Here is a 57,671-nt window from a genome sequence, read left to right on the forward strand (position 1 = left end):
GTGCCCAGTTTGAAGCCGCAGGCTACGATACTGACCCAAGTCAGCTGAACCTGCCATCTATGGCCATCGCTGAGTTAACCGGTGCCGAAACGCTGACCCGTGTGGTAACCGATGTTAGTGGCTCAGGCTCGGTATATACCGCAACTGTTGAAGCGCCTGCCGGTGTTGATGTTGAAGTTATTACCAACGACGGTGCTAACCAGATGACGGTGGCTGCTAATGCGTCAGTGGCTTATGGTGTGAAATTTACACCTAACGCTAACGCAACCATCGGCCAGTGGGTATTTGGTGCTATTACCTGGTCTAACGGTGTGCATAGTGTACGCAGCCCTATCGCTATTAAAGTAGAATCGCCGCAACTTATTGTTGCGCCTGCTGTAATTGGTGGTGAGGTTAAAGCGAAATCAGGTCGTTTAAGCTTCCAGGTTGATATGCGCTACAGCGGCACTACCAGTGCTTCTGTGGTGGGTGTTAGTGCGCCGTTTGGTTCTAGTGATACAGTCACACAAGACCCGGATCGGACCTTTAGCTTTAATGAACCTGGTTTAGGCTTCCATGCCTTCCTGGTGCCTGAAGGTACCCGTGTAGCTCGCTTCAGCCTGAATGAAGCTTTGGCTTCTGTACCGGGTGCTGACCTTGACCTGTATGTTTACCGCTGTATAGCGCTGTCGTGTTCAGCAGTAGGTTCTTCTGCTGCGTCAGGTGGTAATGAAGTCGTGACGCTACGCGACCCTGCTCCGGCAGCAAATGACGCCGCGGGTGATTTCTATCTGGTGTTTGTTCATGCGTATGACTTACTTGGCGCAGACTCAGCTGAATACACTATGCCGCTATGGATTGTGGATAGCCAGGAAAGCACTACCCGCATTGTTGCCAGCCCACGGGCTATTATGGGCCGGTCAAACATTGTTACGGTGATGACGTCTAACCTGACAGCCAGTCCATTGCCTTACCTGGGTGTGGCATCATTTAAAGATGCGGATGGTATTGAACATTCATCAACGTTGATTGAAGTCTTTGCTAATCAGTAACTGATGATATGAAGAATGCTGTGTGATGCTGCACAGTATGTGAAAAAAATCCGGTGGTTAACCACCGGATTTTTTATTTTCTGCTATCAGGGCTGATAAGTCGCCGTTAATGTTAAGCCACTTACCGCGCTGTAACCATATACTGAGATATACCAGGTTGCGGCCTGAGGGCTGGTGAAACTGCAGCTTTCAGTATTGCCGGTATTATAAGGCCGGCAATCATAGCTGGTCGTTGTAGGCTGGCTGCCACGTTTTACGTATAAGTCAGCATCACCGCTGCCGCCAGACGTATTAACGGTAAGGCTGCTCATGCCTGCCGGCACTGTTACGGTGTAGTGTTTCCAGCTGCGGCGTGCAATGCTGATGTTTGATTCCGTCATCGTTGCACCCTGGTTAGTGCCACCACCGCTTGCAGCAGTGTAATCAGCCAGTAGTGACACACCGGAATAGGCGCTGTAACCGTTTAACATGATGTAGTAAGTGCCGGCCTGAGGCGCTGTGAAGCTGCAGCTTTCGTTGTTGCCGGTTTTATAAGGCCGGCAATCATAGATGGAGCTGGTTGGCTGACTGCCAGACTTAATATACATGTCGGCATCGCCGCTACCACCGGACATGGTAATAGTCAGGTTAGAGGCACCTGAAGGAACGGTAAAAGTATAAATTGTGCTGCTACCTGCGGCACCGCTGATGCCAGTAGTGGCAACGCCTTTTACCAACTCATTGCCTGCCGGAGGAGGCTGTTCACCGCCATTGCCGTCACAACCATTCTGAGCAATATAATCGTAAGCCGCTTTGGTGCGCACCAGACCATAACCATATGAGTTGTCGCGTCCTGCCGTGCCTAAATCTTCGGCTGTTGTGGCCAGCACATTTCGGATTTGGGCGTTAGTACACTGTGGATAATGGCTCCACAGTAAGGCAGCTACACCTGCAACGTGGGGAGAAGCCATAGAGGTGCCGCTCATCAGGCCGTAGTTACTGGCACCTGAATTCAGGCTGGCAGTTTGGTTAAGTTTAGTCATCAATGCCTTACCAACAGCCTGAGTTACAGCCAACGCCGGAATGGTGGTGCCAGGGTTATCACCCAAAGTGCCGCCGAAATCGCCTGCTTCGTTATTATAGATAATTGCTGCCAGGCCACCGCCGGCTTCACAAGACTGTACTTTCTGCACGAAACTGACGTTACCACGCTCGATCAGGCAAATCTTATTGCTGACACCGGAGCAGGTGCTTTCTGCTAAACCACAACTGGCCAGAGGGGCATTGGCGCTGCCATCTGACGAGTTGGTCATAGGGCTGCTGTCGTAGCTGCTACTACCTACACTTAACGTGGCTTCAAGGCCTGTTCCTTCCGGGTATGTCGAGCGTATGTCTACTCCCGGGCCAGACAGTTCTACCTGACTATTACGCTGTGAGAAATCTGCCAATTGCTTATTCTTGTCAATTGCAGCAACGGATATGACAGAGTTGTAAGACGCCGGATACGACAGAGCAGTGTTACCGTCGTTGCCTGCTGCAGCAATCAGCAATACGCCGGCATCAAAGGCTGCCTGCATCGCATTGGATTCTGTGGTGCTGGAGCCTTCGCCACCTAGGCTCATGTTAATTACCGTGGCGCCATTGCTTACACAGGTATTAACAGCATTAGATAGGGTAGAGCTATAACCCCAGCCGTCATCATTAAACACTTTGATAATATGCAGTTTCACATTGGCGTTAGGCATAACACCGAGCATACCGGTGGCATTGTTAAGTGCCGCTATGGTGCCGGCAACATGAGTACCGTGCGGACCACCGTTGTCATACCAGTTACCTGTGCCAGAGTTATTGGTACCGGTGATGTTTGCGCTCAGAAAATCTTCATGCGGTAAGTCCAGGCCGGAATCGATCACACATACTTTTTGATTGGATGCAAAATCATCACTGACCTGATTCGCCTGTACCATGGTATAGCCGTATGGTATCTGCTGGGCCATCGGGTAGCGCTTATAGTCCTCTTCAATCAGCTCAATAGCGCTGTCGTGCGCCAAAGTGGCAAGCTCTGCTGCTGATAATTCAACGGCCAGAGCCGATTGGGCTGCAAGCACTTCTTTCACGCTGTTGCCACGTAACTCAAACTGAGCTTTGTAGTGTTGCAGGTTGTTCAATCTGCGCTGCGTCGCGCTGGTGTTAAATGTCCCCGGGCTGGCAAGCTCAAGTTGTTGCTGCTTATATTTCACGATGTAGCGCTTGGCTCCGTCCGCAGCGGCTTGCTGACTTTTAGCCGTAGTAATGACAGGACTGGCATAACGGCTGGCCTGATCTGCAGCTTGTGCAGTTGCCGTAACAGTCAGCAAAGTCGCTGGCAGGCAAAGTAATGCCAGCTTATTAAGGGTGAACTGAGGTTTTTTCATCTGTTTCTCGAATTATTTATTGTTGTATGTTTCCTGGATGATGACGACTTACTGCAACCTTGCGGTAACATCTATGACCCTTTTAACTAGATTGTAATTTTATGTAAATCTGCGAAATGGTGACATTTGTTACAACTTCAGCGCAGCAGTCGGTCTTGTCTGGAAAAAAGGTCTTTTTGCGATTCGCCCGGACAGAGACAGAGCAGCGAAAATCAGCGCTGTGATGCGGTTATGAAATGCGTGCCGGCTTTTTTATATGCTAAATAAGTATAATTTATAATGATTGTTGCTAAGCGGTCTGCGATTGCATCCGCCCGCAGAGTCGCCGACAATAGCGGACTTTGAGTGTCAGCGGGTAGAGCCCTAATGCAGCAGTGGGATGTAATTGTGGTCGGCGCCGGTGCAGCCGGACTGATGTGTGCAATAGAAGCCGGTAAACGCGGTCGCCGTGTATTGGTGTTGGATAACGGTAAACGGGTCGGGCGCAAAATTCTGATGTCTGGCGGTGGCCGTTGCAATTTCACCAACATGTATGCCGGGCCGGAAAATTTTCTGTCGCAAAATAAGCACTTTTGTAAATCTGCCTTAAGCCGCTATACGCAGTGGGATTTTATTGCGTTGGTGCAAAAGCACAGTATTGCGTATCACGAAAAAACACTGGGGCAGCTATTTTGTGACGATAGCGCAAAAGATATCGTCGATATGCTGTTAAAAGAAGCGAAAGTAGCCAATGTGCAACTCGCTTTGCAGCAAAATATTAGCGCTGTCAGTTTTGCTGACGGCCAGTATACGGTTAGCACGCCAGAGCTCAACCGGCAGTGCCAAAGCTTAGTCATCGCCAGCGGCGGCCTGAGCTTGCCGAATTTAGGTGCCACCGCCTTTGGTTTTCAGCTCGCTGAACAGTTTGGTTTAAAGGTGCTGCCACTGCGTGCTGCATTGGTGCCTTTAACCTGGCAACCGGCAGACAAAGCGGTGTTTGAAGAAATAAGCGGCGTATCGCTGCCGGTAACGGCAGAGGCCAATGGCACCGTGTTCCCGGAGGATATGCTGTTTACCCACCGCGGCTTAAGCGGGCCGGCCATTTTACAGATATCCAGTTACTGGCAGCCTGGCGACGACGTTACAGTGAATATGTCACCGCAAACTGACATCACTGAATTCTTAGCCACGCAACAGCAAGCTCATCCGGAGCAGGAGTTAAAAACCGCGCTGGCTAAGCTGTTACCAAAGCGGTTGGTTGAAAAGCTAATCGACATCAAGGCGGTTAATAATCAACCGCTGAAAACCCTGCACAGTAAAAGTATGCGCCAGATAGCGGATACACTGCATAGCTACGTGTTTAAACCCAACGGTACCGAAGGCTACCGCACAGCTGAAGTGACCATCGGTGGAGTGGATACTGATGGCTTATCTTCAAAAACCATGGAAGCAAAACATCAACCTGGTTTGTATTTTATCGGTGAAGTAGTTGACGTAACCGGCTGGTTAGGGGGCTACAACTTCCAGTGGGCGTGGGCCAGCGGCTGGGTAGCCGGCCAGTATTGTTAGTGTGGGGTTGCAATGAAAAAACTTTCTAAAGTACAACTAAAACAACAAGCAGCTGTGCTGGAAGCTGTAACAGCGCTGGAGCAACAAGCGCTCGAAGCATTGCCAGGTACTGTGCAGTGTTGGTTTAGTATGGAGTATGAGGCTTTCCCTGGCTCCTTACTGGTGCGGCTGCAGTTTAGCAGCCGGCCTTATCTGGATGACGCCCAGCGCCAACTGTTGCTGTGGCAAAAGAAGCTCAGTGCTTTGCTGCTGAAAAAGGGCGTAGTGCTAAAAGATATGCGTAAGCATCTGGTATTTACATTAAGTGGGCCGGACGACTAAGTGCGTTCAGCACAGATTCTGCAACAGGATAAAACTAGCAATGAAATACTATATTGGCGCCTATGCCGCCTCGCCTAATCAAACAGGCTGGGATCCGCAACTGGAAACTGCGTATTACGATGAGCTTAAGCAACTGCCTAACATTAAAGGGTTGGAACATCCATTTCTGGGCAAGTTACATGGCCATGATGACAACTGGTTCTTAGCCAATATCGCACCGCAGTGGGACTATGTGTTTACCTGCATTCCCGGCGTTATGAATGCCCTTGGGAGCAATCCGCAGTTTGGTTTGGCATCCTGTGACACAGCGGGTAGACAAGAGGCTCTGGACTTTATGCAACAAGCCTGCAATGCAGTTGCCAAACTCAATAGCCATCTTGGCCGCCAGGCCGTTAAGGCTGTGATGGTACAAACAGCGCCGGCACGTGACAAAGCCACCTCATCTGCAGATGCACTATATCAGTCACTAAGCTCCATGCAGCAGTGGGACTGGCAGGGTGCGCAGCTGTTAATAGAGCATTGCGATGCCTATGTGCCAGCGCATACGCCCTCTAAAGGTTTTCTGTCGCTGAGCGATGAGATAGCTGTGCTGAACAGACTCAATACGGTGTCAGACCAGGCGCATAAAATGGGTATTGTCATTAACTGGGGCCGTTCGGTGTTTGAAACGAGGCGGCCGGACGGGGCGCTGGAGCACATTATGGCTGTTCAGGCTGCGGGCTTGTTGAGTGGGCTGATGTTTTCAGGAGTCTCGGATCAAGATACTGAGTATGGCGCCTGGCGCGACAGCCATCAGCCACCGCAAAGCAGTGAGCTGGTACAACACGGCGAGCCTGGCAGCTGGATGAACGAGCAGGCAATACATCAATGCCTCGCTGCCGTTGAGGATCTGAGCCGGCTGCCGGTGCTCGGGGCTAAAATTGGTATTCGCCCTCATCAGGCATCAGTGGAACTGCGTATGGCCTATATCCGCGATATGCTCGCTATTTTAGATCGGTACTGTTAGCGCCCTACACAAAAGGCGCAAAGCCGCCTTTTGTGTCAATCTGAGATACATCGACATACATTCTTCCGCGCAGAGCCGTATGCACCGGTACCGGAGAGCGCAGGCCGGTAATGTTGAAGCGGTACAGTACCGACTCATCAGCAAGCCCGGTTAAATAATGGATATTGTCTTTTTCGTCATGGTTAGTGGTATAGCCACCTGCAGCCAGGTCTTTGTCGACTGTTTTATGACAGATTACGCCATCTTGCTGGTATTCCGACACATCATAATGGCGGATATTGACCAGACCATTCAGTACTAAAAAGCCTGACAGCACGCCTCTGTGGGCATGTGCCGGAATGCTATCGCCTTTTTTCAGCAGCAAAACATCAATTCTGATCCGGGCATGGCGTAACAGATAAAGCCTTTTTTTCCACAGCGAAAAAGGCCTGAATAATAAGGACGGCGACTGTGTCGGGATATCCAGAATATCTGTCTTATAGCCATGCTGTTTCAGTCTGGGGTAGACGTTATCAAAGTTAATCTCGTTCAGAAGTTGCGGTATATCCACATGCTGATAATACCGGTTTAGCTCAGCGTCTAAATGATAGGTGTCTGTTTTGTTGAGATACAGCTTAGAAGCCTGTCCCAGCAGTACATCCGTCGGGTTGCTGCTTTTACATAGCGCCGGCTGCATAAACCGGATGAGAAGCGATTTAACAAATCCTGTTGTTAACATACTGTGCATGGGATTGACTCTTAAGGGCCCAAAAAATGACACAGCTTATCCGGTTCGTCAAATTTCTGAGCGTAATTATTGGCAAAATAACCAGGTGTTTTTTCCTGGCGGTGGCGCCCCCTATCTTTTCTAACGGTTTGAGGGCTTTTCATCGTTTCGCGTTACGTCTTTATAAAATCTTTATACGCATGACTTAAATCTTTAGAAAAGCTTTACAACACAGCAGCAGCGAAAGCGTTAGGCTTTGCGGCATCTGAAACCAGGTTTGTGTTGTAATGTCTGATTACTCCTTTGTCCTCAATGTTAGTGCTGTCAATAACAAGCGTTTTTTTTACCGGGTGATTGGTTATTTGCTGGCGTGCCTTGCTGCAGCTCAGCTTGCTACGATGGCCATCAGTTTTATGCTGCACGACAAGGCGTTCTGGAACTTTTTGTTGTCAGCAGTCGTGACTGCCTGTGCCGGCGCGGCATTGCTAATGCGGTCAGACGGCGCTACAGAGCTGAAAAAACGCTATTTGTTTTTACTGACCACACTGTGCTGGTTGTCGGTGTGTGCTTTTGCGGCTTTGCCGCTGTATCTGAGTTTACCGCAACTGAGTATAACGGATGCCTGGTTTGAAGCCGTGTCCGCGATTACGACGACAGGCTCTACCGTGCTTAGCGGACTGGATACTATGCCCAAAGCTGTGTTGCTTTGGCGCGCTATTTTGCAATGGATTGGCGGCATTGGCATTATTGTGATGGCAATCGCGATATTACCTGCATTGAAAATTGGCGGCATGAAGCTGTTTAAAACCGAAAGTTCGGATATTTCGGAGAAAATACTGCCGCGCAGTAGCCATTTGTCCGGTTCTATTTTATTGGTTTATCTGGCTATCAGTGCCAGCGCCACGTTAAGTTACTATATTGGAGGCATGTCTTGGTTTGATGCGTTGACGCATGCCATGACATCGGCCGCGACCGGCGGTTTTGCAAACTATGATGCCTCTTTTGGTTATTTTAATGACAAACCCTGGTTGCTATGGTTAAGCAGTGTCTGGATGGCACTGGCCGCTTTGCCCTTTGTACTGTTTGTTGGCATGGCGCGCGGTGATAAATGGGCGCTGTTGCGCGACCCTCAGGTCAAAGCTTTTATTGCAATTGTAATGGTTGCCGCCATACTGCTGGCGCTATACCAAATAGCACATAATGACCGGGATTGGTTTTCAGCATTAACTCACAGTGTATTTAATGTGGTGTCCGTTATTACCACCTGTGGCTACGCCTCTGAGGACTATACGAAGTGGGGGGCGTTGGCGGTTGTACTGTTTTTTTACCTGACATTCAGTGGCGGTTGCTCTGGTTCAACCTCGGGTGGGTTGAAGATTTTCCGAACTCAGCTGGCGGGGTATTTGCTACTTAAACAGTTGAATTTACTTATACACCCCAACGCAGTATGGACGCGCAAATATGGCAGCAAAAAGCTCGACGATAGTTTGCTGGGCGCAGTATTAGCGTTTGCCTTTATTTATTTTGCTACAGTGGCCGCTTTAGCACTGATTTTGTCGATGTATAATCTGGACTTTGTAACAGCGCTGACAGGTGCAGCCACAGCGGTAGGTAACGTTGGCCCCGGGCTGGGTGATATCATCGGTCCGGCCGGTAATTTCTCAACCTTGCCCGATGGTGCCAAATGGTGGTTAACGCTGGGTATGTTGCTTGGCAGGCTTGAGATCCTGACGATGTTGTTATTGTTTACGCCAATGTACTGGCGCTACTGAGGTGGTTATCAGATGAAGCTTACACCGGCCAGACATTATGCGATATGGCAGTTGATGCTATTAGCCTTGCTTGTACCTGTATTAATTGCATTGCTGCTGTTGCCGGGGCGTGATTTATTAACCACCACCGACGTCGCCATGTTACAGCTGCTATGGGTAACCTGGATGGCGCAGCAAGCCGGACAACGCTGGGCCGTTATTACGACGGTAAGCAGTGTCTTACTGCTCGACTGGTTTTTTGTTGAACCCTATAACACCTTATATGTACACCAGATCGACTATCTGATCACCTTTATTGTGATGTTGCTGCTGGGTAGCTTTATTGGCCGGTTGTCCGGGCGCTTACGCATTGAACTGGCGCGTGCCAAAAAGCACATGCGCCAAAGGCAGCTATTGGCCAACAAAACCCGCCAGGCACGTTTTCAGGCGGAGCTGGAGTACAGTCGCGCTATGCTGCTAAGGTCTATCTCACATGATTTACGCACACCGCTGGCAACCATTATGGGGGCATCAAGCATGCTGGCTGACAAAGAGCTGGCACTGAGCCGTGAAGTGATAAAGCAGCAGGCTGAGAATATTTTTCAGCAAAGTAGTTTGCTCAGTCAGCACTTTGACAAAGTGATGGAGTTAAGTCGGGTGCAGCAGCCGCAACAGACGCTGGCGCTCGCTGAGCTGGACGTCGCAGACATTGTTTCAGCCGCGATAAGCCGGCGTGCACAGCTGTTAAACGGCTTGTCACTGCAGACAGAGCTGACGGGCTCCAGATGTATTGCCGATAGCACTTTGTTAGAAATAGCGCTGGCTAATATGCTGGAAAATGCGGTGCGCCACGGTGCTGCGCCGGTGATTGTCAGCTTTACGCTGAATGACGGTTACTACAATTTACAGGTCAGTAATGCGCTGGCGCCGCGGCAACACAGTCAGCGTGACAGTGGTACCGGTCTGGGTACCGCCATCTGTAAAGCGGTAATGCAGTTACACAATGGCCAATTTACGTTGCAAACCACAGCTGCCCCTACCATATTGGCAACGCTACGCTGGCCCACACGTATAGAGGAAACGGCGGAGTTACATCATGGCTGATACGATATTGGTACTGGAAGATGATCCGGCTATGCAAAGCTTCCTGACCACTTTGCTAAATAGTCAGCAATATCAGGTGCTGAGCTTTAGCGCAGGTCTGCCGGCGTTACAGTGCCTGGTTTCACAGCCGGCAGCGCTTATTTTATTGGATTTGGGGCTCTCTGATATGGATGGTCAGCTCTGGCTGCAGCAATTACGTAGCTGGTGCGATACACCTGTGATTGTGATCTCAGCCCGCCACAGCGAGCAGGATAAAGTTCAGGCGCTGGATAATGGTGCCAATGATTATGTCACTAAGCCGTTCAGCGCTGCAGAGCTGATGGCCAGGGTGCGAGCAAACTTACGTAAAGTCGCGCTGAGTCAGCAGCTGTTTGTGTTCGGTGATGTGCAGCTGGACCCGATAAGCCGTACGGTGCAGCGCGCAGGGCAGCAGGTTCACCTGACTAAAACCGAATATGACATTTTGTTACTACTGATGCGGCACTGCGACAAGGTACTGACACATAACCAGATTTTGACTCAGGTTTGGGGTAAGGCTTATGTTGACCGACCGGAATATGTGCGGGTGCACATGGCACAGTTGCGACAGAAGCTGGAGGCGAATCCTGCTGCGCCAAGTTACCTGAAAACAGAACCCGGTGTTGGCTACCGGTTGATAGCCAACACCGGGTCAGACGATTAGTTGGTTTGTTGCGTTGGTGTGCGGTACTTCTCAAACCAGGCCAACATGTATTCTACTTTCTCAATCATCCGGCTTGGCCGGTTAGAAATACCATGTGGCGAGCCCGGAATACGCACCATCGCCGTATCAATACGGCGTAATTTCAGCGCCTGATAGAACTGCTCTGATTCCGAGATTGGCGTACGCCTGTCGCTTTCACCTGTGATCAGAATCGTTGGCGTAGTAACGTTACCTACCAGGCTCAGCGGTGAGCGCTGCCAGTAATGCTCAACATTTTCCCAAGGTACACCCGGGAACTGATGAAAAGTCTGGTAGGTATAAGAGTCGCCGGTAAGCACTTTGCTTAGCCAGTTGATAATAGGTTTAACAACTGCTGCCGCTTTATATCTGTTGGTCAGGCCAATGGCATAGGCGGTCGCGATACCACCGGCAGAACCACCGCCGATAAACAGATTATTTTCATCGATAAAACCGAGTTTAAGCATCGCATTTACGCCGCTGTCGTGGTCGGCATAGTCTTCCGGTGAGCTGTATTTATTATGCAGTAACATCGCAAAACGTTCGCCATAAGATGAGCTGCCGCGGTGATTGTCGTAAAACACCACATAGCCTTCTTTGGCATAACGCTGCATTTCGGCGCTCCATTGCGGGCCGTACGCTAAATGCGGGCCGCCGTGAATTTCCAGCAGTAACGGATATTTTTTCGCCGGGTCGAAATCCGGAGGTGTCATATACCAGCCCTGGATCTCCTCGCCGTCAAATGAAGATTTATAGGTGATTTCATGTACCTGAGCCAGTTTTTTGTGGCCTAACAAATCTTCGTTAAGTGCCGTCAGCACTGTGGTTTTGCCTTTTTGCATTACAGCAACATCGCTTGGGCGCTGACTGGTACCATGGGTGTAGGCTATTACGCCATTGTCTGACACACTGTACTGGCCGCTCAGATAAGGTTGTGGCTGGCTAACGCCGCCTAAGCTGGCCGTCAGGTCGGTCAGTTTGCCTTTATTGGTTAAGCTGGCTAGTTTGCGCTGACCGCGATCATCGTACTGCACCACAAAGCTTGAATTGCTCAGCCAGTTGGGGCTATCAATACTGCGGTCAAAGTCTGGTGCGATATCAGTGATAGTATTATTACCCAGCGTAAGTACTTTCAACTTACTATTGCTGTAAGGCACCAGGTCATTGCTTTGCCACAGGAAAGCCAGTTGCTTGCCATCAGGTGAAAATACCGGTGACGACTCGTCGCCTGCCATGGTGGTCAGTGCTGTCAGTTGCTCTGTGGCTAAATCCAGCCGGTACAGGTTGCTGTCGCGTGGCTGAAACTCCCACTCAGCATCCAGATTGGCTGAGAACACCAGTGCTTTACTGTCAGGTGTGAACTGTAGATCGCTGCCATAGTGGAAATCGCCTTTGGTCAGCTGGCGCTCGGTGCCACCATTGGCTGGCAGAATAAAGATTTGCCTGAACTCGGGTTTAAGAAAACCCTGACCATCTGCCTGATAGCGCACTCTGTCCAGCACTACTGCCGAATCAGACCATTTTGCGCCTGCAGGCTTTTTCACTTTCTTAACCCGTTGTTTTACGTCGGCCTCGCTGGCCATCACGTTCATTGTAAACGCCAGGTGTTTGCCATCCGGTGACCAGGTCAGGTTGGATGGGCTGTTTTGCAGCGTTGATAGCTGTGCAGTTTTATTCTCCGCCAGCCAGTGCAGGTGAATTTGGCGCTTGCCGCTAACATCCGAGATAAACGCCAGTTGCTTACCATCGGCAGACCAGCGCGGCTGGCTATAGTTAAATTTATCAGCAAACAACGGTAGCTGTTTACCGGTTTTGACATCCAGCAACCACAAAGTGGTGTGCGTGCTGTCAGTCATGATGTCGTTGCTGGCGCGAACATAAACGATTTTGCTGCCATCGGGGGAAATTTGCACATCGCTGGCATATTCCAGCGCAAATATATCTTCTGCTTCGAAGTAACGGCTGCTGGCGCTGGCTGGTGTCTGGTTTATAGTATCAGCCTGCAACACACTGCTGCCCAGGATCAGACTGGCGGTAATGGCCAGTGCTGAGCGGGTAAAAGTAGACATAAATCCCCCGGATATTATTAATTTTGTCGTTTGTGCCGTTAAGCTATCCTGATCTGTTTGCCGTTACAAACCTGTTAGCGGCAAATTGAAGGTTTTAAGCGGCATAGCCCTAAATTTCGCTGCTCTTTCAGTATCAGAGTGTGGTTAATATTTGTACAGAACTGGTTCCGGTTGCCTATACTTAACGCCCTGTTGTTTATCTGTATGGAGGATGGCGACATGTTAAGGCATTACTTTATCAGCAACGACTTAACCGATTTTGTCAAAGTAGAATATGAACTGCAGCGCCAGGGTATAGACGCACCGCAAATTCATGTGCTGAGTGATAATGATGCAGCGATAGAACTACACCGTTTACATGAAGTTGCACCTGTTTTGAAAAGTGACGTTGTGCATGCCACGGAAGTTGGCGCAGTCATTGGCGTAATAGCAGCGTTGTTCATTCTGGCTCTGGCCTACATGATGGAGTGGACCGAAACAACCGCTGGTTGGATCCCGTTTATTTTCCTGGCTGTCGTGGTGCTGGGGTTCTGTACCTGGGAAGGCGGCTTTATTGGTATTCAACAACCCAATACCCACTTCAAGCGCTTTCAGGCAGAACTGCAGCAGGGACAACATGTGTTGTTTATTGATATTGAGCCAGCGCAGGAGGCGGTGCTTAAGGCAGTGATAAAACAATATCCGAAGTTGAAAAGTGTCGGCCAGGGCGAGGCTACACCGGCCTGGGTTGTGCGTAGTCAGCAGCTATTTCATCGTTTTGTCAAAGTTATGCCCTAACAGCGTCAGATCTTAGCGGCGACATATCCAAACGTGGAGTGATACAGGCTGGCTATTGCAGCCAGCCTGATCTGTCATGGTGTCAGGCACTCAGGCTGTCGAAGATATGCAGGAAAGTTGGCGTCTGCTGAATATGCAGATTTACTTTCAGCCGCCGTGCAATGTCTTGTGCGCTTATCACACCGCGGATCTGATGGCTTTCGCGGTCGATGACGACGCAGTGTTGTTCACCGCTGGATTGCAGCGTATTGACGACATCCGCAATACTGCATTGCTTTAACTGTTGGTACGCCAGAGCTTTGATACGTTCGCGTGGGCGCATCAGGTCTGCAACCAGGATATCATCACGGCTGTCGCCAAAAGCAACACGACGCATAATAGCCTGATCTGACAGCTGCTCCAGATGCAGCAAGCCAACCATCTCACCGTCGTTATCAACAACCAGTTTTAACTTACTGTGCTCTTGTTGCATCATTTCAAGTGCATCACTGGCAGAGCTGGTTGCACTGATCATATTAGGCAGGCTGTGTTTAAAGTCGGTGACAACTGACAGCGCCGGTGAACTCAGAGTTGTATCGTCAAAATCAGCTGGTTGTACTAAATGATCAATAGCTTCAACAGCATATAAGGCTAATGTTTTCATGGTATTCCTCACAAACCGACACGCAGAGGCCATGCCGGAAAAATAATTTATTGGTAAATAAACAGCCTGGCTGTTCAGAATTAAACAAATTGTGAGAAAAATACCGGTGGGGCGCGGGCCTGCTGCAGTGTCAGACTGGCTGTACGGCTACAAAGTATCCGTTGCTCAACAGCGTGATTGCGGTTGTAGGGCAGTTGTTTATTGCCTGCAACAGGCAAAACGGGTTGCGGCTCATCTGCGCCGTCCTGAGTGATATCAGAGGTACATTGTGGTATTTCAGGGGTAACAGCATGAAATTGTGTATCGGCCAGTGGTGATAGCCGTGCATCGTGCACTGCAAAGGCTTGTGGTGTACACAACAAGCTCAGATACAGCATTAAGGCAAAACTACTTAGCCAGCGCACAACGAATAACCTTTTTCAACCCACATTGATCTAAATCAAATATGCTGGCTGTTTACAAATTATGCAAGGCTGGCAGGCAGACAATTGCGACAAAGTGCACAATTTTACTGTTAAGAGGTTAGGCTATCAGGTTGTCTCTTGTGAGAAGCCATTACGACCACGCTGTTTGGTCAGGTATAGCTGCCTGTCAGCACGTTCTGTAATGTCTTTTTCATAGCCCCAGTGCAGATCAGCTGCAGCGATACCAATACTGACGCTGATAATGCTGAATTTAGACGCCGGGTGAGGAATGGCTAGCATCGTAATAGCCGTCAGGATTTTCTCAGCCACAATACGCGCCCCATCTGCAGTGGTATCGGGTAATACCGCGACAAACTCTTCACCACCATAACGGGCAATTAAATCGTTAGGGCGCAGACAGCAGGCTTTCATCGCTGCAGCAACCCGGCGCAGCGCGTCGTCCCCAGCTAGATGGCCCAGATGGTCGTTATAAAGTTTAAAATGATCAATATCAATAAGCAGCACTGCCAGCGGCATTTGATGGCGCTTGCAGGCAGCCAGCTGCTTTTGCAGGAACTGATCGAAGTAGCGCCGGTTGTAGACATGGGTCAGGCCATCTATAAATGCCAGTGAACGTAGCAAATCTGACTGTTTTTTCAGCGTCAGGTGCGCATTAACGCGGTGACGCAATGTATTGGCATTAACTGGCTTTTGAATAAAATCGACAGCGCCCGCTTGCCAGCAGGCATCTTCTTCTTCCTGCTGTTGTGCGGCGGTGACAAAAATAACCGGAATATCTGCTATGGTTTCCTGCGCTTTCATCTGACGGCAGGTTTCCAGACCATCCTGCTCGGGCATCAATACGTCCATTAATACCAGGTCAGGTAAACTCTCTGTACAGACTTTAATTGCCTGAGCGCCAGAGGTTGCCATCAAAATTTTATAGTTACTGCCCAGTATCTGGTAAATAACCTGAATGTTGATTGGCTGGTCATCAACTACCAGAATAACCGCCTGCTCAGAAAAAGCCGGGAAATCTGACAGTTGTATATCGGACATTAGGTTATTCTGCTCATTCATGTATCAGTGCCTGAAGTATCGCAGCTGCTTGATCAAATGCCAAGGCTGAAATGGCGTTGTCCAATTGCTCTGCAAGTTGTGGCGTCTTTTGCTGTAAAGTAGGGAGCAAAGCTTTGAACGTTGCCAATGCCTGCATATTGGCTGACGTCAGATATTTCATTAATAAATTCAACTGTTGTTGCAACTCTATTTCAGTGAGCTCAATGGTATCTTTCTCTGTCGCTTTCTGTGCCTGAAGAAGCTGTAGTAACTCTGTCGCCTGGCTTTGGCTTTCGTCCAGCAATGTAAGTATTAGCGGCAAGTCTGCTGAGGGTTGTTGCTCTGCCATGTTAAACCTGGCTTCTTCGGCAGCAGCTTGCTGTGCCAAAACACTGAAACCAACAGTGGCGGCTGAGCCTTTAAGGCTGTGAAACAATATTCTGGTATCGGCTTGCGCTAACTTATGCTGGCGCAAAGTTATAGCGGCCTGCTGCACATCTCTACTAAATTGCTGTAATACCCTTTGATATAAATCGACGGAGTTGCCTAATCTGGCGCAGGCCTGCTCCAGATCTATCTGATGTTGCTGACAAAATGCCAACGTGGTGCGGTCAAAGCTGGCGGAAGGGTTCTCTGGCAATTCAGTGTTTTGCAATACTCCACAGTAATGCAGGGTTTTCTGCACGACTTCTGCTACAGAGAAAGGTTTTGCGATGTGGTCCTGCATGCCAGCAGCAAAACAGGCTGCTTTATCGGTTGGCAGGGCGTTGGCTGTCATTGCTACTATGGGTAAATTGGTCAGTTGTAACTGCTGGCGGATAAGCTCAGTGGTTTGATAGCCATCCATCTCCGGCATCTGAATATCCATCAGGACTAAATCATAACGCTCTGGCTGCTCTTGTAGCATGGTCAGTGCCTGCTGCCCGCTGCCGGCAATATCTATGATTGCTCCTTGCTGCAGCAGCAGTTCTGTTGCCACCAGTTGATTAGTTACATTGTCTTCAACCAGCAGCAGTGTCAGCCCAGTCAGCGGTTTACTGTTTATTTGTATCGGGTTATCAGCCGGTAACACGGAATCTCCGGATAGAATAGCCTGCACCGTATTTAGCATGACATCGTGTGTTACTGGCTTCATCAAAAAACCATCCAACAGTTGCTGGTAACTGGCCGTGTGCTTGGTCAGCACCTCTTTGCCATAAGCTGTAATCATCACAACCAGCGGTGGCGTCTGAACCTGATTATCTTGCTTCAGGTAGCGAGCAAATTCCAGACCGTCCATGCCCGGCATACGCCAGTCGATAAACAAAATGGCATAAGGCTCTCCCGATGCGCTGGCCTGATTCAACAGAGGTAACGCTTGTTGGGCATCCTTGGCGGTATGGGCAAGCCAGCCAAATGATTCTGTCATTTCCCGCAAAATCAGCCTGGCATTATCATTATCATCCACAATCAATACTTTTAGGGCAGAAGGCAGCGTATCCAGAGCAGGATGCTGCGCCACAGCACTGTCTTCAGCTTGCTGCAGCAAAATGTCAAATTCGAAAGTGCTGCCACGACCAAGCTCGCTTTGTACTGTGATATTGCCGCCCATCAGATTGACCAGCCGCTTACTGATCGCCAGGCCAAGGCCTGTGCCGCCATAACGACGACTTATTGATGATTCGGCCTGATGAAAGCCACTGAAAATAGCTTGTTGCTGCTCTGCCGTCATGCCAATGCCGGTGTCTGAAACAGCACAGTGTAAAGTCAGCATATCGCCGTCAGCAGGTTTGGCCGCAATGCTGATAATGACCTCGCCGGTTTCAGTAAATTTAATGGCATTGCCGGCCAGGTTGAGCAATACCTGTTTAATTCGTAAGCTGTCACCAACAATAAGTTGGGGCACATCGGGTGCGATATGAAATAGCACTTCCAGTTCTTTATCGCAGGTGCCTGATGATAGAATGATGCCGATATCCTGCATCAATGTTGGCAAACTGAAGGTATGTGGATCGAGCTCGAGCTTGCCAGCTTCTACTTTAGAAAAATCCAGAATATCGTTTAATAGCAGCAGCAATGACTTAGCCGCACGCTGCGTTCTGTCTATGTAGTCACTCTGGCGTTTATCCAGATGTGTATTGGCGACCAACTGCAGTAACCCCAGTATCGCGTTCATCGGGGTGCGGATTTCATGGCTCATGTTGGCCAGAAAGTCAGATTTAGCTTTGCTGGCAATTTCGGCTTGCTCTTTAGCTGCTGCCAGCTCTGTTTCGCGTTTAAGTTGCTCGGTTAAATCAAAAGCAATGCCGAGAAAGCCGGTCAGACTGCCATTTTCGTCCATTAGTGCACTGACATTCAGCCTAACCTGCACTTGGTCCCCTGTTTTGGTGACGTAGGTCCAGCGGTTGATGTCTTGCAGGCCAAGGCGTGCTTTTGCCACAAAGGTTTCAAAACCCTCTGGTACTGTCCGTCCGAGCTCGCTGCTGAGTAAAGCAGCTCGTTTTGCCACTTCTTCAGGCAGGTGAAAGATGCCTGGTGTTTGCACATTGATTACTTCAGACGCCTGATAGCCGAGCAAGCGTTCTGCAGCCGGGTTAAATGCGGTAATCACACCCTTGGTGTCCGTTGCAATAATGGCATAGCCCGCACCTTTTAAAATGCTACGCTGTAACGTGCTGACGCGTGAGATCTCAGCTGTACGCAGGGCAACTTGTTGCTCAAGCTCTGCATTTGCTTGCTTTAGCAGTTTTTCTTCTATCCGTGCCAGCTCCATTTTGTGTTTTGCCAGCTGGCGGCGGCGTAACAGTAGCAACTGAGCTAAAAAAACAATCAGTGTCAGCAGTACTGTCATGCTAAGGATTTCGCGAAATAAAGCGCTGCCAGATGGCAGTTGCAGTGCTTTAATAAATGCCGGCGTTGGCACTAATGCCAGTTGCCACTGCCGGCCGAACAATTTCAGCTCCTGTTGCTGCTGATAAATAATCTGTTGCTCTGGTGCCTGGCCATACTGAAAAAACGTTAGCTGCTGATGGTCAGTACTGTCGGTGATCTGCAGCATCACATCATCGCGCAAACCGCTGACAGTGCTGAGTACTTCATCGATCAGAATAGGGGCGTAACTCCAACCGTATAGCTGGCGTAAGCGCTGTTCGGGCTCGGTTGCCGGAGTAGCTGACAGATATACCGGCATCAGAATTAAAAACCCCTGTTGGGTTTTCTGATCAGCTTGCACTAACGTGATGGGCGCTGTCAGGCGGATTTCATTATTCAACGCAGCGTCAAGAGCGGCTTTACGCCGCATGGGTTCTGATCCTATATCCAAACCAACGGCTTCACTGTTGCGCACTTCCGGTTCTATATACTGAATTACAAACAAACTATGTTGGTGAGGTTGTAATTGCTTAATGTTAAAGCTGTAATCAGGTCGCTCTTTAGCCATTCGCTGCAGGAAGCTCTCTTTTTGCTCGGGGGCAACATGACGGATAAGACCAAAGCCACGGGCACCGGGAAACTCCAGCTTATAGTCTCTGCTTAGAGTGTATGTTTGCATATCCTGGTAGCTAAACCGCTCTGGCGAGATTGTCATAACAGCACCGCGGGTGCCCCGTAAGCCATACTGGTACAAGGTAACTTTTTCGCGCACACCGTCAGTTATCAGCTGCAGACGTTGCATCACCGCTTGCTGAATTCGCTGCTGCTGCTCGGCTTTTTGTTGTGTTGCATAGTGAGAGGCGGCAAGGTAACCAGCAACGAAAATAGCCAGTGGCAGCCACAGCGACAGCAGCAGGCTACGCAGATTTAACGTACTGCGAATGGCAGTTTGCATCATTTTTGGGTCGACCTTTGCTCAGGAGGCAGAAACGGCTGCAGTATAACGGCCGCGGCGGTAAAGTTTAACGCAAACACGTGTTGGCTAAATTCGTCAGCGAGAGTGTTAGTCAGTAATTGTTTCAGCTGAGCCTGATTGTTTTGAACCAGTGTACAAGCCTGCATGTCCTGCCGGCGCAGCAAATAATACAATTGAACTATGTCCAGTGCTGTCTGCTCTGGTTCAATATCGCCTTGCAGTTTAGATATTTCTTGTTGTAATGCTACGCAGCTTTGGCGGTAAACTGAAATAAATTCAGCTAAATCAGCCTCAGAGAAGGACTGCTGCTGTTCCAATGCCAGTTCTAACGTTTTACTGATATGCGCCAAATCTTCAGCCCCCAGCGTAGCGTAGCCGCCGCGGATTTTATGCAGGGTTTGTTGTAATTCCTGTAGTTGCTGCGCCTGAGCATAGCTCTGTAACTGGCTGATATTTTTTTCAGCATCAGCCAGCAAGGTACTGATCATGCGAATAAGCTGTGGTTGATGTTGTTGTGACATAGACAGCACAGCATGGAGTCTGGTGTGGTTAATCAGTGCCATTGTTGTAATCCTGTTACCGGGCGTCATTAACAGTTAAGCCATTATTGGCATTTTTATCATACTTCGTCAGCGATTTATTTAATTTCCGTATAGTTTTTCTGTTACTACTGCACTATAACCAAAATCGGTAGGTGTGCAGGATGCAAAATATATGGCAGTAAACGACGCCGGACGGCAAGTAATTTTGATCGTTGATGACCAGGCAGGCAATATTGCGTTGCTCAGTGACATTCTGAGTGATCTGGGCGATATTTATTTTGTGGTAGACAGTACGCAAGCCTACGATAAAGCCTTGGAGTTACAGCCGGATGTCATCTTATTGGACATCGAGATGCCGCAACTCAACGGTTTTGAAGTATGTCAGCAGTTAAAAAACAGCCCTTTAACCCGCGACATTTCTGTTATTTTTATTTCCGCCCTGACAGAGGCTGAGTTTGAGTTTAACTCTCTTTCTTACGGTGCGGTAGACTTTATCGCCCGGCCGTTTAATCGTGAAATATGCCGCTTAAGAGTGCATAACCATTTAATACTGCAGCAACAGGCCAGGGCTTTAAAACTCAGCCAGCAGCAAATCTATGCCGAAAAGCAGCAATTGCAGGTTACATTGAATTCTATTGGTGATGCTGTGATCGCAACAGATGTTAATGGTTGCATCAGCTTTATGAACCCTATTGCTGAGCGGATGGCCGGCTGGCGGGCGTCAGATGCAAAAGGTAAGCATATTACTGATGTGATGCAGTTGCGGGATGCAGACAGTAAACAGTCAAGCACCAACCCGATAATGCTGGCTTTATCAGAAAAACGTATTGTCGCGATGGCGCTGAATTGCGAGTTAGTCAACCGTAATTCCGCTGAAGCTATACCGGTGGAAGACTCTGCCGCGCCTATTTTCGATATCAATGGCGATATGCTTGGCGCCATTATTGTGTTTCATGATGTCGGACAAGCCAGAGCTCTGGCGACCAAAATGAGTTTTCTGGCCAATCATGATCAGCTGACCGGCTTGCCAAACCGTGTATTGCTCAATGATCGTATTCATCAGGCTTGTCGCCTTGCAGCCACTATAGATAGGCAGGTTGGCGTCATTCTGCTGGATATTGATCAGTTTAAGTATCTGAATGACTCGTTAGGACACCAGCTTGGTGATGCATTATTGCTGATGCTGGTGAAAAGGTTGCAGTCAGTGCTGGAACCTGAGCTGACGTTGGCGCGTATTGGCGGCGATGAGTTTGTATTAATTTATCCTGACATAGCACACACAGAACAAATCAGTATTCTGGCGCAAAATATTTTACGCGTTATGCGCCAACCTTTTGATATTGATGGTAAAAAATACAACATGTCGCTCAGCATGGGAGTTAGCCTGTATCCTACTGATTCAGCGAGTGAAGAAGAGCTGATGCGTCACGCCGATGTGGCACTGTTTAAAGCCAAACAGGAAGGCCGCAACCGGTACTGCTTTTTCTCTGAAGAATTGGGCCAGCGTATGCTGCAGCGGCATCAACAGGAGCAACACTTACGCAGTGCGATAGAGCACAACAGACTTGAGGTTTATTTTCAGCCTAAAGTTGCGCTGGATACAGGCAGAGTGATTGGCGCTGAAGCGCTGGTCCGCATTCGCTCTGAAGATGGCAAAATCATATCGCCTGCTGATTTTATCCCGTTAGCAGAGGAAACCGGGCTGATTGTGCCGCTTGGTAAAGTCGTGCTGATAAAATCCTGTCAACAAGCGGCACTGTGGAAAAGTGCAGGCGTTACTTTACCTGTGTCAGTGAACATTGCAGCTGCCCAGTTCACCGATCCGGGCTTAATGGGGCTGATTGAGCAGTTACTAATGGAATGTCAGCTATCACCGGATTTATTAGAACTGGAAGTAACAGAAACAGCACTGATCCGGGACCCTGAGCGTACTGCAGAGATCCTGAAGAAATTCCGCGCTTTGGGCATTCGTATCGCGATAGATGATTTTGGCACCGGCTATTCCAGTTTGTCTTACTTAAAACGCTTTAAGGTGGATGTGCTGAAAATAGACATGTCTTTTGTCAAAGACATGCTACAAGACAAAAGCGATTATGAAATTGTGAAAACGATAATCTCGCTGGGACAGTCGATGAATATAGAGCTGATTGCTGAAGGCATAGAAACTGCCGCGCATCAGGCTAGCCTGCAAGCATTAGGCTGTCTGTACGGCCAGGGCTACCATTACAGTAAACCCTTGCCGCCAGAACAGTTTATCGAGTATCTACAGGCAAGTAAGCAGTGACGCTGTTACAGCAGGCCCATGGCAGCCTTTAACATGCCTGCTAAGACTGTCAGGGCGCTAATACCGCCCAGATACAGTGCTACAAACCACAGCAATTGGCTGGCTTTTTTTGGTTCAGCCATTAGTAGCCCTCCTCATAATCTTCTATTTTGCCGCGAAAGATATGATAACCCCACAGCGTATATGCCAGGATCAACGGCAGGAAAATCAAAATGCCGGGTAACATAAAGCTCAGGCTGCTGTCTGGTGCAGCCGCAGCATAAAAGCTTAGCTGCTGAGGCAACAAGTACGGATACAGCCCAACCACCAGGCCAGCAAACGCCAGCAGGAATAAACTGGCTGACAGCCAGAATGGCCGGCTTTCATGGCGGTTATTGATAGCCTGCTCGGCGCTGAACTGGCGCTGTACCCGGGCCAAATCGCGAAATAGCAAACGGGCAGCCAATACCGCCAACAGTGGTAACACCATCAATGCCAGACTATACACTCCGCCAAACCAACGGCTGCGGATAGCCGGTTGCTGATAAAGTGTCCACAGACTCACCAGTAACATTGCCAACATGACAAAAATCAGCAGTCTCTGGCCATAACGTGCCGCTTTTTGCTGTATGGCGCCGCGACTTTTCATGGTCAGATAAGTACAGGCCAGTAAGGCGTAGCCAGCCATAACCGCCAGAGCAGTGAATACGCTAAACGGCGTCAGCCATTGCAGACTGGACTGGGTCAGGCTACTGCCATCAACACCTTGTACAATCACGCCGAGCATTAGCCCCTGGCAAAAGGCTGCCAGGCTGGAACCTGCCGCAAAAGCACGGTTCCACCAGACCTTAGAGGTATGTGATTTGAAACGGTATTCAAAGGCTACGCCGCGGAAGATCAGGCCAATCAGCATCAGCATAATTGGCAGGTACAACAAGCTGGCAATACTGGCATACGCCAGTGGGAAGGCACCAAACAGAATTACTCCGCCAAATACCAGCCAGGTTTCATTACCATCCCAGACATGGGAGATAGATCGCATTAAATGATCATGCTCGGCGTCGGTATTGAACCAGGGGTATAAAATGCCCATACCCAGATCAAAACCATCCAGCAACACATACATTAAGATGGCAAAGCCAAGCAGCAGAAAATAAAACAGCGGTAAACCCAGTTGCAGTTCCATTATTTTTGCTCCTGTGCCGGGGTAAGTTGTTTGGCCAACGCGACGGCATAACCTGATGCTTTGACACCTATCAGTTGTTGATGCAACTGCGCAAGTGGCGGCGGGCCCTTACGAATAAGCTTGCGCATAAAATACAGATAAACGCCGAATAGCAGGCTGTAAGTCAGCACGAACAGTGTCAGCGAGAACAGCACGCGTTCAGCGGGGAGTGGCGTCACAACATCCACAGTGCGCAGCAAGCCATAGACAATCCAGGGCTGGCGACCAACTTCAACCACATACCAACCGGCAAGCACGGCAATGATGCCGCTGGGGGCAAGGTAACTGCAGAACGTCAGAAACCATCGGCTGCGGTACAGGGTGCCCCGCCAGCGCAGGTAAGCGCCAGCCAGTGCGACCAGGATCATTAATACGCCAATACCCACCATCACCCGGAAAGAAAAGAACACCACCGGCACATTCGGTCTGTCTGCTGCCGGTACAGCTTTTAAACCGGCCAGCTCGCCGTTTGCATCATGGGTTAGGATCAGACTGGCCAGTTTAGGGATAGCCAGCTCAAAGTGATTTTTTTCCGCAACTTTATCCGGCACAGCAAACAACAATAGGGGTACACCGGCTTCACGCTCAGGCCAGATCCCTTCCATTGCCGCCAGTTTTACCGGTTGATGCTGTTTGACATTCAGGCCGTGCAGGTCGCCGACAAAGGCTTGTAACGGGGTTAACAGCAATGCCAGCCAGAGTGTCATTGACAAGCCTTTACGCGCCATGGCCTTGTGTTCACTGTGACGCAGTTGCCAGGCGCTGGTCGCCAGCACGACAAAGGTAGCGGTGATAAATGCTGCCAGCAGCATATGGCTAAAGCGGTATGGCATAGAAGGGTTAAAAATCACCTGCCACCAGCTGTCTACCTGAAATATGCCGTCCACAATGCGGTGTCCGGCTGGTGTTTGCATCCAGGAGTTAGCTGCGATGATCCAGAATGCTGAGATCCAGGTACCTATGGCGACTACCACAGTGGAGACAAAATGTAGCTTAGGCCCAACCCGTTGCCAGCCAAATAGCATAATACCAAGAAAACCGGCTTCGAGGAAAAACGCGGTCAGCACTTCATATGCCATTAAGGGGCCAAGCACTGCTCCGGTAATACGCGAAAATTCTGAAAAATTAGTGCCGAACTCGTACGACAACACTATGCCAGAGACCACCCCCATACCAAAGGTAATGGCGAAGGGTTTGATCCAGAATTTGGCCAGTTGCAGATAAACCGGATTGGCCGTTTTTAGCCATAGCCCTTCCCATATCGCGATAAGCGTTGCTAAGCCTATGGTAATAGACGGAAAAATAATATGAAAACTGATAGTAAAAGCAAACTGTAAGCGGGATAACAGCGCAGCATCCAGTTCCATATCAGTTATCCTTACGCCGGAGAGTGGCAAACACAGCGGGTATCAGCGCTACGCTGACCATCAGTAACAGAGCTAACATTTCAGTCACCAGCAAACTACTATTCATCTTGAGTTCTCACACCAATTACTACAGACAGTTAAGTTACAGCAAGATACTGACCACTATTTTTTTGATAAGTTTTAATTATTGAATTTTAAAGAGAATTTTATTTCTATTGCGCCAGATGTAAACTGTGTTTACACTTTTGGTGGAGTGGTTTCGTAAACGAGGTTTACAGTGCCTTTAACGCTTGTATTTGAAATCAGCATGATGCTGACCAGCGGCTGTGCAGTATTATTAGCCGGCTGGCTGTTACTACAGGGCCAACGCCAGCCCGCTATGCCAGCGTTGGCGGGGTTCGCAGCGATGATGGCGCTGTGGTGTGGCGGGCACATTGCTATAGTGCAGAACTGGCACTCGGTAGGTGTGGCGCTGGTGTTGGCAAACCCGCTAATGCCGATGTTTTTTCTGCATTTTGCACTGCAGTTTGTCTCGCCAACTGCTGAAATACGACCGCGATGGCATCGTCTGCTGCCGGCGCTGTATGGTGTCAGTGTGCTGGTAATTGTGACCAGCTGGTTTGGTGCCGGCGGTGCTGTTACAGCAACAGCAGGTTTTGATGCCTTCTTTATTTTCGCCGGTATTGGTTGGTTGAACCTGTTTTATACCGTGTTGCTCGGTGTAGCCGCGCATGCGGTACTTTGGCATGGCTGGCGCATTCACAGCGGCAATAAACGCCGCTCTATTGTTGCAATGTTTCTGGCCGGTGGCTGGGGGTTACTACTGGCAACCAGTTTTGTGTTTCCGTCTTTGGGCCTTAACTGGTATCCCTATCCGATGCTGTTATTGCCAAGCTATTTGCTGTTTTTGGTATATGGCGTAGTGCGCTATCAGGTACTGGCGATTAATGCGTTTGCCAATAAAGCGCTACTGTGGCTCGGCATGCTGTTGCTGGTTCTGGCACTGATGGCTTTGGTCAGCGCCTTGCTCGGGCAGCTTGGCATGCAGGCACTTGCCGCTGTGCCTGCCAGTCAGCTCTGGCTGTATTCTGCGTTATTGTTGTTATTGTCGGCTGCCTGTTACCGGCCAATAGCGGCATTAGCCCGTCGTCTGATTTACCCCGGTGGCCAGTTAAGTGAACCTTTACTCGCGCATTGGCGCTCACAGCTTCAGCAGTGTGATAGCTGGCAGGCGCTGGCGGAGCTGGCGGCTGCTTTACTGTCTGCGCAGCTGCGACAGAAGGTTACGGTGCGTTTGCCTGATGCCGGCCAGCAAGGCAGCCAGCTGCATATTCAATGTCTGCGCACTGAGCAGGGTTGGTTTTATCAACTGACCGGCTGGGACGATGTTACACCCGGCTATCGGCTGCAGGGCGAGGTGTTTGCTGCTTTATTACTGAGTAACTGCCGTATTCTGGAGCAATCCCTGAAACTGGCGGAGGCTGAACGTAAGAGGCTGGACCAGCAACATCTAGTTGAACTGGGCGCCTTATCTGCAGCCATGGCGCATGAGTTACGTAACCCGCTGAATATCATTGCTATGGCCGCTGCAACAACTCTGCCGGATACGCGTCAGCATATTCAGCAGCAATTAAAGCGGGCTGACCGCCTAATCGCCGACTTGCTAAGCTACGCTGGTCAGCTGCAATTGCAGTGCAGCCTGGTGCCGGTAAAAGCCATGCTGCAAAGCGTGATGAGTCAGCAGGATTGGCAGGGCGTTGAGTGCCAACTCGATGTTTCGGATGAGTTATTGCTATGGGCTGACAGTTACCGCTTGCAGCAGGTTTTCGTTAACTTGCTCGATAACGCTCTGGCATTTTGCCGCAATCAGAGCGATGCAAAAATAAAGCTTTGCGCAAAGGTCGGGCAAAATAAGGTGCAACTATTCGTGCATAACAACGGCCCGGCGATTCCCGCCGCACAACTGCCAGGCCTGTTTCAGCCTTTTGTCAGTAAACGCGCCGGAGGCAGTGGCCTTGGGCTTGCGATAGTGCGGCGCATTATGCAAGCTCATGGTGCAACGGTACAGCACAGATCCGATTTAGGCTGGCCTGTGAGTTTTGTACTGCAGTTTTTTAATCAACAACAGGGTACAGAAAATGAGTAATGGCAAGATCCTGCTGGTAGACGATGAACCGGCTTTTCGCCAGCTGGCACAAAGTTGGCTGAATCAGAGCGGGTATCAGGTAGAAACCGCAGCCGATCTGAGCAATGCCCGCAGCAAGCTAGCTAGCTTTGATGCCGATTTGATTTTGCTTGACTTGTCATTGCCGCCCCAGTTTGACCCGCTGCACACGTTGGAGGCGTTGCCCGATTTCACCAGCCGCCCTGTTATTATTCTGACCGGCCACGCAGAGCGGCAGTTAGCGCTTGATGCGATAGCCAGTGGTGCCTGGGATTTTATTGCTAAGCCGGTTGACCCGGATTTGCTGGCGGTAGTGATTAAGCGTGCCCTGAATAAACATCAGCTTGATAATGAGCTAAAGCAGTTAAAGCAACAGGTTAGCGCTGGGGGCACTGGGCGGCTGATTGGTGTGTCGGCAGCAATGGATGCAATGCGCACACTGATCCAGCGTATAGCGCCAACCGATGTCAGAGTGTTGGTGACCGGCCCGTCCGGCACCGGCAAAGAGGTGATATCGCGCGCGCTGCATGAGCTAAGCCAACGCTCTGACAAGCCTTTTGTGTCAGTGCACTGCGGCGCTATACCGGCGGACCTGCTGGAAAGTGAGTTGTTTGGCTATGTCAAAGGCGCTTTTACCGGAGCAGATAAAGACAGGCCGGGATTATTGAAACTGGCTGACAGCGGTACCTTGTTTTTAGATGAAATTGGCGAGATGCCATTACCGATGCAAGTCAAGTTGCTAAGGGTGTTACAGGAAGGTACCTATTTCCCGGTAGGTGGCCGTGAGCAACATAAAATTGATATCAGACTGATTTCGGCGACCAATGCAAATTTACCTGATTTGGTTAAAAAAGGTTTGTTTCGTGAAGATTTGTATTACCGTATTAAGGGTATTACGCTTGAAACCCAGGCACTGAGTGAGCGCAGCCAGGATATTCCGTTATTGTTACAGTTTTTTCTGGAACAGCTGTCGAAGCAACATGGCCAGGCTGTGAGGTTGGATAGTATGGCATTGAGCTGGTTTTTGCAGCGGGACTGGCCAGGCAATATCCGCGAGCTGAAAAATACCCTGGAAAGCGTGGCGGCAGTGGCGCAGGATGGCGTGATCAGTATGGCCGATATCAGCCTGTTGCATCCGGACGCGTCAGCCGGGCAACTGCATCAGCTGCCGTCGGAGCTGGGGGACAGTCTGCTGCTGGATGAAGCGGTACAGGCGCTTGAAATCAGGTTAATTAAACAGGCGATGCAGCAAAGCGGTGGCAACAAAAGCAAGGCTGCACGTTTGCTGGGGTTATCGCGCCAGGGCTTACTTAAGAAAATTGACCGCTATCAACTTGCCGTATAAGGTGGGCGAAAAATCAGGGAGACACCAATGAAAGCAGTAGGTTATCAGCAGTCGTTGCCAGCAACAGATGACAAGGCATTGCAGGATATAGAGTTACCCCAGCCAGTGGCCAGTGGGCGTGATATTTTGGTGCGGGTAGAGGCGGTTTCGGTCAATCCGGTTGATACTAAGGTGCGCCTGCGGGCAGAGCCTGAAGCCGGTCAGTATAAAGTCTTAGGTTGGGATGCTGCAGGCGAAGTGGTGGCAGTGGGTGAAGATGTCAGCCAGTTTAAACCGGGTGATAAAGTATTTTATGCCGGTTCACTGACACGTCCGGGCAGCAACAGTGAGTATCAACTGGTTGACGAGCGTATTGTTGCACTGATGCCTGAATGCCTGACCTATGCAGAAGCGGCGGCCTTGCCGTTGACAGCCATTACCGCATGGGAGCTGCTGTTTGACCGGCTGGAAATTCAGCAACCCAGCTTAAAGCATCCGCGCCCGGTATTACTGATCACCGGTGCTGCAGGTGGTGTTGGCTCAGTGTTAATTCAACTTGCCAGGCAGCTGACAACAGCAACTATTATCGCGACTGCATCCAGGCCAGAAACCAAACAGTGGGTCACCGATCTGGGTGCTCATTATGTATTGGATCACAGCCAGCCTTTAACCGCTCAGTTAAAAGAGCTGGATCTGGATTGTGTGAGCCATGTTGCCAGTTTAACGCATACCGATCAGCATTATGCTGAGCTGGTGCAGCTACTGGCACCGCAAGGCAAGCTGGCGTTGATTGATGACCCGGCCGGTGGTATTGATATTATGCCGCTGAAGCAAAAGAGTATCTCTTTGCATTGGGAGTTTATGTTTACCCGCGCCATGTTTGCTACGCCAGACATGATTGCTCAGCATCAGTTATTGACGGACTTGAGCCGGCTGGTGCAGCAGGGGCAGGTTAAAACCACATTGAATCAGGTAGCGGGTACAATCAATGCAGCTAACTTGCGTAAAGCACATCAGTTACTGGAAAGCGGCAAAGCGATTGGTAAGGTAGTGCTTGCAGGCTGGAATTGATACAGCAATACCCCAGCCACCGCAGAAGGCGGCTGGGGCAAAACCATCAGGCGATTTGCTGGTCGTCATTAAAGCCACTATACCAGGCTTTAAACAGTACTTTTTCTAATGCTTGCTTTAGCGCGTCATTAATAGGCAGATGCTGTTTGCCCAGTTCATAGTCCAGCTCATTTACCTGCTCTTTCGCCATGATCATCATTGGCGGAGGATCAGACTGCATCGCGATCAGTGTGTCCTGATAAGGTTGTGGCCGGTCTGCCTTTATGACCTTACATACTGATAGCGACGTTTTTCCCTGCTTGTCACGATAACCTGCCGCGCCGAACAACCGGCAGATGCTTGGCCTGTGCTGATAAACGCTGCACTGGCCCTGTTTGCCGTCAAAAGACAGCTTCTGGTAAAAAAAACAGCCCTGGGGCTGTGTTAACTCTTCGAGTTGTGTCAGTGTTTGTTCCGCTTTACCTTGATCGAACAAGTGTAACGCCAGCGGGATCATTTCCAGTACCGTTGCTTCTATCGTCGGTTGCAAACAGCATTCACCGCATCCAGAACGACAATTAAGGCCGTACTGTTGTTGGTAAGCTGAAAATGTTTCCGCTATTTCGCCATACACAGCCTCAACACGACGCGATAACTCACGCAGCCGTTGCATAAAGACTCCGAACGAAATAACTATTAATTTAGGTTTGCCTGTTTAGAAACGGCGAGGTGCCGCTGCAGCATTCTACTGAGTTGATTAATCTGTCAGCAATAGGGCAGTGAAAATATATTTTTAATCCATCATATTTGTCAGCGGAGAGGGCCGGGCTATGGCATAGCCCTGGGCATAGTCGATACCGACCATCTTCAGCGCCAGCAAAATATCATCGTTTTCGGCAAACTTGGCAATAGATTGCAAGCCCATCGCCCGGGCGACTTCGTGTATCGACTTCACTATCGCTTTGTCATAGTGGTCATCGAGCAGATCGCGGACAAAGTGGCCATCAATTTTAATAAAGTCGGCCGGAAACTGTTTCAGATAGCTATATGATGAAAAGCCACTGCCAAAATCATCCAGCGCAATCAGGCAGCCCTGGCCGCGAAAGTGTTCAATAAAAGCCAGTGTGCTTTGCAGATTCACCAGCGCCACACTTTCACTTATCTCGAAACAGATACGGCTGAACGGAATGGCGAAGTGTTCAAACATTTGCTGCACGTCCTGCGTAAATGCCGGATCAAGCAAAGAGCTGCCAGACAGATTAATATGACACAGTTGCAGGTTATCTAAATGAGAGCTGTGCTGTTGCAACCAACGAAAATAATGCCGAATCACCCAACGGTCAATTTGTGGCATCAGGCCATATCTCTCCGCAGAGGCGATAAAACTGGCCGGTGGCGTCAGATTGTCGGTATCGTCTTGCAGGCGCAGTAGCAGCTCGTAATGTAAACCTGCTGCTGGCTGCGTCAATGCTTGTATCGGTTGCTGATAAATGACAAAACGGTCTTCCTGTATTGCCTGGCGCAGTTGTGTTACCCAGCTGACTTCAGCCTGATGTCGCTGCGTATCCTGATCGGTGCTGTCAAATAACTGTATGCGGTTTTCGCCTTTGTCTTTGGCGATATTGCAGGCGGTCTCCGCCTTTTTCAGAATAATTTCTGCAGAGCTATCTGTCGGTTGGATCTCTGCAATACCGATACAAATACTGATGCTGTGAATGCTATCCTGCCAGATAAAGCGAAATTCACGTACAGCATCCAGCAGGCGGTATGCCAGCGAAAACGCTTCGTTAGCATTTTTACCCGCCAGCAAAATGCCAAACTCATCGCTGTCGAGCCGCGCCAGCGGGCCATTGTGATGCGCGGCCTGTTTCAGCACTTCGCTCAGTTGTTTTAACAGCGCATCTGCCGCGCTGTGGCTGTAATTGCTGTTAATCAGGCGGAATTTGTCTACGTCGATATAGAGCACACTGCCTTTGCCCACCCCGGGCTGCTCGCACAGGCTCTGCAACTGCTGTTCAAAATAATAGCGGTTATACAGCGCAGTCAGCGCATCATGGTTTGCCAGATACGCCAGCTGTTCGTGCACCAGTTTCTGTTCAGTAATATCAATTACAGAACCATGAATAAAGGCTTGTCTATCCTGCTCAGACTGCGTCAGACACACCGACATCAGTGCCCAGAACGGGCTATTATCGGCCCGCAGACCATGTATTTCAAAACGCTTCCGGCTGCCCAGTTCTAACTGTTGCAACACATGTTGATACTGGCCGGGGTCGGCGTAGAAGCGTGCCATACCATCACCGGCGATGGCCTGCTTTAACTGTTCTTCGTTCTGATAACCGAGAATATGCAGTAAGGCACTGTTTGCGCTTAGCAGGCGACCATCAATTGTCGTGATGAACATGCCTTCAACCGCATTGTGGAAAATATCGTGATAGTTCTGCAGCTCAGCCAGTGTGGCTGATGACGCTACAGGTTTTAACTGAAATTTGTGCAGGTTGAAGCTGGTCAGTGCCAGACACAGCAAGACCAGTGAAAACAGAATATATGACCAGTTAAAATCGGCGTGCAGATATCCCGCCTGGCTCAGCGTCAGCAACAGCGCACAAATAATAATAAAGACACAGGCCCAAACAAAACTTCGTGCTTGCGGATGGCCTTGTAAGCTTAAACGAAATGCCAGCAGCAGGTTGCTGCCAAGCACCCAGCATATCGCAAAAAACAGCAGATACAGCCTGAGCTGGCCTCCGGCAAACAGCGGACTGAACAATAGCAACAGCGCAACGAAATTACTGATATGGTTACTCAGGTGCCACCAGCTGCCAGACAGCGTCTGCACTGCATAACGCACAAAAAGGTTCAGGCACAGTAAGTTTACCCCAACCACTATATATAAAATGGCTTGATTGATCTCCGGGTAACCCGGCCATAACAGCGCAAACGCCATGCCGTTAAGTACTGCTATTGTCAGCGCAAAGCTGACAAAAAAGCCGGCGAAATACAGATAGTGCCGTGCCCCGGTTTGTGCCAGCAGTATCAGGTTGTACAGCGCAAGCAACAGCAGAAAACCTTGTAGCAAGCCATCAACCATGGCCTGGCGCTGTTTAGCTGCGCTGAAGTGGTCTGCTTGCCATAGCCTAAGCTCGCTGGGTATTACTGCCGCATCCTGAATTTTAAAGAATACGTCTGCTTCTTCATCCGGCGCCAGTGTGATGGCGGCGGCAAAGCTGCGATAAGGCAGGGCACGCTCGCTGAATGGATAGTCGTTGCCTGTGCGGCTTAACAGCCTGACATCCTGATGTTCACGGTCTACCTGATAAATTTCAATTTTATCGGCCAGCGGAAATTCATACTCCAGCACAGTATGCAGTACTCGGTTGCCACTGTTTTTTAACCGCGCAAATAACCATACTGCCTGATGTTCGCTGAACAACAGACGCTGAGCAGGTGTCAATATCTGAAAGCTGTGGTGATAAAGCGGGTCGGCCAGCAGGTCGTCTATCGTTTTGTCAGCTGGAATTACCTGGAAATAGACCTGATGCAGTGACTGGCGCCCAAACGGCTTATCTGCTAAGGCGTTTACCTGTGCATGAAAAGCAAATACATTGCAACTGAGCAACCATAACAGCAGTAAAACTCCATGCTTGGCTACTCTCACGCGTTATACTCCCTGAAACACATTTAATTGTTAATGAATTGCTGGCTAAACAGTAACATACAGCCCGTTAAGGTGTCAGTAGAAAAAACTGCTCATTTTCACTGTCGGCTGCAAATAAGCGGTAGGATATTTATCCTGTATGCGGGATCAGTAACTTAGGGTATAACTAGAATAAACGATATTTACACCACACTACATTTTACGGGGAGTTGATATGAAAAATCTGATACTGGGATTAAGTTTGCTGTTGCTATCTGGCGCAGCAACCGCTGCAGATCTCGATGCCGGCAAAGCTAAAGCCGCAGTATGCGCAGCCTGCCATGGCGCCAATGGTATTTCTGTTATTCCTGATTATCCGAATCTGGCCGGCCAGAAAGTCAAGTATCTGCAAAGTGCTATTAAAGCGTACCGCGATGGTGAACGGAAGAACCCGATTATGTCGCCAATGGCCGCCGGCCTGACCGACACCGATGTAGAGAATATCGCGGCTTATTTTGCCAGCTTACCGGCCGGAGGCTGATTATCCGCCGCCAGATAATCGCTTATTTCTGCAATAAAATCTGCTCCGTAGCGTGCCAGCTTGGTCTGGCCGACACCGGAGATCGCCAGCAGGCTGCGGTTGTCTGTCGGTAACTGCTGACTCATCTCTATCAGGCTGGCGTCACTGAAGACGACAAAAGGCGGTACATCATCGCGCTGGGCAATGTGCTTGCGCAGGGCTTTTAGCTTTGCAAACAATGCCCGGTCGTATTGTTGCTTAGTCAAACGCTCTGGTTCACGTTTGACACTTTGTAACCGTGGTACCGCGAGTGACAGGGTATTTTCACCACGCAGTACTGCCCGGGCTGCCGGCTGCAGCTTTAATACCGAATGCGCGGTAATGTCCTGCTGCAGTAAACCGCAGTGAATAAGCTGGCGCAGTATGCTGAGCCAGTAATCGTGACTTAACTCTTTGCCAATGCCCCAGGTTGATAATTTGTCGTGCTTTAGCTCAGTAATTTTCTGGCTCAGGCCGCCACGCAATACCTCTATTACATGGTGCATACCAAAACTCTGGCCTACCCGATAAACACAGGACAAGGCTTTTTGCGCCAGCTCTGTGCCATTAAACTGCTGTGGTGGCTGCAGGCAGGTATCACAGTTACCGCAGGGGGTCTGGCGGGGCTCACCAAAGTAATTCAGCAGCACCAGTCTCCGGCATGTCTGGGCCTCAGCAAAGGCTGCCATCGCCAGAAAGCGCTGCCAGGTTACTTCGGCCCGCTGTATATCTTCTTCTGCATCGAGCAGGCGTTTCATCCGGCCGATATCTGCCGGGTCAAACAGCAGCAACGCTTCAGCGGCAACGCCATCCCGACCGGCACGGCCGGTTTCCTGATAATACGCTTCGATAGTGCGTGGCAGCTCAAAGTGCACAACAAAGCGGATGTTGGATTTATTGACACCCATACCAAAAGCAACTGTCGCCACAATAAATTGGTAGTCGTCACGCTTAAACGCGTCCTGTACCGTACCTCGCTCATCACTGCTCATGCCGGCGTGATAAGCTGCCGCATTATAACCACGTTGTTTTAGCTGCTCCGTCAGTTCATCAACTTTGCGTCTTGAACCGCAGTAAATAATGCCGCTGGTACCTTCCTGCTGCTGCAGGTAGCTGACCAGTTGCTCCAGCGGCCGGAACTTTTCCTGTACCGTATAGCGGATATTGGGCCGGTCAAAGCTGCCCTGGTAAATATAAGGTTGCTGCAAATTGAGCTGCTGTACAATGTCCTGCCGGGTTGCGCTGTCAGCTGTGGCCGTAAGGGCCATCACGGGAACATGGGGAAAACGTTGCTTCAACAGTGCCAGCGCCATGTAGTCGGGCCGGAAATCATGACCCCACTGCGAAATACAATGCGCTTCATCAATCGCAAACAGACTGACGCCAACATCTTGCAGCCGTTCAAGAAACTGAGGTTGCAACAGGCGCTCTGGTGCTACATACAGTAATTTGAGCTCGCCGCGCCGTAATCTGGCAAATACCTGCAGCACCTGCTCACGGCTTTGGCTGCTATTGACAAATTCGGCTGCGATACCGTTTGCCTGCAGTGAGTCAACCTGATCTTTCATCAGCGACATTAGCGGCGAAACAACAATGGTTACCTGAGGCAGCATCAGTGCGGGTAACTGGTAACATAAAGATTTACCACCCCCTGTCGGCATTAATACAAAGCTGTCCTGTCCCTGCAGCGCAACGCGGATGATCTCAGGCTGGCCATCGCGAAACTCACTATAACCGAAGGCTTGTTTTAGCAGGGGCAGTAAATCGTCTGTCACGTAAAACCAGTTGTCAGAAAAAATAAGCCGCCATTCTAAAGGGAAACGCAGGGTACAGAAACAACAAATTGGCGTAAATACTTGCCTGTGACGAAGCGTGCGGTAGACTGAAGCAGTCCGACCAAAGGTCTTACCAGTGAGAATTCCATGCATAACAGCCCGTTACTACCAATGATTACCCAGGCTTTTGATCAAATGCCGTTTAACCGTCTGCTCGGATTAAAAGTGACCCGTTTCGCAGAAGAAGGGGTCGAAGTGTGCTTTGACTGGTCTGAGCAACTGATAGGTAATCCGCTGCAAAAAATTCTGCACGGCGGCGTGATTGCCTCTGTACTAGATGTTGCAGGTGGCATAATGGCAGTGTCCAGCGCGCTGGGACGCTTAGCGGATGTTGCACCGGCAGAGCTTGCCGAGCGGCTTGGTAAAATGAGTACCATAGATATCCGCACTGACTATTTACGTCCGGGGCGAGGAGAGCGTTTTATTGCTACCGCCCGTGTTATCAGGGCAGGCAACAAAGTGGCAGTGTGCAGGATGGAGCTGCACAACGAGCAGGGCATGCACATTGCGCTGGGGACCGGCACTTATTTAGTTGGCTGACGCTTTTTTGCCGTTAAGTGCGCTGCACAGTTAATGGCATCAGGCGTATAATGGCCTCTCGTTTACCGGAGCCTGCCCGATGTCATTAAGCCGCGAACAAAAACTCGGTGGTATTTTTGCTGCCAGCGCCTATAGCCTGTGGGGCTTAGCCCCGTTGTATTTTAAACAGATCGATTTTATTCCGGCGACAGAAATACTGTTGCACCGTATTGTCTGGTCTTTTGTACTGCTGTTGTTACTGATCCTGGCCTTAAAGCAGTCAGCAAAGCTGATGGCTGTGGTCAGGCAACCTAAAATGCTGGCCTGGCTGCTACTTTGCGCTTTGCTACTGGGTGGTAACTGGGGGCTGTTTATCTGGGCGGTGAATAGTAACCATATGCTGGATGCCAGCCTGGGCTATTACATCAACCCTTTACTGAATGTCCTGCTTGGCATGCTGTTTTTAAATGAACGCCTGCGCAAATTGCAATGGGCTGCCGTCGCTCTTGCGCTAAGCGGTGTGCTTATCCAGCTGATCACTTTTGGCTCTTTACCCTGGATAGCGCTGACTCTGGCGGGCTCTTTTGCCATTTATGGCCTGATGCGCAAGAAGTTGGCTGTTGATGCCATCAGTGGCTTATTTCTGGAGTCTTTACTGCTACTGCCGCTGGCATTATGGTTCTGGAGTCAGCATGCTGACAGTAGCGCAGCAAATTTATTGCATAACAGCTGGCAGTTAAATGTTTATCTGGTCGCGGCTGGCCTGGTGACCACAGTACCGCTATTGTGTTTTATTGCTGGTGCACGGCGCTTGCAGTTATCTACCATGGGGTTCTTTCAGTACATTGGCCCAAGTTGTATGTTTGTATTTGGCGTTTGGTTATACCATGAACCTTTTGCGTCAGAGCGTTTGCTAACATTTGCGCTGATCTGGCTGGCGCTGTTTTTCTACACGCTGGATGCCTGGCAGTTCAATCGTTTTAGCCGGCGTCAGGCGCTGGCCAGAAGCGGGTAGTGGGTCGCGAAAACAGAAGGAAGTGACGGTGAGCTTAATTGATTTAATTGCAGTGATCTGGTTTTTCAGCCTCTGGGTAGGCTATACGCTGTTTGCCAAGCAACGGGCCAAGGTGGTCAGTTGTTTATCGTTTGAACTCAGACGCAAGCGTAATGACTGGATGCAACGCATGTTGCAGCGCGACAACAAAATGGCCGATGTCGGGCTTATTTCTACGCTTGAGCGTAATGTAACGTTTTTTGCATCCAGCACTTTGCTGATACTGGCAGGCTTACTGACCGCGATGACCTCATCCGAAAAGCTCAGCCTGATGTTATCGAATCTGGTGCCGTGGGCAACCTATACCGAAGGCCTGGTGCAGATAAAATTACTGTTGCTGGCGTTTGTGTTCGTGTTCGCCTTTTTTCAGTTCACCTGGTCGTTGCGTCAGTACGGTTTTTGCGGGGTATTAATCGGCGCTGCACCCGACGGGCGTGACATGGCCACCGAAGAGCAGCAACTGTATGCAAACCGCGCGTCAAAGGTGATTGATCAGGCCGGTCACTCGTTCAATTATGGTTTGCGTTCAATCTATTTTTCGTTATCAGCGTTGGCGTGGTTTATCGATCCGATTTTATTTATGGTGGCCGCGGTTGTGGTTATGCTGGTGATGAAGCAGCGCGAATTTCACTCTAAAGTGCTAAAAGCCCTGCAGGAGTGCTGATAATAACTGCAAAGAAAAACGCAGCCAGTGTTAAGCGGCTGCGTTGTTGTAGTCAGTAACGCCTTGCTCAGTTAGTTGCTGCGGATCTCAAAGGCTTTAATCACCCGTGATACACCTTCAACATGGCGGGTTATGTCAACTGCTTTAGCGGCTTCCTGCTCGCTGACGATACCCATTAAAAACACTTCGGCATTTTCTGTGATCACTTTGATATTCAGGCCACTCACCTGCTCATCGGCCAGCAACTGACTTTTCACTTTGGTAGATATCCAGCCGTCACGGGTGCGGGTGGTCATAGCGGTGTTGTTACCCAGCCGGATCTGGTTTTGCACATCACGCACACCATCAATACCGCTGACTAATGCCTGAGCCTGCTGGCGGATTTGCTCGCTGGCGGTCTGGCCGGTCAGCAATAGCACGCCATTATAGCTGGTGACGTTAATATTACTGCCCTCTGCAGTGGCAGGATGATCAGCCAGCGCGCGCTGCGCTTTTAACACGACGTTTTTATCGTCAATCTGGGCACCCAGTGTGCGGCGATCGTTCGCCGCTGTTACTGCCGTAGCGCCGCCGGCAACCACGGCTGCGGCGCAGCCTTGCAACAGTGCCAGCAGTGTGCAGGCGCAAATAAATTTTACTGTGTTCATAAGTCTTCCTGTTGTGGAAATAATGTCATATCAATCAGTTCGCACAAACTGTGCAGTAAAAAGGTGTAGCACTCGAAAATACGTGACTGGCGGTGCGCGGGCACTTTCAGCTCAACATCCTGCTGATTCAGCAAGCCCGACAGCTCACCACTGCCATCAACGGTCAGGGCAATAATTTTCATATCGTTGGTCAGTGCTGCTTCGACCGCTTTAATCAGCTCAGGTTCGCTGCCAGTTAATGAGATCACCAGTAAAACGTCATTGCTTAGGCCCAGCGCTTTAATCTGCCTGGCCAGATAATCCTGTTGATGGCTGTGTTGCAGGCTGTGATTATGGCTTTGCAACGCGACTGCCGGTAAGCACGGGCGCTCTGTTTCAAACTGGTCAAGTAACAATTGCGAGAAGTGCTGCGCCAACGCGTCAGTGGCGCCATTGCCACAACAGATGACTTTGCCGCCACTGACCAGGTTGTTGACAATAACAAAGGCGGCATTTTCCAGTGGCAACGCCAGACTCTCGCCTGCCGCGATCATGGTTTGGATATTTTCACTAAAAAGCTGACGGATATGCTCTTGCATCAGACTGTCCTGCGGGTTGTTCTACTGGGTAATGGCATTTTTTATCCATTGGTACTGATAGGGTGGCTGGCCTTCAATGGCCAGAACATCAAGCCGGCAGGCTTGTTCGGTCAGCCGGTGCTGCTGCAGATACCAGCGGCTGGTACGTAGCAGCTTCTGCTGTTTGCTAAAGGTTACCGCTGCTGCTGCGCCACCAAATGCACTGCTGGCGCGGTATTTAACTTCTACAAACACCAAACAGCCGCCATCTTGCATCACCAGATCAATTTCACCGGCCTTACACTGGAAGTTTTGTTGTATCAGCCGCAGCCCCTGACGTTGCAGATATTGCAGTGCCAGTTGTTCATACTGCTGCCCAAGGTTATTCATGCCGGGTTTAGGGTTCCTGTACCGGTCTTAACCGGTTGTTGCGATAGCTGGCCCAGCTAAGCTGACGCACTATGCTACCTTCTGGCGTAAGCCTTAACTGCCCGGTTAGCCCCGGAAACACGGTAGCGGGCAACTGCTGTTGCTGGCGCAGGCTACCAACCAGCTGATAAGCATCATACCCCATTGCAAACAGACGCTGCAGTGTTTCGTCCTGATCAGCAAATAATTGCTGATATTGCTGACGCAGTTCAACGCTGCCTTGCTCTGCCAGCATCCAAGGCATTTCAGTAAAGGTTAAACCGTTTAAATCGCGCTGATCGGTGCTATCCAGGCTGGTACTGTGGCTGCGCGAGCTGGCGTAAACCGGCAGCCTGGGGGCGGTCTGACTGACTGAAACGTCGACAAAGGGCTTAAATAGCCGGGTTTGCACCGGATCAGCAATCAGGTAAATGGCATCGATATCCAGCCGGCTATGCGGGTCGGCCTCCAGTTTCTGTGGCAGTAGCGAGCTTATTTGCTTTACCCTGTCGCGGCTGCGGTCAGTTTCCAGCAGGCTGTTAATCAGGGTTTCCAGCTCTTCTTTGCTATTGAACTGATGCATTTCCGGTGCGTCATTGCCCAGCTTGCGCCACTCGGCGGCAAAGTGCTGCTGCATGCGCACGCTGACATTGTTGGCAGAACTTATCACGACTGGCCGGCGGTAATTTTTCTGGGCAAACAGTTGAGCCATCTGACTGGCTTCGTCTTCCATGCTCAGCGCAAAATAGAATTGTTCAGCCTTAGTGATGTTATTGTCTTTACTGTTTAAAAACAGCGTTGGCCATGCCCAGTTATCGACTTTACTGACATTGTCTACCTGATCTTTTAACAGTGGGCCAATGACAAACTCGGCCTGAGCCTGCTCAATTTGTTGTTGCATGGCTTCTGGCGACTGCTGGCTGTCTATAAATACCAGCGAGGTCGCTTGCTTACTGCTTGCCGCTGCCAGAATGCCATACTGAATGGCCTGGGCATGTGGCCGGAATTGCCCTTGTAGTGGCAGTAACACCGCTATGCGTTTGGGCTGGTAAGGTGTCAGGTTGATTAACTGGCGCACAGCATCAGGCAGCTGCGACAGTGCCGGCAGCGTCGGATAGCGGCGTTGCCAGTCAGCGAAAGCTTGTTGTAAAGCTTCAGGCTGACCAATATAACGCCGGCTTAGCAGTGCCAGATTCAGCCAGCCAGCCGTGTTGTAATCGGCTCCTGTTCGTAAACCTTCTAACTGACTGTCGCTCAGCGCTGACAGGTTTTGCCACAACAGGTCCGGATATTGTGGAAAGTTCTGTAAAGCGCCGTCTTGCTGTTCCAGCAATAACAAGCTGCGGCAGGCAGCTAAGTAGCGTTGTTGCTGGCTTTGATACTGGCCGGCAAGCCACAGAAATTCAGCTCGGTCCGACTCGGCTATCTGATCCAGTTCAATCTTGTCCAACAGCTGCATCAGGCTGTGTTGTTGGCGTGTGGCAAGATAGGCTTTTAGCCTTGGCAGCATATTCTGGCGTCTGACCAATGGATAGGGGCTTTGTTTCAGGTTTTCAGTGATTGCCAACGCCAGCAGGTAATCTTCTTCTGCCAACGCCTGGCTGGCGGCTTTTAGCAGGTGGTAATGTTGCGGTTCAGCCTGATAATTGCGGGCTAGCTGGTACAGCTCTCGGGCAGAATATGGCTGCTCATCTGTTTTGTTCACCGCAGGTGTGTCGACTGACGACCGGGGGGCTGTTGCCGGGCCTTGTGCACAACCGGCCAGAATACCACTGAGGCAGAGAAATAAAGCGGGCTTAAATTTGCTGGAAGTCACAATGCACAGTACCATAGCGAAACAATGGTCTTATCTTACTGAGACTGCCGGTTAAGCTCAATTAAATAGCGTACATTAATCATAAAATGGCAAAAGATAACGGTTTTTTATATGTAGTGGCGACACCGATAGGCAATCTGGACGATATCAGCCAGCGTGCCATTGATACACTGAAACAGGCCGACTGGATAGCGGCGGAAGACACCCGCCATACCGGCAGGTTGCTGCAACACCTGGCCATTTCTGCCAAAACCATTGCGTTGCATGATCATAATGAAAAACAGCGTGCTGCCAGCATTATTCAAAAATGTCAGGCGGGCGAAAATGTGGCGCTGGTATCCGACGCTGGTACGCCATTGATCAGTGATCCGGGCTATAGCTTGGTGCGCCAATGCCGCGAAGCCGGGGTAAGAGTTATCCCCATTCCAGGCCCCTGTGCATTAATTACTGCGCTGTGTGCTGCCGGTTTGCCCACTGACAAATTTCATTTTATCGGCTTTTTACTGCCAAAAAGTCAGCAGCGACAAAATCAGCTGGCAGATGTGCCGGCCGGCGTCGGCACCATTATATGCTACGACACGGCACGGCGGATTAAAGACACCTTACAGGATGTTGCACTGGTGTTTGGCGCTGATCGCGAACTGGTGCTGGCAAAAGAGCTGACCAAAACTTTTGAGCATTTGGAATATGGCACAGCAGCACACATTACTGCCTGGCTGGATGCCGACCCGCAGCGCTGTCAGGGGGAAATGGTGCTGATGATAGCCCCCACGCCAAAGGCCGACAGCGAAATAAGCGATGCTGCCCAGACCACATTAAAATTATTGCTGGCAGAGCTGCCAGTGAAGAAGGCCGCAGCCATTACCGCAGAAATTCATGGTATGAAGAAAAATGCGCTGTATAAGCTTGCGCTGCAATTTACTGGTGAAAGCGAATAAAAAGCGTATAATCGCCGCCGTGAGTTGGCCAAGACAATCGCTGCCTGCGTAAGCAGGGGGAGGAAAGTCCGGGCTCCACAGGGCAGGGTGCCAGGTAACGCCTGGGAGGCGAGAGCCTACGACCAGTGCAACAGAGAGCAAACCGCCGATGGCCCTTTCGTAAGAAAGGGATCAGGTAAGGGTGAAAGGGTGCGGTAAGAGCGCACCGCGCGACTGGCAACAGTTCGTGGCACGGTAAACTCCACCCGGAGCAAGATCAAATAGGCCCCCTTTGGCGTGGCCCGCGTTGGGGGCGGGTAGATTGCTTGAGGCTTAAGGCGACTTAAGTCCTAGAGGAATGATTGTCACTCTGGCTACAGAGCACAGAACCCGGCTTACTGGCTGGCTCACCCCGAATTACAAAAAAACCGCAGCTTAGCTGCGGTTTTTTTGTTTTCTGCTAGCCATATGCAGAAAAAAGCCCGCACAAGGCGGGCTGGAAGTCACCAGGAACGGTGGGTTTAGAAATCAAAACCAACTGACAGCTGTAGACGACGTGGGTTGTAGTACTGGGTTGGTTCGCCATAGGTGGTTGATGTTGCTACCGGATCGATGCGGTAACCGGTTTGACGATCAAACACGTTAAACAGGTCAGCGCGGAAACGCAGCACATACTTATCAGCAAAGGTAAAGTTCTGGTTATAGCTCAAATCTAACTGCCAGTGGCTGGCACTGCGACGGCTTCCTGCAGGTTCTGCAAACTTGCTGGTACTTGACGCCGAACCGTAATAACTGCCATCCCAGGTCTCCCAAGGTTGACCTGACTGGTACACAAAATAAGCGCCAATATTGGCTTCCCAATCTGTGGTGTAGTAGCCAAAGGCTTTTAGCAGATGCGGTTTGTCGCCAGACAGTTTTCCATACCGATTGTCCCAAGGCATTAGCCCCGGGCCATCACCGTAGTTAGATGAACCAATGAACCAGTTACCGTCGTTATTTTTCGTGGTGTTATCCTGATCAAAGTTCCCGTAGTAATGGCTCCAAACGTATGAGACATTAAAGTAAGTGCGATCACCAAAATATTCGGCTTCCAGGCTAACTTCCCAATACTTGGTCTGGCCATCATCAACTTCGGCAACAACATAGGTGCCGCCTGATGGGTTACCAATACCGTCATAGCGGTCGGCTAAATCAGGAATATATAAGCCTTTATCTGCTATGTGAGCCGGCACTTCACCGTTACCATAAGCACCCCGTAGCCGGGCATTGTTTGGCATATCTTCCCAGAAGTGTGAACCATAGCGGTAACGGGTATGGCCGCGCAGTTGTAAGCGGTCAGTAATAGCCCGGGTGGTACCTACGGTAATCTCATCAATACGGTGTGGTTTCATATTATCGGCAAAAAGTTTACCTGATGAACCATTGGCTACGCCAGAGTCAAGATAATTACCGTCTTCATCAAAATATACATTTAACGTCCGATCAGCAGTGCTACGATCCCATGACGCAGCCCTGGCCAATGAGCTGGCTTCCGGGTTATAGCTGGCGTAGTTGGCAAATACCGAGTTTTGACCATCGTATTTCCAGTCAATGCCCAGGCGCGGCTGGATCATATCCTGCCAGTCAACCGAGTACATTTTGTATTTTTCGCCCATCGCCAGTTCCCAACCTGAACCGTTGGCAGAATTGGCGCGTAAACCCTGACCGTATAAGGTGTCTTTACTGATCAGCACACCGATATTGTAAGTAAAGTCACCATGCTCAATGGTATCGTTAATTTCCAGGTTCCATGATTCAGAGAACGAGTGGATGGCAGGTACGGCCTGACCTGATTCATTTAAGAAGCTCATTTGTAGTACAGAAGCCGTGTAGAATACAGATGTTGGATCAAGATCAGCAACAGAACTCTCTAATGTTAGATCTCTACCGCCATGATAACTGATACTACCCCAACCGTTTGATAGTCGACTTAATTCTTCTTCAGCTTCTGAGTATTTCAGGCCGATATGAATAGAGTGCACCAGTTCATTACCAATAATTTCATGATCCAAGGCCAGCTCGAAGCTGTCACGGAAGAAATTTTGGTTGCTGTACTGATAATAAGCACCGACACCGCCACCGCCGGTCAATACACCATTTTCGGTATAACCATAACGGTTAATCAGTGCTTGTGCGCCGGGGTTAAACGTGGCTGCATCAGGATCTGTATTATTCAACAAATCGGGCACATTAAAGTAGCCCATTTGTTCAAGGTTAGCGACATCAAGTGATGCGCCGATTTCTGGCACAACACTTAATTCAACGTCAGGTTTACCACCGGTCTTGTAATCAAACTTGCTAATGTTAAAGCTTAATGTGGTGTAATCACCCAGAATATAAGACCCATCAAAGGTAAAAATCTTTTGTGTTGCCTGGGAACCAGCTGAAACACTATCAGCTTCAAACTCACCGATACTATCACCAATGACGACGCGGTCCGAATCGCGGTAGCTAAGGTTTAACAATAAATCATCAGTAGGTGCCCAGGTTAATTTACCAAAGTACTCATCGCGATCGCTTTTGTAGGCTTTGGTAGGGCCGTACGCAGTCACTTTATTTGAGCCTTTTTCTTCCGGGCCATAGTAAGAGCCATAAAAGAACAGCTGATCTTCAATTAAAGGGCCAGCTACGCTGGCGGTGATCCAGGTTTTATCAACGTCCTCTTCCACACCATCTTCTTTAGAAGCAGAGAAGTTTTTATTTTCGATTTTGTACTCAACACTGCCTTTAAACTCGTTGGTACCCGATTTTGTTTTAGTATTAATAGCAAAACCACCTGAGCGGTTAAAGCCGACTGCTTTAGCACCGCCGCGCTCCATCGACACCATTTCGATATCGTGCGTTGACGGCTCAGACGCCAGATTACCGAACATTGGCAGTGAAACATCAACACCGTCGAAACCGTATTTGTTATGTGCACCGGAACCGCCAGCTGACGGGCCTAAGGTGCCGTTTTCGGTATACTGCACGCCAGGGACGATTTTCAGCATATCGCGGAAGGTTTGGCCGACAGGCAGGGCTTCTACCACGTCTGAGCCCAGAGAGTTACTCAGCGATGAATTACCCTGCTGAGCGAAAAATGGCGAGCCGACAACCTGAATAACTTCTATATCACCAGTCTGACTTTGTAATGCAACATTAACGTTGGAGGTTTGATCCAGCAGAACATCGACTTCCATCTGTTGCACGCTGCCATCAGCAGCAGTGATGGTCAGTGTGTAGCGGCCCGGGATCAGCAACGGCAAATTGAAGCTACCATCTTCACGCGTATGCACTGTGCGTGGCTTTGGCATCACCGGGCTGGTTGCTACGACGGTGACACCTGAAACAGAACCTGTTGCCTGTTCAGTCGTTACTTTACCGCGGATACCACCTGCCTGTTGCGCCAGCGCCGGTGTGCAAAGCAGCATACCGGCCAGTACTACGGCTGAAACTTTTGCGGGTTTAGTCAAGGCTGTTTGCACAGCATCGACTAATCGATGTTTATGTAAGGTTTGCTGTTGAGACTTCATTGCTCTCTCCTGGAGTTGCGTTATTTTGTTTTATTCAGTGCTATCCGTTATTCGGGTCTGCGCGCCCGTTTTTTTAGTAGTGTTTGTTTTCTGCACAAAATTAACATAGCAATATTTCTTTCCTTTGGAAAATAATTTATGCTCAATTTTGTAAATTATTGGAATATTTGATTCCTTTACGTTGTATTGTAGCGCTGTTGCTGCTATTTAACGTAATGAAATGAAACAATTATTCAGGAGTCGGCATGAAGAATATGGTGCGGTTGCTGTGCGGTTTTTACCTGCTGGCACTGACCACTGCGTCTGCTAATCAGTTTAGTTCTGACGTGCCATTAATACAGCCGGAACAGATGAGCCGCCAGTTCTGGCAGATGAAATTAACCGACGGCGATAAGACATTACTGACGCCAGAGCAAATAGCCAGCCGCAATAAACAGACCTTTGCATTGCAAAGCGAAATGCAATCGCTTGACAGCTTGCCGCAAACACTGAGTAAAGCTGAGTTACTCAGTGTTATTGCTAATGTCAGCCCGGTGCCGTCAAGTGCGAGGTTTTATGCCGATGGCCGTGAAGTCAGTCAGCAGCAATGGCAACAATACCGGGCATTACTCGCCATCGATAAGGTGCAGCTGCAAAACACGCTGCAATTTGCTTTAGTGGTAAAGCGTACTGCACTCAGGGCTTTTCCTACCGAAGACAGGGTATTTAACAGCGAAGCCAATCTGGATTTGGACCGCTTTGCTGAAACGGCGCTGTTTCCCACAGATGCCGTTGTAATACTGCATTACAGTGCAGATAGTAACTGGGCACTGGTGCAGAGTTTTAACTACACCGGCTGGGTCAAGACAAACGACATTGCCACCGGCAGCAAAGAACAAGTACTGGGTTATGCCAGCAGGCAACCGTTTTTGGTCATCACCGGTGCGACAGTGCACACAGCTTACACGCCAAACCGGCCAGACATATCAGAATTGCAGCTGGAAATGGGCTTACGTCTGGCGCTAATGGATGCAGCAGATACCGGTTTTAGTGTGCATGGGCAAAACCCGTTGGCCAGTTATATAGTGTCCTTGCCGGTGCGCAGTGAAGAGGGTTCACTGGCATTTGTGCCGGCGCTGATCCCGCGCAGTGCCGATGTCAGGCTGGGCTATCTGCCGTTTACTGCCAATAATATTTTGCAGCAGGCGTTTAAGTTTCTGGGTGAACGTTATGGTTGGGGCCACGACTACAACGGGCGTGACTGCACAGGCTTTATCTCAGAGATTTTCCGCAGTTTTGGCTTTGTTATGCCGCGTAACTCGGGGCAGCAGGGCAAAGGCGCCTATGGCGATAATATCCGCTTTGACCAAAACAGCAGCGCGCAGGACAAACTTAGCGCCATACAGAAAGCCCGCGTAGGGGACTTATTTTATTTTCCGGGTCACGTGTCTTTGTACCTGGGTATGCTGGATAACCAACCTTTTATGATCCATGACGTTAATACACTTATCTATCCGCTGGAAAACGGTCAGCTATATCGTGGCACGTTAAATGGCGTAGTGGTAACACCTATGCTACCACTGAATGCCAATACTGAGCAGTCGTATTTCGACGCGCTCTATGCTATTAAATCATTGCGTTAACAGGGGCAACTATGAAAATTACAGACATTAAACTGGGTATGTTGCGCGTGCCTCTGAAAACACCGTTTAAAACGGCATTGCGTACGGTAAACACCATTGAAGATATTATTGTGATGGTGGAAACCGATACCGGTCATGTTGGTTATGGTGAAGCGCCGGCAACAGCGGTTATTACCGGCGATATCCATGGTTCCATTATCGAAGCCATCCGCACTGTGATAAAACCCAAGCTGCTTGGCCAGGATATCGCTGATTTAAATCATATCGTACGGCTGATACAGGGCTGTATTATGAAAAACTACAGCGCGAAAGCTGCTGTCGAAATAGCCGTTTACGATTTATTCGCTCAGTTATACAAGGCGCCGCTATATAAAGTGCTGGGCGGCGGCGTGCCTAAAATAACTACTGATATTACCATTAGTGTGGACTATATCGATAAGATGGTTGCCGACTCGCTGCAGGCGATAGACCGCGGCTTTGAAACACTGAAAGTTAAAGTGGGCAAAGATATTGGTGTCGATATCGAGCGGGTAAAAGCCATTTATGCGGCGGTGGAAGGCAAGGCACTGATCCGGCTTGATGCTAATCAGGGCTGGACAGCAAAAGAAGCGGTATATGCGCTGCATAAGCTGGAAGATGCGGGCGTGCGGCTAGAGCTGGTAGAGCAGCCGGTTAAAGCCTACGATCTGGAAGGGCTGAAATACATTACTGAACGCGTACATACGCCGGTGATGGCCGATGAAAGCAGCTTTGGCCCACGCGAGGTTATTGATCTGATAAAGATGCGGGCTGCCGACATTATCAATATTAAGTTGATGAAAACCGGTGGTATTGCCAATGCGATCAAAATTGCTGATATCTGCTCGTTTTACGATATGCAGTGCATGATTGGCTGCATGCTCGAAGGCAGTGTCAGTGTGGCGGCGGCAGTGCATGTGGCGGTGGCAAAATCAGATGTGATCACCAAAATAGACCTGGATGGGCCTTCATTGTGCCTGTTTGATCCGGTAAAAAGCAGTGTGAAGTTTCATGATGCTGATATCACCATTGAAGATGCGCCGGGGCTGGGCATTACGGCTATCGAGGGCCTGGAGATGTTGCCGGGTAACTAAAGTTGCTAATTAGCTCGCACAACCCTGAACGAATAGCTCAGGGTTACCTTGTTCAGCTCAGGGCTGTCTCAATTCGCTCAGGGCTGTTTCAATCCGCTCAAGGCTGTTCCAATATATGTAACAGCTTGCTGCTTTCTTCCAACTGGTGATCGCTGTTTTGTCGCTGACACAGCAGTAAATACAGAATATGGCATAGGTGCTGTTGTGCCAGCTGCACCAATATAGGGTTTACCCGCACGTTCTCGTCACCACTTAATGCGTATAACGCTGTGTTTGCGGCCATACTCAGCGCATTGGCTTTGAAGCTGGTCAGGCTGATCAGCGGAATATTTTTATTCTTAGCGTAACGTGCCAGTTTCAACAAGTCATTGTTCTGGCCTGATTCGGATACCAGCAACATTACGCTATTACTGCTAAGTGTGCTGGCGAGCTGCAGTGTCAGGGCCGGATCACTATGTTGTAGCGCCAGTTTACCCAGTTGCAGTAAGCGAAATTGCATATCGTGGGCAACAATAGCCGAGGTGCCATAACCTGCCAGCAGTATTTTGTCGGCCTGGCTCAGGTGTAAGGCGGCATCGAGCAGTGATTTTTCTTCATTAATCTCTAAAATACCACGTAAATGGCTGGTCAGACTGAACTGCAACTGTTCTACTAAGTTCACCAGACCGCTTTGTACCGGGTTTTGCTCCTGATTGTCGCGGTTTAGCGTTGAAGCGGTGATCACCGCCTCACTGACGGCTAGCTTCAGATCGGGGTAACCTTTATAACCCAGTTTCTGGCAGAATTTCACCACGCTGGATTGGCTGGTGCCGACAGCATCAGCTAATTGCTGGGATGAATAATCCCGTAGCAAATTGGCGTTATCGAGAATAAAATCTGCCAGCTTGCGTTCGATAACGGACATTTGCTCCAGCATGCCGCGGATCTTCAGTAAACACACCATAGGGCTTTAATCCTTTTATCGCTGCTGCGCTATTGTGGAATTTGTTATTAGCTTGATGCACCAGTATTGAATAATTTATTCGGCCTTGGCAAGCAACTGCAAAAAAAAGCAGCCTGATCCAGGGTGCTGTACATAAAAACAGGACTATTTAGTATCGCTTTTGATCTGCCTCCACTTTTTCCCACCAAAATCATCACCGTCGCTGCAGAGCTTATTTTTACTGTGATCGCAAACGGTGATTAGCTTAGTTTTTGCCTTGACAATGGTCAAACCTCGACCCTAAACTGTATCGTTGTGGGGATTTGTGGGTAAAAGTGGATCATTTTGGATTACCTGCGAACAAAGAACAAATAAATAAACTGCACAGGAAGCTTATGTTTCGTGGCTCATTTACGTTGACACTGGACGAGAAAGGACGGTTAGCGCTACCTGCACGCTACCGTGAATTTCTGCTGTCTGATTGTCAGGGCCACATGATCTGCACCATAGATTTGCATGATCCCTGTTTGTTGTTATATCCGTTGGCTGAGTGGGAAGAAATAGAAGAAAAACTCAAGCGCTTGTCCAGCTTAAACCCACAGGAACGCCGCTTACAGCGCGTGTTACTGGGGAATGCGACCGACTGTGATATGGATAAAAGCGGGCGTATTTTACTGCCTGCGCCGCTGCGTCAGCATGCGGGTTTGAATAAAGGTATCCGTCTGGTGGGTCAGTTAAATAAATTTGAAATCTGGGATGAGACAACCTGGAATGAGCGTCTGGCGGCTGATATCGCGCTGGAACAGGCTCAGGCCGGTGATGTTGAACTGTCAGAACGATTACAGGATTTTGTACTGTAAATGAATGCACCGGCGCATATTTCCGTTTTGCTGCAAGAAGCAATCGATGGCTTAGCTATTAAGCCCGATGGTTGCTATCTGGATGGCACCTTTGGCCGTGGCGGCCACAGCCGGGTAATTTTATCCAAACTTGGCCCTAAGGGCCGGCTGTACGCAATAGATCGCGACCCCACCGCGATAGCTGCAGCTGAACCGCTAAAAGCAGACCCCCGTTTTCATATCACCCACAGCCCCTTTGCCGCCCTGGCGTCTATTGCTGAACAGCAGCACATCAACGGTGCCCTGGACGGTATATTGCTTGATCTTGGTGTGTCCTCCCCACAACTGGACGATGCCGATCGAGGCTTTAGTTTTATGCGCGACGGTCCGCTTGATATGCGGATGGATCCAAGCTCTGGTATCAGCGCTGCAGACTGGCTGGCTCAGGCTGATGTTGAAGATATCAGTTTTGTGCTGCGGGAGTATGGCGAGGAAAAATTTGCCTGGCGTATTGCGCAGGCAATTGTTGCCACCCGTACTGAACAGCCGCTGACACGCACTGCGCAGCTGGCAAAGCTGATAAGTGACAGCGTGCCGAAAAGTAACAAAGAGAAAAAACACCCGGCTACACGCAGTTTTCAGGCTATCCGCATTTATATCAATAGCGAGCTGGAGCAGGTTAATCAGGCGTTACATGCGGCGATGCAGGTACTCAAACCGGGTGGCCGGCTGGTGGTTATCAGTTTTCATTCACTGGAAGATCGGCTGGTCAAACAGTTTATGCGCCGGTTCTCTAAAGGCGAGCCTGTGCCACGCGGTATTCCGCTGACGGCGGCGCAAATGAATCAGCGTACTGAATTGACACTGATTGGTAAGGCTATCATGCCATCAGAAGCGGAACTGCAGGCCAACCCGCGGGCTCGCAGTGCAGTGCTGCGCATCGCACAAAGGCAGCAGCATGAATAACATTAATCTGCACTGGCTTATCGTACGTGACTGGCACCAGCAAAAATGGCTGGTGTTGCTGTTATTGGCGTGTATCGCTTCTGCGCTGGTGGTGGTGCACTTTGCGCATTTAAACCGTCAGCTCACTATTGCCCAGGATGCGCTGTATCAGCAGCGTGACCAGTTGGACATTGAATGGCGTAATCTGGTACTGGAGCAACGCGCTTTATCGGAACACAGCCGGGTTGAAGATATCGCCCGCAGCCGGTTAAACATGGTTCGTCCATCCGGCGAGCAGGATATTGCGGTGACAGTGCCATGAGCAAGACTAAAAAAGCACCTCAGGCAAAAGCAAGAACAGCCCCATCGGTAATCGGCTGGCGTTTTGCTTTTGTTTTAGTCAGTCTGGCCGGGGTATTCACCGCCTTGATGGTTCGGGCGGCGTGGTTGCAGGTGGTAGAACCTGACATGCTGGTCAGCCAGGGCGATATGCGCAGCTTACGGGTTGAAGCCGATACGGTACTGCGCGGCATGATATTTGACCGCAATGGCGAAGAGCTGGCAATCAGTGTGCCGGTGGAAGCTATCTGGGCCGACCCTAAAGTGGTGATTGAACGTCACGCGGCGGCAGACGAACGACGCTGGCATGCGCTGGCAGATATCCTGCAAATGACACCGGCGCAGCTGCTGAACAAAATTGGCGATAACCCGCAACGGCGCTTTGTGTATTTGCAACGCCAGGTCAACCCGGCGGTGGTTGATTATGTGAAGAAACTAAAAGTGCCTGGCATCTATTTTCGTCAGGAATCGCGCCGCTACTATCCGGCCGGTGAGGTTACCGCGCAACTGATAGGTTTTACCAATGTTGATGACGTTGGTGTTGAAGGTATTGAAAAACGGTACGACGAACTGTTAACCGGCACAGCTGGCCGTAAAGTATTCCGTAAAGATGCGAAAGGCCGGGAAATCGAAGTACTGGAACGGGCGCAGGCTAAGGCCCCCGGCAACCTGCAGCTGAGTATCGATCAGCGTATTCAATCGGTTACGTATCGCGAACTGAAAAAAGCTGTGCTGTCGCACGGTGCTACATCGGGTTCAGCCATTGTGGTTGACGTGCAAACCGGTGAAGTGCTGGCAATGGTAAACAGCCCGTCATTCAACCCTAATAACCGTGGCAATGCGCCGGCTTATTTGTTTCGTAATCGCGCTATTACCGATACCTTTGAACCCGGCTCGACAATGAAGCCACTGGCAGTACTCAGCGCGCTGGAGTTTGGCAGTGCCAATCTGAATACTAAAGTTGATACCTCTCCCGGTTACTTCCGTATTGGTGGCAGTTGGGTGCGCGATGCTAACAATTACAATGTGTTAAGCCTGACCGGCATCATTCAGAAGTCGAGCAACGTGGGTGTCAGTAAATTGGTACTGGACATGCCGATAGAGCATGTTATCGGCTTGTACGCCAATATGGGGCTGGGTATTGATACCGGTCTTGGCCTGAATGGCGAAAGCAGCGGTATGTTAAGCCACCGCCGGCGCTGGTCTGATCATGAACGTGCGACCCTGTCGTTTGGTTATGGTTTGTCGGTAACAGCGGCACAGCTGGCACGGGCTTACGCCACTATGGCAAACGGCGGTGTGAGTCGTCCGCTGACGATACTAAAAGATGACCAGCAACATCCGGGCGAACAGGTGTTAGCGCCAGAGCATGCGGCAGCGATGCTGGAGATGATGGAAGCCAATATTATGCCCGGCGGTACGGCAACCAAAGCACAGGTTAAAGGTTATCGTGTCGGCGGAAAAACCGGTACGGCACGTAAAGCGATCGCCGGTGGCTATGGCGAGGATTATGTGGCGTCTTTTGCCGGCGTAGGCCCGGTATCTAATCCGCGTCTGGCGTGCGTTGTTGTAATTAATGAGCCTGCCGGTGATTTTTATCACGGTGGCGAAATTGCCGCGCCGGTATTTGCCAATATTATGGGTGCCAGTATGCAACTGCTGAATCTGACACCTGATGGTACAAGTCAGCCCAGACTTTCTGCTCTGACAGGAGGTAGCAATGCCGGTTAACGCACAACAGTGGCTGGCGCTTTACGCCAGTGATATTCCGCAGTGTCAACTGAATCAATTGCAGCTAGACAGCCGTAAAGTGAGCAGTGGTGATGTGTTTCTGGCCATCCCGGGCGTGCAGCAACATGGCAAACAGTTTATCGCGCAGGCGCTGGCGCAGGGCGCTGCGCTGGTGCTGACGGATGAAGGCCAGTACGACGACAAGCGTATTCTGGTGCTACCGGAGCTGATGCAGCTTCTACCGGCGTTAGCGGCCAGTTTCTATCAGCAGCCGGCACGATCGCTGCAGCTGGTCGGTATCACCGGTACCAATGGTAAATCCAGCACAGCCTTCTTTGTCAGTCAGCTGGCTGAGCAACTGGCACAAAAAGCGGCTGTCATCGGTACTCTGGGTTACGGCCCGTGCAGCAAGCTGACACCTTTACCCAATACCACACCGCATTATGTTGATATTCAACGTATTTTGTCACAAGCGGTGGCTGCGAAAACCCAGCTGGTTGCCATGGAAGTATCTTCGCATGCACTGGTTCAGCAACGCGTTGCCGGGCTGTGGTTTGACGCGGCAGTATTTACCAATTTAACCCGTGATCATCTGGACTATCACGGCTCTATGGCGGAGTACGGTGCCGCCAAAGCGTTATTATTTACACCGCAGCTTAGCCGCGCAGCGGTAATTAATGTGTCCGACGAATTTGGCCGTCAGCTGGCAGCGCAAAGTCAGTTACCGGTTTGGGCTTATGGTAAAGCGGCCGACTGCCGTGGTTTTAACCGCTATCTGGCGTATGACGATGTGCTTGCTACCGAAGACGGTTATCAGCTGCAGCTGAGCAGCCATGTAGCCGAGTACAACTTTTATTTACCGCTGCTCGGTGAGTTCAACATTCAGAATGTATTGGCCGCCATGAGCAGCATGCTGGTGCTGGGTTACGATTTAACTACAGTAGTGGCAGCATGCAGCCAGCTCAAACCAGTGCCCGGGCGCATGGAACAGTTTAAGTTTGCACAGAATTTTACTGCCGTGGTGGATTATGCCCATACCCCTGATGCGCTACAACAGGCACTGCAGTCGCTGCGGTTGCATTGTAAAGGCAAGCTGTGGTGCGTATTTGGCTGCGGCGGCGACCGCGACCGGGGCAAACGTCCACTAATGGGGCAGTTGGCCGAATTGCATGCTGATCATGTGATTATTACCGCAGATAATCCGCGCAGCGAAGATGTGCTGAGTATTTGCGAAGAAATTGCCGCCGGTATGAGCCCTGATGGCAGTTATACCATTGAACCAGACCGGCAAAGTGCGATTAAGCTGGCGCTTATCAGCGCGCAGGAAGGTGACGTTGTACTGGTCGCCGGCAAGGGGCATGAAACTATTCAGATCATTGGCTCAGAGCATCGGCAATACGATGAGCGGGCTTATCTTCGTCAACTGGTAGCGGAGATGTCAGCATGATAAAGCTTAACTGTGCAGAAATCGCATTGATGCTGGATGGCGCCCTGACCGGCCATAATGTCAGTATCAGCAATGTCAGTACTGACAGCCGCGTGATAGGCGAACACGATTTATTTATTGCGCTAAAGGGCCCCAATTTCGATGGCAGTGCCTTCGTGGCTGATGTAAAAGAAAAAGGCGCAGCTGCAGTGGTGGTAGAACAGGCTGTAGCCGTTGATATACCGCAGATCATTGTACAGGATACCCGTCTGGCGCTGGGCCAGCTGGCCGCTGCGGTAAAAGCGCGGCTGGCACCAAAAACGATAGCGGTAACCGGTAGCGCCGGAAAAACGACAGTTAAAGAAATGATGGCGGCTATTCTGAGCCGCCGTGGCACTGTGCTGGCAACGCAAGGCAATTTTAACAACGACATTGGTGTACCGCTGACGATGCTACGTCTGAGTGAGCAACACCAGTATGCAGTATTGGAGCTGGGCGCCAATCATCAGGGCGAAATTGCTTACACCACGTCGCTGGCCAAACCCGATGTCGCTATTATTACCAATGTCGCGCCGTCACATCTGGAAGGCTTTGGCGATGTCTACGGTGTGGCCCGCGCTAAAGGTGAAATTTTTAATGCGATAACAGCACAGGGGCTGGCCATTATTCCAGCCGACAGTGAATATCGCGACTACTGGCTACGCCGGCTTGAAGGCAAGCCCGTGCAGCAATTCTCAGCGACGGCCGTGGCCGATTATCACGCTACAGACATCATCCTGGATGCCAATGGCTGCGCAGGTTTTGAGCTACATTGCCCGGCTGGCCGCCAGTTTATTCAGCTGACAATTCCAGGCAAGCACAATGTTGCGAATGCGTTAGCCGCGGCAGCTGCCTGTATTGCCGTTGGCGCCAGCCTGGCCGATGTCCAGCTTGGGCTGGCACAGATGCAGGCAGTAAAAGGCCGCACCAATGTGAAAATGGTGACGCCTCAACTGCGGCTGATAGATGACACTTACAACGCTAATGTCGAATCAGTTAAAGCCGCAATAGACTTGCTGGCATCCTATAACGGTTATCGCGTGCTGGTACTTGGCGATATGGCTGAACTGGGCGCAGACGCCCGTTTATACCACGAAGAGATTGGTTTATACGCAAAAGAAGCGGGAATTAATCTGTTGTTCACCCTTGGCGTGTTATCACAGAGCGCCAGTGACTTGTTCAATGGACAAGGCGCTCACTTTAGTTCGCGTCAGGCGCTGTTACAGCGTTTGATGCCAGTAGTATCAGAACAACAGGAAGTCACCCTGCTAGTGAAAGGCTCGCGCAGTGCGAAAATGGAATTAGTCGTGCAGGACTTGCTAGAAAGATGTCAGCAGGAGAGTAGCCCATGCTAGTTTGGTTGGCCGAGTATTTAACGCAATACTTCAGCTTTTTTAATGTATTCAGTTATCTGACGTTTCGCGCCATTCTGGGGATCTTAACCTCGTTATTACTCAGCCTGTACCTTGGCCCTAAGCTTATTGCCCGCTTACAGCTGATGCAAATTGGCCAGGTGGTACGCGGCGACGGCCCGCAAAGCCACTTTTCGAAAAAAGGCACTCCGACCATGGGCGGCTTGTTGATCCTGGGCTCTGTGCTGTTAAGCACCTTGCTTTGGGCCAACCTGGAAAACAAATACGTCTGGGTCGTGATGTTTGTACTGGTCAGTTTCGGTTGGATTGGCTTTGTCGACGATTACCGCAAAGTGATCCGTAAAGATCCGAAAGGCTTAATAGCGCGCTGGAAGTATTTCTGGCAATCGTTATTTGCTATTGCCACTGCTGCTTTTTTGTATTTCACCGCAGAGCGCCCGGCAGAGACAGCACTGCTGGTGCCTTTTATCAAAGATGTGATGCCACAGCTTGGCTTGTTGTTTCTGGCGCTTAGTTACTTTGTCATCGTCGGCACCAGTAATGCGGTTAATTTAACCGATGGGTTAGACGGCCTGGCAATAGTGCCTACCATCATGGTAGCCGGTGCTTTTGCCATTATTGCTTATGCCAGTGGCAACGTGAATTTTTCTGCTTACTTGAACATTCCTTATTTGCCCTATGCCGGTGAGCTGGTGGTGGTATGTGCTGCTCTGATTGGTGCCGGGCTTGGTTTTCTGTGGTTTAACACTTACCCGGCGATGGTATTTATGGGCGATGTTGGCTCTTTGGCGCTTGGTGCAGTGCTTGGCGTTATTGCTATCCTGGTGCGGCAGGAAATCGTGTTGTTTATTATGGGCGGTGTTTTCGTTATGGAAACCCTGTCAGTCATTCTGCAGGTGGGCTCTTACAAGTTGCGCGGACAGCGTATTTTCCGTATGGCGCCTATCCACCACCATTATGAGTTAAAAGGCTGGCCAGAGCCCCGCGTTATCGTAAGGTTCTGGATCTTATCGATTATTTTTGTGCTGGTTGGCTTAGCCACCCTGAAACTGAGATAAGAATGCATATGACGCTGACACAGACTGGTATGACGCAAAGTTTGGCAAAGAAACGCATAGCCGTTGTTGGCCTGGGCCTGTCAGGCCTGGCGACAGTGCGTTTTCTGCTGAGCCTTGGTATCAAACCTGTGCTGATGGACAGCCGCAGCAAACCTGCCGGTATCGAGCATATTGCAGCTGACAAAGTTGACGGTATTTACCTTGGTGAGCTTGATGCAAACCGGCTGGCGAAAATGGATATGATTATTCTAAGCCCCGGCCTGTCACCGACTCATCCTGCAATTCGTTTTGCGGTAGCGCAGGGCGTTGAACTGCTTGGCGATGTGGAATTGTTCGCCCGCTACAATACTAAGCCTGTCGTTGCCATCACAGGCTCTAACGGCAAGTCGACGGTAACCAAGCTGGTTGAGGCTATGTTGCAGTGTAGCGGTGTAAAAGCGCTTGCGGCCGGCAACATAGGCTTACCTGTGCTCGATGCTATCAACCAGCAGGACACAGAAGTGTTCGTGCTGGAGTTATCCAGCTTTCAGTTGGATACCACAAGCAGCTTGCATAGTGTCGCCAGCACTATTTTAAATGTCAGTGCCGACCATCTGGACCGCTATCAGACTATGGCTGCTTACGCTGCGTCCAAACAACGGGTGTATCAGCACACCCGGTTAGCGGTATTTAATCTGGAAGACGCCGCTACTACGCCAGAAGGCTCCGCGTCTTTAGGTGTTAAGCTGGCCGACCCGACTTATGGTATTGCCGAATATCAGGGCAAACGTTGGCTGGTGCTGGATGCCGAGCCTTTGTTGCCTGTCAGTGACATGACAATATTTGGTG

The 57,671-nt window shown here is 50.1% G+C and carries 46 protein-coding genes and 1 other RNA gene (2 of these 47 running past the window's edge); 28 read left to right on the forward strand and 19 right to left on the reverse strand.

All coding sequences use genetic code 11. The features are described 5' to 3' along the window. Positions 1-1,031: the 3' end of a S8 family serine peptidase gene (locus tag AC5SV9_RS13545; RefSeq protein WP_475149554.1), read on the forward strand. The gene continues 2,074 nt to the left of window position 1, outside the view; only the last 1,031 of its 3,105 coding nucleotides appear in the window; its start codon lies off the left edge, out of view; the stop codon is at positions 1,029-1,031. An 86-nt stretch (positions 1,032-1,117) separates the two neighbouring features. Here the strand turns inward: AC5SV9_RS13545 and AC5SV9_RS13550 are convergent, their stop codons facing one another. Continuing rightward, positions 1,118-3,424 carry a S8 family serine peptidase gene (locus AC5SV9_RS13550; protein ID WP_475149552.1) on the reverse strand — a complete coding sequence of 769 codons (2,307 nt, stop codon included), beginning with the start codon at positions 3,422-3,424 and terminating at the stop codon, positions 1,118-1,120. Between the two features lie 366 nt (positions 3,425-3,790). Between AC5SV9_RS13550 and AC5SV9_RS13555 the strand changes: the two genes are divergently transcribed. Genes AC5SV9_RS13555 through AC5SV9_RS13565 form a run of 3 tightly spaced genes read left to right on the forward strand, consistent with a single transcriptional unit; the run spans position 3,791 to position 6,299 of the window. Then, positions 3,791-4,972, forward strand: a complete 1,182-nt coding sequence (locus tag AC5SV9_RS13555; RefSeq protein ID WP_475149551.1) for a BaiN/RdsA family NAD(P)/FAD-dependent oxidoreductase — start codon at positions 3,791-3,793, stop codon at positions 4,970-4,972. A gap of 12 nt (positions 4,973-4,984) precedes the next feature. Then, complete coding sequence (locus AC5SV9_RS13560) at positions 4,985-5,293, forward strand: hypothetical protein (protein ID WP_475149549.1); 309 nt, start codon at positions 4,985-4,987, stop codon at positions 5,291-5,293. 40 nt (positions 5,294-5,333) lie between these two features. Then, positions 5,334-6,299: a DUF4862 family protein gene (locus tag AC5SV9_RS13565; RefSeq protein WP_475149548.1), complete on the forward strand. Its 966-nt coding sequence runs from the start codon at positions 5,334-5,336 to the stop codon at positions 6,297-6,299. Positions 6,300-6,303: 4 nt separating this feature from the next. On the opposite strand, the gene AC5SV9_RS13570 is transcribed toward AC5SV9_RS13565, so the two are convergent. Beyond that, positions 6,304-7,026 (reverse strand): hypothetical protein, encoded by a 723-nt coding sequence (locus tag AC5SV9_RS13570; RefSeq protein ID WP_475149547.1) that lies wholly within the window; start codon positions 7,024-7,026, stop codon positions 6,304-6,306. A gap of 266 nt (positions 7,027-7,292) precedes the next feature. Here AC5SV9_RS13570 and AC5SV9_RS13575 point away from each other — a divergent pair, with 266 nt between their 5' ends. From AC5SV9_RS13575 to AC5SV9_RS13585, 3 genes are read left to right on the forward strand one after another with little or no spacing between them, the layout of a single operon-like run. Continuing rightward, entirely contained in the window at positions 7,293-8,777 is a 1,485-nt protein-coding gene (locus AC5SV9_RS13575; RefSeq protein ID WP_475149545.1) for a TrkH family potassium uptake protein, read from the forward strand. Positions 8,778-8,789: 12 nt separating this feature from the next. Next, complete coding sequence (locus AC5SV9_RS13580) at positions 8,790-9,860, forward strand: sensor histidine kinase (RefSeq protein ID WP_475149543.1); 1,071 nt, start codon at positions 8,790-8,792, stop codon at positions 9,858-9,860. Then, positions 9,853-10,542 (forward strand): response regulator transcription factor, encoded by a 690-nt coding sequence (locus tag AC5SV9_RS13585; RefSeq protein WP_475149541.1) that lies wholly within the window; start codon positions 9,853-9,855, stop codon positions 10,540-10,542. Before AC5SV9_RS13580 ends, AC5SV9_RS13585 begins: the two co-directional genes overlap by 8 nt. Here AC5SV9_RS13585 and AC5SV9_RS13590 read toward each other — a convergent pair. After that, positions 10,539-12,629, reverse strand: a complete 2,091-nt coding sequence (locus AC5SV9_RS13590) for a S9 family peptidase (protein WP_475149539.1) — start codon at positions 12,627-12,629, stop codon at positions 10,539-10,541. The genes AC5SV9_RS13585 and AC5SV9_RS13590 overlap by 4 nt on opposite strands. 219 nt (positions 12,630-12,848) lie before the next feature. Here AC5SV9_RS13590 and AC5SV9_RS13595 point away from each other — a divergent pair, with 219 nt between their 5' ends. Further along, the gene (locus AC5SV9_RS13595; RefSeq protein ID WP_475149537.1) at positions 12,849-13,406 is read left to right on the forward strand and encodes an NAD/FAD-utilizing enzyme; all 558 of its coding nucleotides are present in this window, start codon (positions 12,849-12,851) and stop codon (positions 13,404-13,406) included. Between the two features lie 82 nt (positions 13,407-13,488). On the opposite strand, the gene AC5SV9_RS13600 is transcribed toward AC5SV9_RS13595, so the two are convergent. The 5 genes from AC5SV9_RS13600 to AC5SV9_RS13620 all read right to left on the reverse strand — a co-directional run bounded on the left by AC5SV9_RS13600 (position 13,489) and on the right by AC5SV9_RS13620 (position 19,901). Further along, complete coding sequence (locus tag AC5SV9_RS13600) at positions 13,489-14,049, reverse strand: CBS domain-containing protein (protein WP_475149535.1); 561 nt, start codon at positions 14,047-14,049, stop codon at positions 13,489-13,491. A gap of 80 nt (positions 14,050-14,129) precedes the next feature. Beyond that, entirely contained in the window at positions 14,130-14,453 is a 324-nt protein-coding gene (locus AC5SV9_RS13605) for a hypothetical protein (protein ID WP_475149534.1), read from the reverse strand. A gap of 126 nt (positions 14,454-14,579) precedes the next feature. Then, entirely contained in the window at positions 14,580-15,512 is a 933-nt protein-coding gene (locus AC5SV9_RS13610) for a diguanylate cyclase (RefSeq protein WP_495473515.1), read from the reverse strand. A gap of 13 nt (positions 15,513-15,525) precedes the next feature. Then, positions 15,526-19,320, reverse strand: coding sequence for a CHASE domain-containing protein (locus AC5SV9_RS13615; protein WP_475149529.1), 3,795 nt, complete (start codon positions 19,318-19,320; stop codon positions 15,526-15,528). Continuing rightward, positions 19,317-19,901, reverse strand: coding sequence for an Hpt domain-containing protein (locus tag AC5SV9_RS13620; RefSeq protein WP_475149527.1), 585 nt, complete (start codon positions 19,899-19,901; stop codon positions 19,317-19,319). The genes AC5SV9_RS13615 and AC5SV9_RS13620 overlap by 4 nt, the downstream gene beginning before the upstream one ends. Positions 19,902-20,052: 151 nt before the next feature. Here AC5SV9_RS13620 and AC5SV9_RS13625 point away from each other — a divergent pair, with 151 nt between their 5' ends. Further along, positions 20,053-22,164 (forward strand): GGDEF/EAL domain-containing response regulator, encoded by a 2,112-nt coding sequence (locus AC5SV9_RS13625; RefSeq protein ID WP_475149525.1) that lies wholly within the window; start codon positions 20,053-20,055, stop codon positions 22,162-22,164. A gap of 121 nt (positions 22,165-22,285) precedes the next feature. On the opposite strand, the gene cydB is transcribed toward AC5SV9_RS13625, so the two are convergent. Continuing rightward, positions 22,286-23,329, reverse strand: coding sequence for a cytochrome d ubiquinol oxidase subunit II (gene cydB, locus AC5SV9_RS13630; protein WP_475149522.1), 1,044 nt, complete (start codon positions 23,327-23,329; stop codon positions 22,286-22,288). Next, positions 23,329-24,735 carry a cytochrome ubiquinol oxidase subunit I gene (locus tag AC5SV9_RS13635; RefSeq protein ID WP_475149521.1) on the reverse strand — a complete coding sequence of 469 codons (1,407 nt, stop codon included), beginning with the start codon at positions 24,733-24,735 and terminating at the stop codon, positions 23,329-23,331. The genes cydB and AC5SV9_RS13635 overlap by 1 nt, the downstream gene beginning before the upstream one ends. 277 nt (positions 24,736-25,012) lie before the next feature. Between AC5SV9_RS13635 and AC5SV9_RS13640 the strand changes: the two genes are divergently transcribed. Genes AC5SV9_RS13640 through AC5SV9_RS13650 form a run of 3 tightly spaced genes read left to right on the forward strand, consistent with a single transcriptional unit; the run spans position 25,013 to position 29,294 of the window. Further along, the gene (locus tag AC5SV9_RS13640; protein WP_475149519.1) at positions 25,013-26,881 is read left to right on the forward strand and encodes an ATP-binding protein; all 1,869 of its coding nucleotides are present in this window, start codon (positions 25,013-25,015) and stop codon (positions 26,879-26,881) included. Beyond that, a complete protein-coding gene (locus tag AC5SV9_RS13645; RefSeq protein WP_475149517.1) occupies positions 26,874-28,244 on the forward strand; it encodes a sigma-54-dependent transcriptional regulator in 1,371 nt (456 codons plus the stop codon). Before AC5SV9_RS13640 ends, AC5SV9_RS13645 begins: the two co-directional genes overlap by 8 nt. 27 nt (positions 28,245-28,271) lie before the next feature. Continuing rightward, the gene (locus AC5SV9_RS13650) at positions 28,272-29,294 is read left to right on the forward strand and encodes a zinc-binding alcohol dehydrogenase family protein (protein WP_475149515.1); all 1,023 of its coding nucleotides are present in this window, start codon (positions 28,272-28,274) and stop codon (positions 29,292-29,294) included. Positions 29,295-29,340: 46 nt separating this feature from the next. Here the strand turns inward: AC5SV9_RS13650 and AC5SV9_RS13655 are convergent, their stop codons facing one another. Both AC5SV9_RS13655 and AC5SV9_RS13660 read right to left on the reverse strand, forming a co-directional pair. Further along, positions 29,341-29,946, reverse strand: coding sequence for a YkgJ family cysteine cluster protein (locus AC5SV9_RS13655; RefSeq protein ID WP_475149512.1), 606 nt, complete (start codon positions 29,944-29,946; stop codon positions 29,341-29,343). Positions 29,947-30,066: 120 nt separating this feature from the next. Then, positions 30,067-32,931: an EAL domain-containing protein gene (locus AC5SV9_RS13660; protein WP_475149511.1), complete on the reverse strand. Its 2,865-nt coding sequence runs from the start codon at positions 32,929-32,931 to the stop codon at positions 30,067-30,069. A gap of 214 nt (positions 32,932-33,145) precedes the next feature. Between AC5SV9_RS13660 and AC5SV9_RS13665 the strand changes: the two genes are divergently transcribed. Beyond that, a complete protein-coding gene (locus tag AC5SV9_RS13665) occupies positions 33,146-33,451 on the forward strand; it encodes a c-type cytochrome (protein WP_475149509.1) in 306 nt (101 codons plus the stop codon). Here the strand turns inward: AC5SV9_RS13665 and recQ are convergent. Beyond that, complete coding sequence (gene recQ / locus AC5SV9_RS13670) at positions 33,421-35,244, reverse strand: DNA helicase RecQ (protein WP_475149508.1); 1,824 nt, start codon at positions 35,242-35,244, stop codon at positions 33,421-33,423. The genes AC5SV9_RS13665 and recQ overlap by 31 nt on opposite strands. A gap of 147 nt (positions 35,245-35,391) precedes the next feature. Here recQ and AC5SV9_RS13675 point away from each other — a divergent pair, with 147 nt between their 5' ends. From AC5SV9_RS13675 to AC5SV9_RS13685, 3 genes are all read left to right on the forward strand, one after another. Further along, positions 35,392-35,844 carry a thioesterase family protein gene (locus AC5SV9_RS13675; RefSeq protein WP_226766611.1) on the forward strand — a complete coding sequence of 151 codons (453 nt, stop codon included), beginning with the start codon at positions 35,392-35,394 and terminating at the stop codon, positions 35,842-35,844. A gap of 79 nt (positions 35,845-35,923) precedes the next feature. Beyond that, positions 35,924-36,838, forward strand: coding sequence for an EamA family transporter RarD (gene rarD, locus AC5SV9_RS13680; RefSeq protein ID WP_226766612.1), 915 nt, complete (start codon positions 35,924-35,926; stop codon positions 36,836-36,838). Between the two features lie 28 nt (positions 36,839-36,866). After that, complete coding sequence (locus AC5SV9_RS13685) at positions 36,867-37,541, forward strand: DUF599 domain-containing protein (protein ID WP_226766613.1); 675 nt, start codon at positions 36,867-36,869, stop codon at positions 37,539-37,541. A gap of 71 nt (positions 37,542-37,612) precedes the next feature. Here AC5SV9_RS13685 and dolP read toward each other — a convergent pair whose 3' ends face one another. The 4 genes from dolP to AC5SV9_RS13705 are packed head-to-tail and all read right to left on the reverse strand — an operon-like array spanning position 37,613 to position 40,969. Beyond that, positions 37,613-38,188: a division/outer membrane stress-associated lipid-binding lipoprotein gene (gene dolP / locus AC5SV9_RS13690; protein ID WP_134052312.1), complete on the reverse strand. Its 576-nt coding sequence runs from the start codon at positions 38,186-38,188 to the stop codon at positions 37,613-37,615. Further along, on the reverse strand, positions 38,185-38,766 hold the full coding sequence (locus tag AC5SV9_RS13695; RefSeq protein WP_475149505.1) for an SIS domain-containing protein: 582 nt from the start codon (positions 38,764-38,766) through the stop codon (positions 38,185-38,187). The genes dolP and AC5SV9_RS13695 overlap by 4 nt, the downstream gene beginning before the upstream one ends. Positions 38,767-38,787: 21 nt before the next feature. Continuing rightward, on the reverse strand, positions 38,788-39,135 hold the full coding sequence (locus AC5SV9_RS13700) for a YraN family protein (protein WP_475149504.1): 348 nt from the start codon (positions 39,133-39,135) through the stop codon (positions 38,788-38,790). Positions 39,136-39,142: 7 nt separating this feature from the next. After that, positions 39,143-40,969, reverse strand: a complete 1,827-nt coding sequence (locus AC5SV9_RS13705; RefSeq protein ID WP_475149502.1) for a penicillin-binding protein activator — start codon at positions 40,967-40,969, stop codon at positions 39,143-39,145. 86 nt (positions 40,970-41,055) lie between these two features. Between AC5SV9_RS13705 and rsmI the strand changes: the two genes are divergently transcribed. Beyond that, positions 41,056-41,907: a 16S rRNA (cytidine(1402)-2'-O)-methyltransferase gene (gene rsmI, locus AC5SV9_RS13710; RefSeq protein ID WP_475149501.1), complete on the forward strand. Its 852-nt coding sequence runs from the start codon at positions 41,056-41,058 to the stop codon at positions 41,905-41,907. Positions 41,908-41,927: 20 nt separating this feature from the next. Beyond that, positions 41,928-42,300, forward strand: an RNA gene (gene rnpB, locus AC5SV9_RS13715) — RNase P RNA component class A. Between the two features lie 107 nt (positions 42,301-42,407). Here rnpB and AC5SV9_RS13720 read toward each other — a convergent pair. Next, positions 42,408-45,437 (reverse strand): TonB-dependent receptor, encoded by a 3,030-nt coding sequence (locus AC5SV9_RS13720; protein ID WP_475149500.1) that lies wholly within the window; start codon positions 45,435-45,437, stop codon positions 42,408-42,410. A 245-nt stretch (positions 45,438-45,682) separates the two neighbouring features. Between AC5SV9_RS13720 and AC5SV9_RS13725 the strand changes: the two genes are divergently transcribed. Then, positions 45,683-47,059: an SH3 domain-containing protein gene (locus tag AC5SV9_RS13725; protein ID WP_475149498.1), complete on the forward strand. Its 1,377-nt coding sequence runs from the start codon at positions 45,683-45,685 to the stop codon at positions 47,057-47,059. An 11-nt stretch (positions 47,060-47,070) separates the two neighbouring features. Continuing rightward, positions 47,071-48,171: a dipeptide epimerase gene (locus AC5SV9_RS13730; RefSeq protein WP_475149496.1), complete on the forward strand. Its 1,101-nt coding sequence runs from the start codon at positions 47,071-47,073 to the stop codon at positions 48,169-48,171. Between the two features lie 97 nt (positions 48,172-48,268). Here AC5SV9_RS13730 and AC5SV9_RS13735 read toward each other — a convergent pair whose 3' ends face one another. Then, positions 48,269-49,114, reverse strand: coding sequence for a MurR/RpiR family transcriptional regulator (locus AC5SV9_RS13735; protein WP_475149495.1), 846 nt, complete (start codon positions 49,112-49,114; stop codon positions 48,269-48,271). A gap of 374 nt (positions 49,115-49,488) precedes the next feature. Between AC5SV9_RS13735 and mraZ the strand changes: the two genes are divergently transcribed. The 8 genes in view from mraZ to murD are tightly spaced (at most 8 nt apart) and all read left to right on the forward strand, a layout consistent with a single transcriptional unit that may run on beyond the window. Beyond that, positions 49,489-49,953: a division/cell wall cluster transcriptional repressor MraZ gene (gene mraZ, locus AC5SV9_RS13740; RefSeq protein WP_226766620.1), complete on the forward strand. Its 465-nt coding sequence runs from the start codon at positions 49,489-49,491 to the stop codon at positions 49,951-49,953. Then, positions 49,954-50,898, forward strand: a complete 945-nt coding sequence (gene rsmH / locus AC5SV9_RS13745) for a 16S rRNA (cytosine(1402)-N(4))-methyltransferase RsmH (RefSeq protein WP_475149492.1) — start codon at positions 49,954-49,956, stop codon at positions 50,896-50,898. It begins immediately after the preceding gene. Then, positions 50,891-51,199 carry a cell division protein FtsL gene (gene ftsL, locus AC5SV9_RS13750; RefSeq protein ID WP_475149490.1) on the forward strand — a complete coding sequence of 103 codons (309 nt, stop codon included), beginning with the start codon at positions 50,891-50,893 and terminating at the stop codon, positions 51,197-51,199. Before rsmH ends, ftsL begins: the two co-directional genes overlap by 8 nt. Next, positions 51,196-52,947 (forward strand): penicillin-binding transpeptidase domain-containing protein, encoded by a 1,752-nt coding sequence (locus tag AC5SV9_RS13755; RefSeq protein WP_475149487.1) that lies wholly within the window; start codon positions 51,196-51,198, stop codon positions 52,945-52,947. The genes ftsL and AC5SV9_RS13755 overlap by 4 nt, the downstream gene beginning before the upstream one ends. Beyond that, entirely contained in the window at positions 52,937-54,394 is a 1,458-nt protein-coding gene (locus tag AC5SV9_RS13760; RefSeq protein WP_475149485.1) for a UDP-N-acetylmuramoyl-L-alanyl-D-glutamate--2,6-diaminopimelate ligase, read from the forward strand. Before AC5SV9_RS13755 ends, AC5SV9_RS13760 begins: the two co-directional genes overlap by 11 nt. Next, positions 54,391-55,767, forward strand: coding sequence for a UDP-N-acetylmuramoyl-tripeptide--D-alanyl-D-alanine ligase (locus tag AC5SV9_RS13765; RefSeq protein ID WP_475149483.1), 1,377 nt, complete (start codon positions 54,391-54,393; stop codon positions 55,765-55,767). Before AC5SV9_RS13760 ends, AC5SV9_RS13765 begins: the two co-directional genes overlap by 4 nt. Continuing rightward, positions 55,761-56,843 carry a phospho-N-acetylmuramoyl-pentapeptide-transferase gene (gene mraY, locus AC5SV9_RS13770; protein WP_134052282.1) on the forward strand — a complete coding sequence of 361 codons (1,083 nt, stop codon included), beginning with the start codon at positions 55,761-55,763 and terminating at the stop codon, positions 56,841-56,843. Before AC5SV9_RS13765 ends, mraY begins: the two co-directional genes overlap by 7 nt. 8 nt (positions 56,844-56,851) lie before the next feature. Then, on the forward strand, positions 56,852-57,671 hold the 5' portion of the coding sequence (murD, locus tag AC5SV9_RS13775; protein WP_475149480.1) for a UDP-N-acetylmuramoyl-L-alanine--D-glutamate ligase. Its footprint extends 524 nt past the window's final position; only the first 820 of its 1,344 coding nucleotides appear in the window; the start codon lies at positions 56,852-56,854; its stop codon lies beyond the right edge, outside the window.

It is taken from the genome of Rheinheimera sp. ATLC3 (assembly GCF_059429535.1).

Bases quoted from the DNA above. Each gene is read 5' to 3' on its own strand.
- cydB (WP_475149522.1), bottom strand. From the start codon at position 23,329: ATGGAACTGCAACTGGGTTTACCGCTGTTTTATTTTCTGCTGCTTGGC.
- mraY (WP_134052282.1), top strand. From the start codon at position 55,761: ATGCTAGTTTGGTTGGCCGAGTATTTAACGCAATACTTCAGCTTTTTT.
- rsmH (WP_475149492.1), top strand. From the start codon at position 49,954: ATGAATGCACCGGCGCATATTTCCGTTTTGCTGCAAGAAGCAATCGAT.
- AC5SV9_RS13650 (WP_475149515.1), top strand. From the start codon at position 28,272: ATGAAAGCAGTAGGTTATCAGCAGTCGTTGCCAGCAACAGATGACAAG.
- AC5SV9_RS13595 (WP_475149537.1), top strand. From the start codon at position 12,849: ATGTTAAGGCATTACTTTATCAGCAACGACTTAACCGATTTTGTCAAA.
- AC5SV9_RS13610 (WP_495473515.1), bottom strand. From the start codon at position 15,512: ATGTCCGATATACAACTGTCAGATTTCCCGGCTTTTTCTGAGCAGGCG.
- AC5SV9_RS13570 (WP_475149547.1), bottom strand. From the start codon at position 7,026: ATGCACAGTATGTTAACAACAGGATTTGTTAAATCGCTTCTCATCCGG.
- AC5SV9_RS13575 (WP_475149545.1), top strand. From the start codon at position 7,293: ATGTCTGATTACTCCTTTGTCCTCAATGTTAGTGCTGTCAATAACAAG.
- AC5SV9_RS13735 (WP_475149495.1), bottom strand. From the start codon at position 49,114: ATGGTGTGTTTACTGAAGATCCGCGGCATGCTGGAGCAAATGTCCGTT.
- AC5SV9_RS13655 (WP_475149512.1), bottom strand. From the start codon at position 29,946: ATGCAACGGCTGCGTGAGTTATCGCGTCGTGTTGAGGCTGTGTATGGC.
- AC5SV9_RS13550 (WP_475149552.1), bottom strand. From the start codon at position 3,424: ATGAAAAAACCTCAGTTCACCCTTAATAAGCTGGCATTACTTTGCCTG.
- AC5SV9_RS13645 (WP_475149517.1), top strand. From the start codon at position 26,874: ATGAGTAATGGCAAGATCCTGCTGGTAGACGATGAACCGGCTTTTCGC.
- AC5SV9_RS13585 (WP_475149541.1), top strand. From the start codon at position 9,853: ATGGCTGATACGATATTGGTACTGGAAGATGATCCGGCTATGCAAAGC.
- ftsL (WP_475149490.1), top strand. From the start codon at position 50,891: ATGAATAACATTAATCTGCACTGGCTTATCGTACGTGACTGGCACCAG.
- AC5SV9_RS13730 (WP_475149496.1), top strand. From the start codon at position 47,071: ATGAAAATTACAGACATTAAACTGGGTATGTTGCGCGTGCCTCTGAAA.
- AC5SV9_RS13695 (WP_475149505.1), bottom strand. From the start codon at position 38,766: ATGCAAGAGCATATCCGTCAGCTTTTTAGTGAAAATATCCAAACCATG.
- AC5SV9_RS13755 (WP_475149487.1), top strand. From the start codon at position 51,196: ATGAGCAAGACTAAAAAAGCACCTCAGGCAAAAGCAAGAACAGCCCCA.
- AC5SV9_RS13720 (WP_475149500.1), bottom strand. From the start codon at position 45,437: ATGAAGTCTCAACAGCAAACCTTACATAAACATCGATTAGTCGATGCT.
- AC5SV9_RS13615 (WP_475149529.1), bottom strand. From the start codon at position 19,320: ATGATGCAAACTGCCATTCGCAGTACGTTAAATCTGCGTAGCCTGCTG.
- rarD (WP_226766612.1), top strand. From the start codon at position 35,924: ATGTCATTAAGCCGCGAACAAAAACTCGGTGGTATTTTTGCTGCCAGC.
- AC5SV9_RS13665 (WP_475149509.1), top strand. From the start codon at position 33,146: ATGAAAAATCTGATACTGGGATTAAGTTTGCTGTTGCTATCTGGCGCA.
- AC5SV9_RS13590 (WP_475149539.1), bottom strand. From the start codon at position 12,629: ATGTCTACTTTTACCCGCTCAGCACTGGCCATTACCGCCAGTCTGATC.
- rsmI (WP_475149501.1), top strand. From the start codon at position 41,056: ATGGCAAAAGATAACGGTTTTTTATATGTAGTGGCGACACCGATAGGC.
- AC5SV9_RS13725 (WP_475149498.1), top strand. From the start codon at position 45,683: ATGAAGAATATGGTGCGGTTGCTGTGCGGTTTTTACCTGCTGGCACTG.
- AC5SV9_RS13565 (WP_475149548.1), top strand. From the start codon at position 5,334: ATGAAATACTATATTGGCGCCTATGCCGCCTCGCCTAATCAAACAGGC.
- dolP (WP_134052312.1), bottom strand. From the start codon at position 38,188: ATGAACACAGTAAAATTTATTTGCGCCTGCACACTGCTGGCACTGTTG.
- AC5SV9_RS13635 (WP_475149521.1), bottom strand. From the start codon at position 24,735: ATGGAACTGGATGCTGCGCTGTTATCCCGCTTACAGTTTGCTTTTACT.
- AC5SV9_RS13560 (WP_475149549.1), top strand. From the start codon at position 4,985: ATGAAAAAACTTTCTAAAGTACAACTAAAACAACAAGCAGCTGTGCTG.
- AC5SV9_RS13675 (WP_226766611.1), top strand. From the start codon at position 35,392: ATGCATAACAGCCCGTTACTACCAATGATTACCCAGGCTTTTGATCAA.
- AC5SV9_RS13600 (WP_475149535.1), bottom strand. From the start codon at position 14,049: ATGAAAACATTAGCCTTATATGCTGTTGAAGCTATTGATCATTTAGTA.
- AC5SV9_RS13700 (WP_475149504.1), bottom strand. From the start codon at position 39,135: ATGAATAACCTTGGGCAGCAGTATGAACAACTGGCACTGCAATATCTG.
- AC5SV9_RS13555 (WP_475149551.1), top strand. From the start codon at position 3,791: ATGCAGCAGTGGGATGTAATTGTGGTCGGCGCCGGTGCAGCCGGACTG.
- mraZ (WP_226766620.1), top strand. From the start codon at position 49,489: ATGTTTCGTGGCTCATTTACGTTGACACTGGACGAGAAAGGACGGTTA.
- AC5SV9_RS13765 (WP_475149483.1), top strand. From the start codon at position 54,391: ATGATAAAGCTTAACTGTGCAGAAATCGCATTGATGCTGGATGGCGCC.
- AC5SV9_RS13580 (WP_475149543.1), top strand. From the start codon at position 8,790: ATGAAGCTTACACCGGCCAGACATTATGCGATATGGCAGTTGATGCTA.
- AC5SV9_RS13760 (WP_475149485.1), top strand. From the start codon at position 52,937: ATGCCGGTTAACGCACAACAGTGGCTGGCGCTTTACGCCAGTGATATT.
- AC5SV9_RS13625 (WP_475149525.1), top strand. From the start codon at position 20,053: ATGGCAGTAAACGACGCCGGACGGCAAGTAATTTTGATCGTTGATGAC.
- AC5SV9_RS13620 (WP_475149527.1), bottom strand. From the start codon at position 19,901: ATGGCACTGATTAACCACACCAGACTCCATGCTGTGCTGTCTATGTCA.